The sequence below is a fragment of the Gammaproteobacteria bacterium genome (genome assembly GCA_016712635.1).
GTDB lineage: Bacteria > Pseudomonadota > Gammaproteobacteria > SZUA-140 > SZUA-140 > JADJWH01.
In genome coordinates this window covers 56,789-114,459 of the sequence record JADJQS010000002.1, presented here as the reverse complement: position 1 = coordinate 114,459, position 57,671 = coordinate 56,789, and the positions used below count along the sequence as shown (strand labels likewise).

Here is a 57,671-nt window from a genome sequence, read left to right as displayed (position 1 = left end):
CGGTTTCCCCGGTAACTGCGGCTGGTACGGCACCCGCCGGCGCCGCCGTGTCCATGGAGTGGAGCGAGCCCATGCCGGCCTCTTCCACCAGCATGGCGTCGATCTGCCCCTCGTTGATGAGCGAATCCTCCGCCTGCAGGACGGCGCGCTCGACCACGTTCTGCAACTGGCGGATGTTGCCGTGCCAGTAGAACGCCTGCAGCCGCTCCATCACCCCGGCGGAGAAGCTGATATGGCGGCGGTACATCGACTGGTAGCGGTTGAGGAAATACTCCGCCAGCAGCGGGATGTCGCTGCGGCGCTCGCGCAGCGGCGGTAGATAGACCGGCAGCACGTTGAGGCGGAAGAACAGGTCGAGGCGAAAACGCCCCTGTTCCACCGCGCGCTTCAGGTTGATGTGGGTCGCGGTGATGATGCGGAAATCGACCTCCACCGGGCTGTCGCCGCCGACCGGCATCACCTGGCGGTCCTGCAGCACGCGCAGCAGTTTCGTCTGCAGGTCGATCTGCAGATCGCCGATCTCATCCAGGAACAGCGTGCCGCCCTCGGCCTGCTGCAGCTTGCCCTTCTTGTTCTTGTGCGCCCCGGTGAAGCTGCCCTTCTCGTGCCCGAACAGTTCCGATTCCAGCAGCTGTTCCGGGATCGCGGCGCAGTTGAGGGCGATGTACGGCCCGTCACGGCGGTGGCTCAGCTTGTGCATCATCGCCGCGAACATCTCCTTGCCGGTGCCGGACTCGCCCAGCAGCAGCACCGGTGCGTCGCTGTGCTTGGCGTTGTCGAGCTGCTTCACCGCGGCGAGCAGCACCGGGCTGTTGCCGATGATGCCGTGCTCTTCGCACAGACGCTGCAGGCGGTCGCTGCGGCTGTCGAGGGTTTCCATGTAAGCCTGGAAGTGGTCCTGCTGGCGCATCATGATCAGGATGAAGCCGATCATCGAGGCGATGATGCGCAACAGGTCGACGTCCTGGGTGTACAGGCGCTGCGTATTGGTCTGGCGCTGTGCGGACAGCACCCCGATCGGGCGGCCCTCGATCACGATCGGCACCGTGATGAAACCGACGCCCTCTTTTTTACCGTCGATCGGCTCCGCGATGCGGGTGAGGAAGATCGGTTCATCAGTGACATCGGTGACCAGCGCGAGCTGGCCCGAGCGCCACACGGCGCCGGTCAGCCCCTGGTCGAACGGCACGTTGTACTCGCCCTGCTGCAGCCGCTCACGGATCAGTCCGTACGAGTAGCTCACCTGCAGCTCGTTGGCGGTGTAATTCGGCAGCAGCACACGTCCGTAGTGCAGGCTGGCCCACTCCGACAGCAGGCGCAGCACGCCGGTGATCTTCTGCTCTGGCGGGATGGAGCGGGTGAGGAGGCGGGTGGCCTCCAGGATCAGGGCGTCGTTGATCTGAAACTTCGTATATGAGGTCGTCAAGGCACAATCCGCTTTGATTACAGTGGCTCGATCCGCGGTGAAACGGTGCCGGCAGGGAGATGGGCGCGCTGCCGACGGCGCGGGCGTCTTCCCCTGCCGGTTAGGTAGCAAGCCTCGTACCACACAGAAAACTTAATTAAATATTATCTATAAATAACAGGTTAAGCATTGTATATGAGATTGAGTCGAGAATCGGCGCGCGGGTTTCCGCACCATTATGGGCGGCTCGCCGGGCCGGGGCGGCGATTTCGGGGCAAGGTCTTCAGTGCGGGGCCTGTCCGCCGTACTCCGATCAGGGCGGCATGAAACGGTAGCCGATGCCGGTCTCGGTCAGCAGGTAGCGCGGGCGCGCGGGGTCTTCTTCAAGTTTCTGGCGCAGGTGTCCCATGTAGATACGCAGATAGTGGCCGTGCTCGACGTGCGACGGCCCCCACACCTCGCGCAGCAGATGCCGGTGCGTCAACACCTTGCCCGGATGATTGAGCAGCGCGGTGAGCAGGCGGAACTCGATCGGGGTCAGGTGGATTTCCTGACCCTGCCGGGCCACAAGCCGGCGCGCATGATCCACCGCAACGTCGCCGAAGCGGGTTATCGGTTCCTTATCCGACGTCGCAGTTGTGCGGCGACGCAGCGAGGCGCGCACGCGCGCCATCAACTCCGCGACCCCGAACGGCTTGCACAGATAGTCGTCGGCGCCCGCATCCAGCGCATCAACCTTGTCCTGTTCCTCGATCCGCGCCGACAGGACGATGATGGGGAGCGTGCTCCAGGCGCGCACCGCCCGAATGAAGTCGCGGCCGTCGCCATCGGGCAGACCCAGGTCGAGGATGACGAGATCCGGCTTGCGGCTGCCGGCCTCGATCATTCCCCGCTGCAGGGTCTCCACCTCGAACACGCGAAATCCCTCCGCCTCCAGCACATGGCGCATGAAGCGGCGGATCTCCTTTTCATCCTCGACGATCAGGATTGTGGCTGGATTCTCAATGGCAATTCTCCGGGAATGAGGGATCTCTGTATGCGGCTGACATCTTCAAGGCGCATGTTCGAGGGCGGGTTGCTGATCCAGCGGCAATGTGAAGATGAATCGCGCCCCGCGTTCCGTCCGGTTTTCGGCGCTGATCCTGCCGCCGTGCGCCTCGACGATGGCCTCGCAGATGGACAGCCCGAGCCCGACGCCGGGGACGACGGATTCCTTCTGGCCGCGGGTGAAGCGGGAGAATATGGCGCGTTCCTGTCCCGGCGGCAGGCCCGGACCCTCGTCCCAGACCTCGATGCGCATGAGATTATCCAGCGCGCGGGCCATGACGCCGATGGTCGTCCCGGAGGCGGTGTACTTGGCGGCGTTCTCGAGCAGGTTCACCAGCACCCGCTCGATCAGCACGGCGTCGCAGCGGACCAGCGGCAGACCGGCGGGGATATCCAGTCTGAGCGGATGCGAACTCAGCACTGTCTCCAGCGCCTTCAGCGAGCTGCCGACGATTTCCTCGATCGACTGCCAGTCCTTGCGCGGCTTCAGCTCGCCCGACTGCAGCCGCGCCATTTCGAGCAGGTTGTGCACCAGCCGGCTGGTCCGCAGGGCCTGTTCGCGGATGGCGTCGGCCTTGTCGGCATGGCCTGATTCCGCCGCCACCAGATCGAGCGCCAGCGTCTCCGCCAGGCCGACCAGTGCGGTCAGCGGTGTTCTCAAGTCGTGGGAGAGAGCGGCCAGCAGCGAGTTGCGCAGGCGTTCGGATTCCATCTTGACCAGGGTATCCTGGGCGATCGAGACGAAGTGGATGCGCTCGAGCGCAATGGCCACCAGCACGGCAAAGGTGTCGAGCAGCCGGCGTTGTTCCGGGATCATCAGGTGGCGCAGGTTATTCGGCTCGACGACCAGCACGCCGCGGACATGCATTGGCGCCTTGAGCGGGAGATAGAGCTGCGGATTCGCCGTCAGGGTATCGGTCCCGGCGCCGGCCGGCATGTTCTTGTCGAAGCACCATTGGGCGATGGCCGGGTCCAGCGCCGGCATCTCGCCGTGCGCGAGCGGGGCGCGCAGCTTGCCCGTCTCGTCGGGTAGAAAGATGGCCGCCTTGGCCCGGAAACTGGTTTCGATGAACTTGTCGCTGATCTCGACCACCTGTTCCTCGACCAGCGCCGACGACAGCGACTTCGACATCTGGTAGAGACTCTGGGCGCGCTCTTCACGATAGCGGGCGACCCGCAGCTGGTAACGCAAGCCGGAGGTGAGTTGTCCGGTGACCAGGCCCACGATCAGCATCACGGAAAATGTAAGCAGATATTCCACGTCGCTGATGCCGAGGGAAAACCTGGGCGGCACGAAGAACACGTCGAAGACCGCGACGCTGAGTATCGCCGCGAGTACGGCCGGTCCCCTGCCGAAGCGGTAACCGACGAACACCACGCCGAGCAGAAACAGCAGCACGATGTTGGTCAGTTCTAGCAGCCCGATGAGCGGTGTCGCAGCCAGCCCGATGCCAAGGCAGGTCAGGATGGTATACAGATAGGACAGCAGGCGTTGCTTGCGCTTGGCATCAGGGCGAACCGGCGCCAGTTCTTCCGCGGAATCTCTCCGCTCGCGTTTTCCCTCCCTGGCCACGGTGATGAGGTCGATGTCGGGCGCCTGCTCGCCCAGGTGGCGCAGAAACGAAGCCTGTCCGGGGCGGTGGAACCGCTTGTGGGTGCTGCGGCCGACCACGATCTTGCCGAGATTGTTGCGGCGTGCATAATCGAGCACGGCCTCGGCGGCATCCTGCGCGGCCAGCGTCGCGGTCCTGGCCCCCAGTTCCTGCGCGAGTTTGAGGGTCTTCAGGATGGCGCGCCGCTCCTGTTCGGGGAGTCGCTGCAGCGTCGGGGTCTCCACGTAGACAGCGTGCCATTCCGTGTCCAGTTTGGCGGCCAGCCGCGCCGCCGCGCGCACGACCTTGTCGTCGAGATCGCCGGGTCCGATGCAGGCGAGCAGGGTATCGCGCGTCTGCCAGACCTGCTCCTGGGCGGCAGTGCTGCGAAATGCCCGCATCTGATCGTCCACCCGGTCGGCCGTCAGCCGCAGCGCCAGTTCGCGCAGGGCGATCAGGTTCCCTTTGCGGAAAAAATTCTGGATGGCGCGCTCGGCCTGGTCCGGCAGATAGACCTTGCCCTCGCGCAGGCGCAACAGCAGGTCATCGGGCGGCAGATCGACCAGCACCACGTCGGTGGCGGCCGCAAACACCCGGTCCGGCACCGTCTCCCGCACCCGGATGCCGGTGATGCCGCCGACGATGTCGTTGAGACTTTCGACGTGCTGGACGTTGACCGTGGTCACGACATCGATGCCGGCGGCGAGCAATTCTTCCACGTCCTGCCAGCGCTTCGGGTGTCGCGACCCCTGGGCGTTCGTATGGGCGAGTTCATCGACGAGGATGACCGCCGGCCGGCGTTTGAGCGCGGCGTCGAGATCGAACTCCTGCAGGGTGCGTCCGTGATAGTCGATCTGCCTCGGGGACAGGCGCTCGAGACCTTCCGTCAGTACGGCGGTTTCGCTGCGCCCGTGCGTCTCGACCACGCCAACCACCACATCCAGACCCTGCGCCCGCAACCGCCGGGCCTCGGCCAGCATGGCATAGGTCTTGCCGACGCCGGGCGAGGCGCCGAAGAAGATCTTCAGCTTGCCGCGGCGAGAGGTGGCCGCTTCCTCCTGGATCTGCGACAGCAGCTGGTCCGGATCAGGCCGTTGATCGTTCGTGGGCATAGATCAGCGTGGCTGCACGTCGGGTCAAAGCCAGCCGGAACGCTTGAAGCGCAGATAGAGAAGTCCGGCCGCGGCCGCGATGAACAGCAGGGCGGCCGGATAGCCGAATTTCCATTGCAGTTCGGGCATGACGCTGAAGTTCATGCCCCAGATCCCGGCCAGGACCGTGGCAATACCGAAAATGCCGGCCCAGGCCGCCAGCCGCTTGTTTGTTTCGTTCTGTTCGATGGTGACCGTGGACTGGCAGACCAGAATGGCCGTGTTGATGGTGTCGCGCAGGGTATCAATGGACGTATTGATGCGCACCAGATGATCGTAGACGTCGCGGAAATAATCCTGATTGTTGGCGCAAACCGCGGGCGCCCAGCCGCCGAGCAGGTTGCTGACTTCATCCATGAGCGGGGAGACCGCGTGCTTGATGACGGCGATCTTGCGCTTGAGTTCGTAGAGCTGCCTGATATTGTCGCGCGCCGCGCCTTTTTCAAAGATGCGCTCCTCGATGTCATCGAGCCGGGATTCCATGGCGTCGAGCACCGGGAAATAGCGGTCGACCACGGCATCCATGAGGGCGTAGAGGACAAACCCGGGTCCCTGGCGCAGGCGTTCGGGTTCGCGCTCGCAGCGTTCCCGCACGTTGAGCAGATGCTGCTGGCTGTGGTTGCGTATGGACAGGATGAAATTCCTTCCGACGAACACATTGACCTCCCCGGTCACGATGTCGGATTTGCTGATTTCCAGCAGGTGCATGACGACAAAGAGTGATTCGCCGTATTCCTCGATCTTCGGGCGCTGGTGTCCGTGCCTGGCATCTTCCACCGCCAGATCGTGCAGGCCGAATTCCTGCTGCATCTCCTCCAGTTCCGCGTCGGTGGCGTCGCGCAGGGCGACCCAGACGAAACAGTCCGGCCGGGCAAGGTAATCGCTGATCTCCGTGGTGGGTATGTCTGCGAGCCTGGCTCCGTCCCGGTAGACGACACAATTGATCAGCATGGCAACTCCCTGTCGTTCTCGGCTGACTGGACTGCGATCATGCGCATCGCGGTAAATGCATCACTCAGCCCCTCGGTCGGCGCTTACGACAAAGAATAACCGTTCAAGGATGTCACCTTCAAGGTAATAGTGGGGTGCATGCAATGCATGATGCTGGCGTCGCATATTCAGCCTGCCTGTGCATCAGGGGCGTCGAGCGCGAGGTTGAGTTCGAGCACGTTCACCCGGGGCTCTCCCAGAAAACCCAGCCATGCATGTCTCGCATGCTGCCCGATCAGCGATCGCACCTGCTCGACCGGAAGGCCACGATGCGTGGCTATCCGCCCAGCCTGATAGTAGGCCGCGGCCAGCGAGATGTCCGGATCGAGACCGCTGCCGGATGCCGTCACCAGATCGACCGGCACCGGATCGTTGTTGCCCGGATCGGCGGCCCTGAGCGCCTCGATGCGCGCCACGACCGCATCGGCCAGCGCCGGATTGAGCGGGCCGAGGTTGGAGCCGCTCGAGACCGCGGCGTTATAGGGATACGGGCCGGTGGCAGACAGGCGGCCCCAGAAATAGCCTGGCGCGGTGAATTGCTGGCCGATCAGCGCCGAGCCGACAGCTTGGCCGTTCACCGTGACGATCGATCCGTTGGCCTTCTGCGGAAAGGCCACCTGGGCGAATCCGGTGACTGCGAGCGGGTAGAGCACGCCCGTAATCACGGTCAGTATCGCAAACAGGGTTATTGCGGGACGCAGCATGGCGTACATAATCGTTCTCCTTAAACCAGACCCAGGGCCACGAGGCCGAGGTCGATGAGTTTGATACCAATGAACGGGACCACGATACCGCCCAGACCGTAGAGCGCAAGATTACGCCGCAGCACCATGCCGGCGCTTTGCGGGCGGTATTTTATGCCCTTCAGCGCCAGCGGTATCAGTACGACGATGATCAGGGCGTTGAAAATCACCGCCGACAGGATCGCCGACATCGGACTGGCCAGCCCCATGACATTCAGCGCATTCAATTGCGGGTACATCGCCACGAACATGGCCGGAATAATCGCGAAGTACTTGGCGACATCATTGGCGATGCTGAAGGTGGTGAGCGCGCCGCGCGTCATCAGCATCTGCTTGCCGATTTCCACCACCTCGATCAGCTTGGTCGGGTTGGAGTCGAGGTCGACCATGTTGCCGGCCTCCTTGGCCGCCTGCGTGCCGCTGTGCATCGCCACCGCGACGTCGGCCTGGGCGAGCGCCGGCGCGTCGTTGGTGCCGTCGCCGGTCATCGCCACCAGCCGGCCTTCGTTCTGGTACTGGCGGATGAGGGCGAGCTTGGCCTCGGGCGTGGCCTCGGCCAGGAAGTCGTCGACGCCGGCCTCGGCGGCGATCGCCGCGGCGGTCAGGCGGTTGTCGCCGGTGATCATCACAGTCTTGATGCCCATGCGGCGCAGCTCGGCAAAGCGTTCCTTGATGCCGCCCTTGACGATGTCCTTGAGTTCGATTACGCCGAGCACGCGGCCACCTTCGGCCACCACGAGCGGTGTGCTGCCGTGCCGCGCCACATCGTCTGCAATCTGGACTGCTTCGCCGGGGAAGCTGCCGCCGTTGGACTCGACATGTCTGCGGATGGCGTCCATCGAGCCCTTGCGGATCTGACGGCCCTCGAGATTGACCCCGCTCATGCGCGTCTGCGCCGAGAACGGCACGAACGTTGCGCCCAGCCCCAGGATGTCGCGTTCGCGCAGATTGAAGCGCTGCTTGGCGAGTATCACGATACTGCGCCCCTCCGGCGTCTCATCGGCGAGCGAGGCGAGCTGCGCGGTATCGGCGAGCTGCAGTTCCGAAACGCCGCGCACCGGCAGGAAAACCGCCGCCTGGCGGTTGCCCAGCGTGATGGTGCCGGTCTTGTCGAGCAGCAGAACGTCCACATCGCCGGCCGCTTCCACCGCGCGACCGGAGGTCGCGATTACGTTCGCGCCCAGCATGCGGCTCATGCCGGCAATACCGATAGCGGACAAGAGCGCGCCTATGGTGGTCGGGATCAGGCATACCAGCAGCGCCACGAGCGCGGTGATCGTGACCGGCTGGCCGGCCTCGGCCGCGTCGACGGAAAACAGCGAGTAGGGCAGCAATGTGACCGTGGCCAGCAGGAACACCAGGGTCAGGGCCACCAGCAGGATAGTGAGCGCGACCTCGTTCGGCGTCTTCTTGCGTTTGGCTCCTTCGACGAGCGCGATCATGCGGTCGAGAAAGGTCTCTCCCGGGTTGACGGTGACGCGCACCACGATCCAGTCGGACAGCACCGTGGTGCCGCCGGTGACGGCGGTGAAATCTCCGCCCGCTTCACGAATGACGGGTGCGGACTCGCCGGTGATGGCGCTCTCGTTGACCGAGGCCACGCCTTCGATCACCTCGCCGTCGCCGGGGATCATGTCGCCGGCCTCGACCAGCACCACGTCTCCGCGGCGCAGATCACTCCCGGATACGCGGTCATGGGCAGCCCCATGGCGTGGTTCGCGCAATTTTTTCGCCATCACCGTCTTGCGCGTGCTGCGCAATGCCGCCGCCTGCGCCTTGCCACGCCCCTCCGCCATCGCCTCGGCGAAGTTGGCGAACAGCACGGTGAACCACAGCCACAAGCTCGTGACGCCGATGAACCAGGTTGGCGCCTCGCCCTGGCCGCCAAACACCGGCTGCAGCCACAGCCCGGTGGTGAATATGGCACCGATATACACCACGAACATCACCGGATTTCTAAGCTGGACTCCCGCATCGAGCTTCTTGAAGGCCTCGACCACGGCGGGCTTGACCAGGGCGGGATCGAACATGGAAAGTGTCTTCGTCGTCATGATGATTACCTCAGTTTCCTGTCCACAGGATCAGATGCTCAACCGCCGGCCCCAGTGCCAGGGCCGGGACGTAGGTCAGCGCGCCGACCATCAGCACGGTGCCGATCAGAAGGCCCACGAACAGCAGCCCGTGCGTGGGCATGGTGCCGGGTCCGTGCGCCAGGCGCTTCTTCGCGGCCAGCGAGCCGGCGATGGCCAGAACCGGCACGATCACGGCGAAACGCCCGAACCACATGGCGACCCCGAGCCAGCCGTTGTAGAACGGCGTGTTGGCGCCCAGACCCGCGAAGGCGCTGCCGTTGTTATTGGCGGCGGACGAGAAGGCGTACAGAACTTCAGAAAAACCGTGCGCTCCCGGATTGTATATGGTCGCCCTGCCGGCGTCGGACATCACCGCGATCGCAGTGCCGATCAACACCAGAGCCGGCGTCATCAGGATCGCGATCGACACCATCTTCATGTCGAACGCCTCGATCTTCTTGCCGAGGTACTCCGGGGTGCGGCCGATCATGAGGCCGGCGACGAATACCGCCATCAGCGCGAACACCAGCATGCCGTACAGGCCCGAGCCGACACCGCCGAACACCACTTCACCCAGCTGCATCATCAGCATCGGCACCAGGCCGCCGAGCGGTGTGTAGGAGTCATGCATGGAGTTGACCGAGCCATTGGAGGCGGAAGTCGTCGCAGCCGCCCACAGCGCCGAGGCGCCGATGCCGTTACGGGTCTCCTTGCCTTCCATATTGCCGCCGGATTGCATATCAGAAGCGGCAATGTCCGCGCCGAGCGCGGCCAGCCGGGGATTGCCCTGCTGTTCAAAGCTCATCGTGGCCACGGTTGCGACGGTAAAGATGACCGTCATCGCCGCCAGCACGGCCCAGCCCTGGCGTGTGTCGCCGACCGCCTTGCCGAAGGTGAAACACAGCGCCGCCGGGATCAGCAGAATCGCCAGGACCTCCAGGAAATTGGACAGGACATTCGGGTTTTCGAACGGATGCGCGGAGTTGACGTTGAAGAAGCCGCCACCGTTGGTGCCGAGCTGCTTGATGGCGATCTGCGAGGCCGCCGGACCCATGGGCAGGGTCTGCGCGGTCGTTGCCACCGTTTCGGTGACGGTTTGGCCGCTATCGTCGGTATTGGATATCTCATAGGTCGTCGGCTCGAGCGTGGAAACTTCCTGGTAGGCAGAGAAGTTCTGAATCACGCCCTGGCTGACCAGTACCAGCGCCAGGATGAACGACAGCGGCAATAGCAGATAGGTGGTGACGCGGTAGAGATCGGCCCAGAAGTTGCCGATGGTCTGCGCCGAATGGCGCGCGAAACCGCGGATCAGGGCGAAGACCACGGCGATGCCGGCTGCGGCCGAGACGAAGTTCTGCACGCCGAGGCCGAGCATCTGGGTGAGATAGCTCATCGTCGCCTCACCGCCGTAGCCCTGCCAGTTGGTGTTGGTCACGAAGCTGATCGCGGTGTTGAAGCTCGAGTCCGGCGTCACGTTCGGCATCTGCTGCGGATTGAGCGGCAGCCACAGCTGCAGGCGCTGTAGTGCGTACACCACGATGAATCCGATCAGGCTGAACACCAGCACGGCCAGCGTGTAGCGGCGCCAGCTCATCTCCGCGCTGCCGATGCCGCATACACGGAACACACCGTTCTCGAGCCGCGCGAGCGGCTGCCAGCGCGGCGCTTCCATCAATCCGGTCATATACAGACCGAGCGGCTTGACCGCCGCCAGCAGCACGACCAGATAAAACGCCAACAGCAACCAGGATTGGGTGGTCATTCAGAAATCCTCCGCCTTGATCAGGGCGTAAACGAGATAGGCGAATAGCAGGGCTGCAACCACGCCACCGATGATATAGATCGTGTCCATGAGGCCTCCTCTTACTTCTTTACCGAAAGTTGCCCGCAGACCAGGGCGAGCGCGAGCGTGCCGGCGAATAGTGCGCCTATCAGGGCGATCCAGGCAAAGTCCATGACATCCTCCAGTTGCGTCAGCCTGGGGAGGAAGACTACAGAGGGTTGTGGAAAAAGGATGAAAAAAAATCAGGAGGGGGTGTAAAAATCCCGTAAAGATCCCGTCTGGTGAAATTCGGGTCAGCCAGGCGCAATGCCGGGAATGGTGCGCATACTTATGATGCCTATCGGTTAAATTCCCGCCACAACCATTCCCTGACGAGCAGTTTCTCGTATACCAGCGGGTCGGCATCGATCCTGGAGACCGTTGTCATCAGGTACGAGACATCGCGCCGGCGGCGCTCGCCGCTGGCGATCACATCTCCGTCGGCATCGGTCAGTGTGAACGCAAGGTCGATGCGTGGCGGATAGACGTCGCGCATGGCCCTGATGTCGGAGAACTGCGGCCCGTGCCAGGGTTCGTAACCGCCGGCCATGTCGATGTCGGTGATGTTGATGGTCAGCTTCTGGCCCACGGACAGGTGCTTCGCGGCGCTCTGCCGCAGGCAGGATGCGCGGCGATCGACGAGGTACGGTGAACCGGCATCGGTGAAGTTTTCCGGTTCGGCCAGGAGGACTGCCACGTGTTCGCTGGCCGCATCGGCGATCTCCGCAGAAAACTGGAGTGCAAGCAGGAAAAAAGCCAGTACGGGCACCAGGCAGGGTGAATTCAAGGCTGACTCCACCCTTGCTTCTGAGGGAAATTGCCGTTCACCACCACGAGATTGTAATTAAAAAAGGGGACAGAGTTTAACCCTGTCCCCGCATGCCGGTTTCTTTACGGTGTAAAGACAAGGTTCGCCGAGAGCGACATCTGATCAGCGTTCGGATTGCTCTTGGTGTCGACCTTGTGGCTGACAGCGATGTACTGGTAATCGGTCTGCTGGATCGGCACGGAGGCGCGGCCCTTTGGCATCGGTGGATAGACCTCCTTGTTGCCCATGATCTCTATGTCGGCGTCCGCCAGCGGCTGCGAGCGATACAGGACCTGCACGGGCAGTTTGTCGCCGGGCTTGAGCTGGAGCGGATTGGCGAGGGGAACGATCTCCAGCTCGGTGCCGAGCGGCTTGCTGAACGCGGAGCTCCAGGCCATGAGGTTCTTGTTGAACTTCTTCGAGTGCGACGAGGAGCGGTAATCGCCGATCTCCCACTTGGGCTTGTTGGCGTATTTCTTGTCCATATTCTCGGTCCAGAAGCCGTTGTCGAATTCGACGGCGATCAGCGCGATGTCCGGGCCGGTGCTGATCTCCACCTTGCCGTCGCGCACGCTGGATGAGACATCGCGCGCGTTTCCGCTCTTGTCGTAGGCGCTCAGTCCTTCGACCTTCGCGGGGTCGTAACTCTCCAGTTCGCCGGGATGGCCGTATACCAGGTGATAGCCATCAGAACCGCTGGCTACGATCCAGGCATCGTGGGCGAATGCAGCCGCTGAGCTTAGCGTCAGCGGGATAATCAGGGCGGCTATTCTCATGTCATGATCTCCTCAGGTGTTGCAGCAGAATATCGGTTCGGGGAAATGTCCACCCGGCACATTACGTGCCGGGCGGGGCTTTGCCTACATGGTCAGCGCGATGCCGACCATGACGTTGGTCGGCGGACGGGGCGAGTAGCTGGTCGGCACGTTCCCCTGCGTCGGATGCGGTCCGCCGGTCACGTTTTCCGAATACACCTCGTCGGTCAGATTGTTGATGTCGAGGTACCAGCGCGCGGAACCCTCGTCGTTGTGACGCATGGTGTAGGTAACCGTCGCGTTGACCACGTCATATCCGTCATAGGTGATCGTGTTCGCGGCGTTCGTGAACCATTCGCCGACCGTACGCAGCTGGATGCTGCCGCCCCAGCCCGTCGGCGGAGAATACCGCACGCCGATATTCGCCACGTGCTTGGGCAGGCTGGAGAGTTCTTTGCCAACCAGCGCGGCGTTGGGGTTCTTCTCGATCTCGCTGCCATAGAAACCGAAGGCGGTGAATGCCTCTACGTGATCGTACGACTCCGGATAGAAGCGGATCTCGCCCTCGATGCCGTCGCGCTGGGTTTCTCCCGCGTTGATGAAGTTGGTCGTGTTGTTCGGATCGGTCACGATGTCGTCGGTGGTGTTGAGGATGAAGGCCGCCAGGTCGACGTACCATTGCGGCGTCGGCGCGCCGTTGATCCCGACCTCGTACTGCCAGAATTCGACAGTGTCGACATCGATGTCGGGGTCATATTTGGCTGTGCCGTCTGGCAGGGCGTATCCGTTAGCAGCACTCGCGCGAAGTTCCCAGTTGTCGGTCAGGGCGGAACGCAGTCCCAGTTTAGGACTGAGGTGGTTGTAATCATTCATGTCCGTGCTCGTGTCAGTCAGGTGATTGTCCTGACTGCCGCCGAAGTTGTCATAACGGAAGCCGAGCGTCGGCCGGAATCGCGGATTAATATCCAGATCCATCTGGCCATAGAGCGAGGCTGTAGTGATATTGAAGTCATCGCGCTGAAGCAGGGTCTGGCGGACATGCGTTACAGTGCGCCAGGTGGAGTTTTTGATGTCTTCGTCGTAGTATTCAAAACCTAGAACCCAGCTACTCGGCAGGTCAAACAACGGGTGGTTGCCGTTCAGGCTGGCGCCTATAGCGCTCGCGTCGCGGTCATAGTTGTATTCAGTCTGCGGAGCTACCGCGTTGAGGTCGAGATTGGGATCCGTAGGATCCGCCGTCGCTGCATTGGTAACATTCAGGCGGGTCTGGAAGCGGACAAAGAAGCTGTCGGTGTTATAGACGTAGGCGAGCAGTTTCAAATTATCATTAATAACATGATTTAGGTCCAGACGCTGCGCATTCAGCTGTTTCTCGCCTGTGTCGTCCTGAAGCTTGGTGAATGGATTTTCCTGGCGCCGAGTATCATCGTCCTCGAACTGGTCGTTCAGAATATAGTTGGGGCCTTGCCATCTGCCACCGTGTCCGCGCAGCGAGTAGGCAATGTCGGTCGCGTCGCTGATCTCGTAGGCGCCGCGAAAGGCTGCGTTCATCTTGGTGTAAGAGGAGTGATCGCGCCAGCCCTCGTTCTGATAGCCCTGCATCGCGCCGTTGATCTGTAGCGGACCGACCTGGGTGCCGAATGCCGCCTGTGTATCGAAGGTGCCGTAGGAACCGGTGGACAGGTCAAAGTTCTAGTATTCGCCGCCCTTGCGGGTGGTGAAGGCCAGCACGCCGCCGCGGGCAAAATTTCCGTACAGCGGCGAGACCGGACCCTTGTAGACGGTGACGGCCTCGATTTCGAGCGGGATAATGATGCTGGTGTCTCCGTAGCCGTCGGCATGCGATTCGCCTTCGTTCAGGCTGATGCCGTCGAGTGACAGGCCGGCGTCGCTGCCATGACCACCGCCCGTGAAGCCTCGGATGGTGAAGACGTCCGCCACGCCGCCGTGCTGATACGCCACGGCATTGAAACCCGCTGCCTCCTCGACGATGGTGAGCGGGTTTTCCCAGTGCTCCGACTGGATCGTATCCTGCGAGATCACATTGACAGAAAAGGAGCGATCGGAATTCCGCATGCCTTCGCCCTTGACCGTGATGGATTCCAGGCTGACCGGTTCGGCGGCGTTTACCCAGCCTGGATTGGCGCTAATAAATAGAGTTCCGACGAGGGAGGGGATCAGGTAATTTGTCTTTTTTTTCATTTAGTCGTTCTCCTCTAATCTAATTTCCCTGTTAAGTAACCGCTTGGACAGAATAAGGACGGTAGTAATATAAGATAATACTTCTTACATTACTACCTTATAATTAGTCTAATCAGGTGGGCGCAGTGGTAAACCAGGGTGGGCGGAAGCCCAGGGTGGCGTGCGCCTTTACGCGCCGGAGGAGATCAGGGGCGGAACATCAGGTTGGTCGAGATCTCGACTTCGTCCACATTGGGATTGCTCTTCATGGGTTCGATGTGGGAGACGAAGACGTACTGGAAGTCGGCCTGTTGGATCGGGGACCTCGACCCTGCCGGAGGCGTCGGTGGTATACAGCTCCATGTCGCCCATCACCTCGACGTCGGCTTGCGCCAGGGGCCTGGATTTGTAGAACACCTGGATCGGATACCTGCAGCCTGTACTTTTCGAGGCGCAGGCCGCTTGATGCTATGAAAACGTTCTCACTTGATTTGGATACGCTGCGGGGGAGAGGTCAATCGAAGTATCATTTTCCAATGTGCCTGAGGGTAATCGAGTCCTGGTATAATTACTGAGTTGAGAATGTATTCAAGCAGTTCATGAAACTCTATTTAGGTAACGTTTCGCCCTTATTACCTAATGGTTTTGCTATGTATCTTTATACACGCAGCAGAGTGTGCAATTGCCATCGATATACACACATAATCATTTTACTCCCGGCGATTTTACGATTGTCGCCTGACTGGTGTCATTGCATCTCTGCAAGCGTTCACTCAGGTGTTCCATCGCAACGTAAAATGCTGGAGTGATGTAGAGGGTGAGCAGTTGCGAAAACACAAGTCCGCCCACAACTGCAATGCCCAGTGGCCGACGCGCCTCGGCGCCCATTCCTGTGCCGAGCGCAATGGGCAACGTGCCGAGAATGGCAGCGAGCGTAGTCATCATGATGGGGCGGAAACGCACCAGGCACGCCTCGATAATGGCGTCCCGAGCGGAAGTTTTATGTTCACGGCGGTTGTGCAGGGCAAAGTCTACCATTATGATGCCGTTCTTTTTTACCAGGCCCACCAGAAGAATCAGGCCGACAAAGCTGAAGATATTGAGTTCCTGCCCAAATAGAATCAGGGTCAGCAGCGCGCCTACCATGGCCAGCGGCAACGCGGTGAGTATGGTAATTGGGTGTATGAAATGCTCGTAGAGCATGGACAAAACCATGTAAATCACAAGTACAGTAATCAGCAGCAGGAGCGGCATACCTACCAGGGAATCCTGAAAGGTCTGTGCATTCCCGGTAAATATTCCGGTAATATCCGCCGGGAGATTGTTATTGGCCAACGTTTCTATCTGGCCCGTGACTTCACCCAGTGAGGCGTCCGGCGCCAGGTTGAAGGAGAAAATGACCGCCGGCAACTGGCCGTAATGATTCACAGAAAGCGGTCCAATGCCTGACGAAATATCGGTAACCGTACGCAAAGGTATCAACTTTCCGCTGCTCGCTGGTACATACAATGCGTTGAGCGCATCGATATTGGTTTGATAGCTTGGAGACAGTTCCATTATCACCTGATATTCGTCGCCAGCTCCATAAATAGTGCTGACCTGTCCGCCACCGTACGCCCTATAAAGGGTGGCCTGTATACCTTCAACACTTGCGCCCAAAGCTGCAGCCGTGTCTCGCAGGATGCGCACATTAATCTGGGGGTTATTAAGATCAAGACTGCTTCTTATATCTTGCACCCCGGACACATTCGCGAGCTTGAGTTCGAATGAGGCAGCGGTCTGATTTAATCCATCCAGATTCAATCCTTGTAATATATATTGATATTGACCACTGCCGGCGATACCGCCAATACGGATTACGGGTGGATTCTGGAATGATACTTGTATTCCTCGCACGCCAGTCACTGCCAGCCGGAGTTGCTGAATTACATCATCCGCGCTGGAATTTCGGGTCTCACGCGGCTGCAGTCGAATGACCATTCGTCCGGTGTTGTTCGCGTTTGCACCACCTCGACTCAGTCCAACACTCGACATAACAGCGGCAACGCCGGGGTTCTGCGTCACAATACGCGCTATTTGTGCTTGTAATGACAGCATCTGATCGAAAGTGACACCTTCTGGCGCCTTGGTGTCAGCGATAATCTGTCCGGTATCCTCACTAGGGATAAAACCCTTGGGTATTATATTAAACAGGTAAAATGTCAATCCAAGGATTAGCGCTGTCGCCGCTAGCATTGTGCGCCAATTATCTACCGACCAGACCAGCGTACGCCCATAGCCGTCGCGCATCCGATTGAACACCCTCTCCAGGAAATAATAAAGACGCCCATGATTATCGCTGACCACGAGATAACGACTGCTCAGCATGGGTATGAGGGTAAGTGATACGGCACCGGATATTAGTATGGCAATAGAGACGGTGAGCGCGAATTCGTTGAACATTCGCCCCATCAGACCGTTCATGAACATGATAGGAATGAAGACTGCAACCAGCGATAGGGTCATGGATAGCACGGTAAAAGTAATCTCACGCGTTCCGGTCAGGGCCGCCTCCATGGGTGAGCGGCCCTTTTCGCTATACCGTGCGATATTCTCAAGTACGACGATGGCATCGTCAACAACGAATCCAACTGCCAGGGTGATAGCCATCAGGGAGAGATTATCGAGTCCGAAACCAAACAGCTTCATCACGGCGAAGGTACCGATCAGAGACGTCGGCAGGGCCATGGCGCTGATAACAGTGGCGCGCATATTGCGCAGAAAGAGGAAGATCACTCCAACCACTAGGATAATGGCCAGTATCAAGGTGACTTTCACTTCATGAATGGACCCTTTTATAAAATCTGACCGATCATAGAGCAACCTTAATGTGGCGTCACCCGGCGCCTGGCGCGTGAGATCCTCTAATCGTTCCCGCACTGCTTGTGATACCTTGACGGCGTTAGCGCCTGGTTGACGTTTCACTTCCAGCAAGATTGCTGTGCGTGATCCTTGCTCTGGCGCGGTATTGTCCAAGAATGTCGAAAGTTGTTTATTTTGTTCAAAGCCATCCGTAGCTTTTCCCACATCTGCAAGGTAAACAGGAGCGCCATTGCGATAGGCGACCACTATACGATCATAGGCGGCGGCGTCCTGCAACTGTCCTCCGGCCTGTACTGTGTAGCTGCGCGTGCTACCGCCGAGTGTGCCAACCGGTAGATTACTATTGCTACCTTGGACCGCCGTCTCCACATCAAAAAGTGAGATATCGCGCGCCGCCAGGGCGTAGGGATTCAAGTGGAGTCGCACGGCGTATTTGCGTGAGCCGAGCACCAGTACCTGCGCAACCCCGGGATGGTCGAAATACTCTGGGCGACACGGGTCTGGGCATATTCGTCGAGTTCAGTGAGCGGAAGCTGCTCAGCGGATAGGGCAAGAAATATGATAGCGAAATCCGCTGGATTGAGTTTGCGCAGGCTGGGAGGTGAAGGCATGTCGCCTGGCAGGCGACGTATGGCCTGGGATATCGCGGTTTGCACATCCTGGGTCGCGGCATCAATGTCGCGCTCCAGCTCGAATTGCAGGGATATGTTGCTACTGCCCACAGTGCTTACAGAGCTCATGCTGCTCAGTCCAGGAATAGAACTGAACTGCCGTTCCAGAGGCATGGCCACCGCCGCCGCCATGGTTTTGGGGTCCGCGCCAGGTAGATTGGCGGATACACTGATGGTAGGAAAATCAACATTGGGCAGCTCGCTCACCGGCATGGTGATATAGGAGGTCATGCCGAAGATAATCAAGGCCGCCATGACTGCAGCGGTCATCACCGGACGGCGGATGAAGGGCGTGGATATATACATGGACGCTCTTCGGCTTCTATTCTTTCGGCGGACCCGAGATCACTACCTTGCTGCCCGGCGTCAAATTGCGCGGCGCGCCTTTTATCACCGTTTCGCCAGACTTGAGGCCGGATGCAATAACCGCAAGGTCACCTACTTGACGATCCACATGCACGTCGCGAATCTCGGCCCTGTCTTGCTCGACCACATAAACATAGTTACCCTTCTGTCCAATTTGCACCGCGGACTGCGGGATCACGACGGCTTCTGGTTGAATCGTGAAACGTATCTGTACTCCTACATACTGCCCTGGCCACAATTGTTCATGCTCGTTTTCCACCCGCGCCTTGAGCAATACAGTCCCAGTGCCGGTATTAACGACATTGTCGATGAATATCAGCTCCCCATCGTCCAAGTTACCGCTGCCATCCTCGTGGGTGATGAAGACGCGGATACTACGCTGCGCCTGATAGCGGCGCAGCTCTAGAATGCGTTGTTGCGGGATGGTGAATTGTACGAGAATAGGACGCATCTGATTGATGACCACCAGCGGTACGCTGTCGCCGGGCGCCACCAGGTTACCGGGTTTGGCGCCGATGATGCCGGTAAGGCCAGTAATAGGCGCTCGTATTTCGGTGTAGGCAAGATTGATTTCAGCCTGTTTGAGCCTGCCCATGGCCTGATCTTGCGCCGCCAGCGCATTGTCATATTCCTGCCCGGTGACATATTCCTTGTCTGCCAAGGGTGCCAGACGTTGGGCCTGCACTTTGGCGTTTTCCCACTCGGCACGCGCTGCCACCAGTGAATTATCATATTGAGCGCGATCGATACTGAATAAACGCTGTTCCTTGATCACTGTCTGTCCCTCTACGAAATGTAATTTCTGCAGTACACCGCTAACCTGGGGACGAATCTGCACGCTAAGTTCCGGTTGTACCTGCCCGACCGACTGCAGAGTAAGTGGCATGGGTTGCATGCTAACCAAAACAGTCTCTACTACAGGCGGTTGATCACGACGATTGCTTATGTCCTGGCCGCTGGCTCCAATTCGCCATTCCGCCATCCAGGCTAGTCCAGCGGTGATAAAAACGAGGATGAATAGCGGCAGTATCTTGCGAGTCACATCTGATCCTTCGTAGATATTGGCATCTTGAGTCCTCCCACGGCATGACCCAGGGTAGCTCGGGCTGCAGTCCAATTTAATCGCGCTTGGATTTTCTGGACCCGTGCACTGGCCAGGGTAGACTGTGCGCTCAATACATCGAGTATGGTATCGAGACCACTCTTGTAACGCGCGCCCGATACATCCGCCGCTTGTTGTGCGCTCTTCAATTGTGAATCGCTGCTATCAAGAGTTGTTGCTGCTGTGCGGAGATCCTGATAGGCCCGCCACACCTGTAAGGCAACCTGACTCCGAAGCTCGTCGTTAACTGCGCGGACATTTTCCAGCTCCGCCTCGGCCAGATGTACGGCGGCACGATCACCGAAACCAGAAAACAGTGGAATCTTTAAGCTGAACAACGCGCTGAACTGGGAACTGTCGCCTATGTTGTGCACTTGAGTGTGCCCAGCGCTGGCATCGAAACTGAGTGTTGGCAAGGCACTGCCACGGATAGCACGTATCTTTGCTGCGCTTTCCTGTTCGCGAGCTTTTGCTGCGAGCAGTTCGGGGCGAGCGCCAAGCGCCTCATCAAGCAGGCTTGCCACGCTTTGCTCCGGCAGTGCCGCCGCCTCAGGCTCCCAGGCGACCAATGATATTAGTGTATCGGGAGATTCCCCTACCGACACTGCCAGCGTGCCGCGTGTTGCTGCCAATTGTCCTTCAACCTGTTGCATAGCAAGCCTGGCACCGGCCAGTGCCGCCTCTGCCTTATAGACATCACCTATCGTGCTTAGACCAACGGTTCTGCGATACTGCGCGGCCTCCAGATTTGTCTCGGCATCCATATAGTTTTGTCGAACCGCCAACACCACAGCCTCCAGCCCCAACGTTAGATAGTAGGCCTGCTCCACTTGCAAGATCACATCCTGCATGATCTGATTATGCGTAAGTTGCACGGAGGCCAGCTGGAATTTAGCCTGCTCCAGCGTGCCGCCGCGCGTACCGAAATCCCACAAAAGATAGCTCAAATTGACGCTGGCGCTATAACGTGTCTGGTTATCAGCAGGTTGTCCGGTAAAATTCAGGGCACGGTTGCGCTGTGCACTAAGGGATGCGTCGATCTGTGGCCAATAACCTGCGCGTGCCAACTCTAGTCCCGCCTCGGAGGATCGGATGGAAGCCCAGGCAATACGAGTTTTGGTGTTACGCCTTAATGCAAGATCGGTAAGATGCACCAGTGTTTGCGCTTGAGACTTGTCGACAGTAGATGAAGGATAGCCTACTGCAGAAATTGTGTCCGCATGGATGCATACGTATGTGATCAACAAAGAAACAAGGACCGATGGCAGTTTCATATCACTAATTGAACTCAATTATTAACCTAAATAAATTTGAATTAGGGCTGTATGAAGCGCTGAGTTAACCTGAAGGAGGTGGCGCAGAACGCACCAACCCCGGAAAATGGAACTAAGGTCGGAACATCAGGTTGGTCGAGAGCTCGGCCTCGTCCACATTGGGATTGCTCTTCATGGGTTCAATGTGTGAGACGAAGACGTACTGGAAGTCAGCCTGCTGGATCGGGATCTCGACCTTGCCGGAGGCATCGGTGGTATACAGCTCCATGTCCCCCATCACCTCGACGTCGGCTTGCGCCAGGGGCCTGGATTTGTAGAACACCTGGATCGGGTACTTGTCACCGGGTTTCAGTTTGAGCGGATTGGCGAGCGGGACGATCTCGAGGTCGAGGCCGACCGGGGCGGCGAGCGCCGGGGTCCAGGCCAGCAGGTTCTTGTTGAACAGCCGGATGTGGGCCGAGGTACGATAATTCAGGATCTTCCACTTCGGCGCCGCGGCGGATTTGCGGTCCGGGCCGACGGTCCAGAAGCCGTGGTCGTAATAGAGGGCGACCAGCGCAGTGTCCGCCCCCGTCTGGATCTCGACCTTGTTGTCCTGCACGCGGGTGCTGGTGAATTTGGGTTTGCCGGAGGTGTCGATAACGTAGGTCTCCTCGACATGCGCCGGATCGTAGGGCTCGAGCTCACCGGGGTGTCCGAACACCAGTTCATGCGCCTTGCCACCGGCCTTCGGGACCAGCCATACATCGTGCGCCAGTGCCGGGGTGCAGAGGAGGCCGGCCGCGGCCAGCGACGCGAGGAATGTGCCTTTCATGTTTGAAGTCTCCCGAAAGAATACTGGTGTCAGCGTTGGATGAGCCCTGAATCCGGTACCCGTCGGACATGACCGATGTCGCCACCGACGAAGACGGCGACAAAGTGTCCGGCCGGGCGCGTGAAGGTGTATTGGCCGTCGGTGAATTTCCCGGACATCAGCGTCTTGCCCTGGTCGTCCTTGACGAAGATCTTGTCCTCGTCTCCGGCGGGCGAGCCGTCCTCATAGCCGGCCTCGCAGGTGACGGTGTTGTCCTTGTTGTCGAAACAGTCCATGTAGGGCTCATGCGCCCAGGCGGCAGTGGCGCCGCCCAGGCTCATGATCAGCCCCAGGACCAGTTTCCCGTGGCTGCGCGGACCCATTACTGGATGCCGAAGGTGAAGGTTGAGGTATAGGACTCCACGTCGCAGACCTTGGTGTCGGGGTAGGGCTGCTCTGCGTTCGCCTTGATCAGCCAGGTGCCGGTGGACAGGATCCGGATCGAGGCCGTGCCGTCATCGTCGGTACCGACCGCATAGGCGAAGGTGTTTTCCTCGTTGGAGAAGCCGGCGTAGGTCGCGTAGATCATGCCGTCATAGGGTTTCCCGTGCAGCAGGACCTGGACCTTGAGGTGGTCGTTCACCCTGAGATTCCCCGGATTATCGAGCGGGATGATCTCCAGCGGGTGGTCGAAGCGCTTGCTGACGTCGCCGTCGCCGGCGCCAACATTGAACACCGCCTTCATGGTGTTGGATGAAAACGAACACTTGATAATGTCGCTGAGGCCTTCCTTGGACTGGCGCTTGTTGCCGCTCTTGGTGCGCGTGTAGAACCCGCCTTTCTGCGAGGCCAGCAAGACATAGGCACCGGCGGTCTTCAGTTCGGGCGTCGCATAGCCGGCGTCCTTCTTATCGAGGCCGCCGCGGCTGCCGTCGGGACTGACCAGCTCAAGGGTTCCGATGCGGTCCTCGGCCATGAAGCCGGCGACCGGGAAGCTGTGTCCCCAGCCCAGGTACGCCGTCGCCGCCTTATCTTGCTCGGCGGTGTAATCGGTGACCATGACCCAGGGGAAGTGGGCATGTGACACGGTAGCGTAGAATAAGGCGCCCGCGGTGAAACCGGCCTGCAGAAGGTGCTTGAATGTACTGGTGGTCATGCGAGTTTTCTCCTGTGTTTAGATATAAACAAGACCCGATGAAACAGATTCATGAGTTGATTGATAGATGTAGTAGGTCGCCGATCAGCCTCGTCCCACCACGCTGCAGCGGCGCAATCCGCGTGAAGCAATTCCGGCAAACAGCAGGAACAGCACCGCTATCCCTGTCAGCGTGGGTCCAATAAGGGAGAAAGTCTGGCCGTTCAAGCGCTCTTCGAACTGGAAATGCGGAAACTGCCTGTAATCCTCATCGGTCAGCATTCGCTCAGTTTTTGCTCGGGAGACGAAGAACTCGCGCCACTCTTGATGAAACTGGTCAATCTGACTGAAAAACTCTGCATAGCGGCTGCGGCCGGTCCCGGCGATTTCTGCCATAGCATCGTACATGAGCAGGGCCGGCGAGGCGTAAGCGAACCGCCGGGCAAAATCGTGCTGTTTCGCAATCTGTGCGTCATGGGCTGCCAGTATCGAATCCGCGCGCGCCGCCGCGGCCTGCGTGACCGAAATGCGCCGCAGCGTGCGTTCACGCAGGCTGCCGCGCTCGTGTGAGTGGCCATGCTCCTGCTCATAAAGGGCGAGGGCGGCATCTTGTTCGAGATTGGCATCGTTTGACGCGGCACGCACGGACAGCACCATCTCGGCGCGCGAAGGCGAAGGATAGCGCGACTGTGACCATGCGTTGATCAGTGCGGGCAGGATCAGCAGCAGCATGATCCAGACTATGACCAGCGTCATGGCATTATAGGCAGAGTCACGCCCCAGGGTGTTTACCGCGGTAGCCAGCGCCACCCAGAAGAAACCATACACAATTATCACCAGACCCAGCGCCGCGTACGCATTGCCATTGCCCGCAAAGCCGGCGCCCGTCATGGCGAGACCGGCATACACTGCCACCACCGTGACTAGGATCAGTACACCGGCGCGCACCAGAAGCTTGCCGGCAAACACGGTGCGCAGACTCACCGGGCAGGATCCCGTGAGCGCGAGCGTACCCTGCTCGCGCTCGGCGGAAATCAGATTATAAATCAGTGCGAGCATCCACAGCGGATAGATGAAGACCAGCACGAAAGCGAGATCAAAGGAGCCCGTGAGCAACTGCGTGGGATTAGCAATCTCGTCGCTGAACAGGAAGCTGTCTTTGCCGCCGCTGGTGATCTTGATACTGGCTGGATACAGATCGCTTTGGCCAGTGGCAATGAGGGCCAGCGGATGAGGCGGCAGCGAGGCGCCGGTGGCCCCTGAGCCTCCTCCGACGAAGATGGGGAGTCGCGGGTCACGGAAAGGCCTCTCCGGCGGAGCAATCCTGCCCGCATCAATGTCCGCCAGATTTAGCCGGAGATTCGCCAGCCGCTCCTGTTCTTCAGCCTTTGTTGCTGCTATGGCGGCGTTCTGATGTTGCACAACGCTCCTGCCGTTGTGGAGGGCGTAACCTACCGTGGAGAGTATTATGGCAAGCACCAGCCACAGCGCGGGATCGCGGCGCAGGTTACGCCATTCACAACGCACCGCGGCGGAAAAAATCGTGTAACGAGTCATGTGTCTATCCCTTTCAGATCGGACGCATGCGGCGTACCGCGTACACCGCCAGCAGTGTGGTTATGGCCAACCAGCCCGCGAGCGCCAGCAGATTGCCCATCTGAACAGGCAGCACCCAGGATACGGGGGGCTCCCGATAGGCAAAGCTCGGTATGTGTTGCCATAGCGCCGGGTCAGCCACATAGGTGGGATCGCGGTAGCGACCGTTGCGGATCAGGTCGTCGCTGGCGAAAGTCTGGATCACACGGCGGTGCTGCTCGGCTGCGGTGGTAAACGAGTACTGCGCGCGGCCGTCTGTGCCGGCCATGCCCATGGACCAGGGCTGGATAGCGAGCAACGGAAAGACAGGTCCGGGCATGGCGCGCCAGCGGTTCTGCCGCTCATAGGCCTCCTGCAGGGCGCCGTACTGTTGATCGAAAATCCTGTAGCCATTCTCGTCGTCCTTGCGTAAAGCCAGGCCGCGGAAATTCACCGGCAGGTCTTCAATTCGCTCGACGCCATATTGACGCAGCACATCATCGCGAAAAACGACGAATGCAGGATGCGTCTCGTCATGGCCGAAGGTTTTCTTCTTTTCCTCCGCTATTGTTTGACGGAACTCGAGAGCGGTAGGCAGTGGCAGCGCGGTGCGCACGGCATCGGTCATCAGGCGCGGCACCAGAAAACAGTTGGCCAGCCAGAAAGCCAGAAGTCCCACCAGCGCGGCGCGGGAATTACGGGAAAATGCCGAGACCGCCAGTGCCAGCATCGCAAAGCCAGCGATATAGGCGGTGTAGCCCGCTGCCAGCCCAAATAGCCTGATGAGCTGGTCAGAAAGTGTGGATTCCGCGGTGTCGGTAAGCATGATGCAGGCGATCAGGGTGGCGATCAGCACGGGGGTGAGTAGCACTGCTATGGCACCGGCCAGCGCCAGTCCTTTGCCCAGTAACAGATCTGTAGGGTGTACCCCTAGGCTAAGTAGCTGACGCAGCGTGCCCTGCTCGCGCTCACCTGCGAAGGCAGCATAGCCCAGCAGGATCGCCACCAGCGGGATGACGGTCTGCAGCACGAAGGCAAGCGACAGGTTACCGAGCCGCGCCACAAGCGTGGTGTCACGCGCCGGGCGGAACTGCGCCTCGTTTTGCTTGTGGGCTTCCAGCCATACGGCGGAGCCCACGTAGGCATCCACTCCCGGATCGGCAAGGGCCAGAGGTGTCTGGGGTTTGAATGCGTACTGTCCAAAGTGCGCGGCGGCGTGCGGGTCCTTCGCGCCCTGTGAAGTCCAGATCTTCCGGTCGGATTCGGTTGCGGCAGTACGGTCGCGGTCGTAGCGCTGCACCTGTTCCGCACCGAAGGTTAGGGCGCAGATCATCAGCAGCAACATCAGGGCGCCGAGCCAGCGCCAGCGCGCATCTCGATAGAGATCCAGCCATTCTTTTGCGGCTATGGCCAGCGTGATGGGCCAGCGCCGCCTTCCATGCACTGTGGAAACCGCAACCTCGAGTACAGCGCTCATGCGACCTCCATCTGGTGAGATATGTCGAGATACGTGCGTTCAAGACCAATATGATCGATGTCGTCGGTGCGGAACGTTGTTACGAGACGTCCCCGTTGCATGATGCCGATGCGATTGCCGCATTGCTTGGCAAGAAAGAGATCATGCGTGACCATGAGCACCGCCATGCCTTGTTTCCGCAAGGTTTCGATCAGGCGCATGAATTCATTAGCGGCCGCGGGATCAAGGCCCGAGGTCGGCTCGTCCAGCAGCAGGGCCTTGGCATGCTTGGCCAACGCGATGGCAATGCCGACTTTTTGTCTCATACCCTTGGAATAACCGGCCACGCGTCGTGTGGCGGCCTCTTTCTGCAAGCCTGCTTCACGTAAAAGAGCGAGCAGTTCGCCGTTGTCGAGACGGCGACCGGTGGATAAGGTGGTGAAGTACTCCAGATTCTCCAGTCCCGAAAGATTTCCGTATAGAACCACCGTCTCCGGGATGTAGGCGAGCATCCGGCGCGCCTCCACCGGATCAACGGTGGCGTCTACACCGCACACCAGGGCTTGGCCGGAAGTGGGCGTGATGAAATTCAAAAACAGGTTCACAGTGGTAGTTTTTCCGGCGCCATTGGGTCCCAACAGACAAAACACCTCGCCTGCCGGAACCTGCAGGTCCAGTTTATCCAGCGCTGGCACAGCCTGGTAGATTTTTGTAAGTAGTTTCGCTTCTAGCATTTTGATCTCCTGGTGATTTGCTGCCGGCCAGGTGAGTCCTGGCCGGCAGCAGTATTACTTGGCGATCTATTAGAGATAGGGCATTACCTCATGGAGAAGGCAATGCCTAGGCATGGATTAATCGACGTAGTAGGGTACGTCACCGGTTTGTTATTCAAGCCTTATCTGAGCGATGCAGTTGATGGAATGTCATCATCAGTAGCTGACCTTCACGTCGGCAAAGACGGTGCGTCCCTGATAGGGGTGGCTGACGTAGTAGCGTTCATCGAGCAGGTTATTGACGCCGCCGCCCAGTTCAAAGTGCTGATTGACTTTGTAATTGACACGGGCATCGAAGACCGTGAAATTGCTGACGGCATCGATTGCATGGCGATTGACGTCAGAGTTGTCGAGCGAGGCGCGCGACCGGCCCGAGTAGCGGCCGCCGAGGGTGTAGTCGAGCTTGTCGCTCTGGTGATAGGTCAGGGCGAAGGCGGAGCGGATCCGGGGGATGCGGTAGAATTCATTGCCCTCGTTGCGCGGGTCACCACTGTCCTCCAGCACCTCGGATTGGTTGAAGGCAACGTTGGTGTGCAGGTCGAGTCCCTGGACGCCCAACAGGCTCCAGGTATCGTACACCCACTCGATGCCGCTGATGCGTACGCGGTCGACGTTCTGATATATAGTGGAACCGGCGACGTTATTCACGGTGTCGAACTCCTGATACCTGAAGATCGTGTCGCGGGTATCCTCCGCCCAGAACGACACGCGCATGATGGCGTTGTCGAGCGCGGTCTCGATGGTGTAGTCGATCGACAGCGCCTCCCTCCGGTTTCAAGTCCGGATCGGTAACGGTGGTGACGCCGCCAATGTTGATCCCATAAAGTTCATCGACGGTCGGGAAGCGGGTCGACTTCGCCACAGACAGGCGATACAGCAAGTCCTTGTCGGGTGTGTATTCCAGCGCGGCCTTGGGTGAGACGGCGCTCTCGCTGCGGCTATCATAGGAAGTAGTGGTAGTGCCGCCTTTGAGGCCGTCGCTGGCCTTCCAGTTTTCCAGACGCAGTCCGAGCACGGTCTTCCATTGTTCAGCGAACTGCCAGGCATCCTGTGCGAATACCGCTGAGGTTTCTGTTGTGCCCTGACCGGAGCCGGTCTCTGCCCCGGGCTCACCGTCGCGCCAGTCGGCGATATTGTAGTTTTTCTGCTGATACTCATAGTTGCTGTGATGCGCGCCCACGGTCAGCCAGTGCTCGGAATCCGCGCCGAATTTATTGTCGGCCTTGAAATCCAGGTTCCACCAGCCGCTGCCCTCGCGCCGGCTCAGGGTGCCTGCGCCGCCTGTGGAATAGGCGACATTTGACGTTACGCTGGACGTGCGCTGGTCATTCTCGGTCTGGTCGTAGATCGAGGCCGCGGCCTGGTAGTTCCAGCCTTCACTGTGCCTGCTCTTCAGGGTGGCGGCGTACATCCAGTTCTCTTCCGTGCTCGAGCGCGGAGCGAATACACCCTGCCCGATGTTGTAACGGAAACCGTCGATGTTGACTGCTCCGCTGTAGACGAGATTACCGTTGGTGTCGCGCAGATAAGTGGTGTATTCCGGCTTGCCGGTGAGTGCGTCACTGGTCCAGGAAGCCACTGTAAAACGCCCTTCCAGCTCGGGTGTGAAATCGTAACCGAGCTTCAGCTTGAATTCGTCCTGTTCGGTGGTCTCGATGCCGCTGCCGGTGACACCGATATGGTACTGGTCTCTGTTCCGGCGATCTTTGATCAGATAGGCCCCGCTTGCGATCTCGGTTTCACCCCCTTGCAGCGCGGTAGTGCCGGGAGTAAGAAACGCCCAGCCCGTCGGCTGCCCGGTGAATTCCAGTGTGCTGACGCCGAGCAGATAGGAGAATCGCCCCATCCGGTCGCCGACCATGGCGTTCAGCACGTGCCCGTCGTAGGTGTCGTCGGTTCCGTTGACATCGAAATCCTGGCGGTGCGCGGTCAGCTTGGCGCTGGCCTCGAAGTCGTCCGGCATATGGGTCGTGTAGATGACCGCCGCGCCCATTGCATTGCCTGAATAGAGCGCCGAGTAGGGACCGTAAATCACGTCGACGCGCTCAATCTCCTCCGGCAGAACCAGCGACCAGCGCGGCGAGTTCTGGTGATCGCTGCCGAGGAAGTTGCTCAGCAGGACGCCGTCCGCCATGACAAGTCCGCGCGCGCTCTGGATGTTGCTCATGCCGCGTACCTCCAGTGCCGCGTTGCGGTCCCCGATGTAGCGCTGGCGCACGTTCAGGTTGGGCAGGTAGCGCAGGGAATCCTCGGCCGTGGACATGTTGAGCCGGTCGAGCACCTCCTCCGAGATGGTGGCGGTGTTCGCCGGGATGTTCGGATCGATGTCGGGCGCCGAGGTGGTCACCGTGAACATCGGCAGGTTGGTGACGGGCTGCTCTGCGCCCGCTTCCGGCTCGCCTTCCTCGGCGGCGTAGGCCGGCGCCGCCAGGGCGATGAGCAGCGCGGCGTGCAGGGGCTTCAATCGAAATTCTGGTGACATGACGTGGATCTCCTCGTGTCGGTAGTGACTGTTATGGGTTGTGATATCAGGTCGGATGTCGTGTTGTTTCTGTTTCAATGCAGAACAGACCCGCCTGCGCGCCAGGCGAGCTCGACGAAGCAGGTGCGTCCGGAATAGGGGTGTCCGACGAAGTAGCGTTTGTCCGCGATGTTGTCGATGCCGAGTCCGACGGACGATGCCTTGCCGATCCTGTAGCTGACCTTGGCGTCGAAGACGGTGTACTTGCTTACGCTGTCCAGGGCGTTGGATTTCACCTCGATGTTTTCCAGCGTGGTGTACTGCCGGCCTGAATAGCGGCCGGCCAGGCTGTATGTCAGGCGGCCGGTCTGGCGGTAGCTGGCCGCCAGGCCCGCGCGCGCGCGCGGAATGCGGTAAAACTCGTTGCCTTCGGTGGCGGGATTCCTGCGGTTTTCCACGATCTCGGAATCGTTGAATGACACGTCTGCGGCCAGGTCCAGGCCCGTGACGAATGTGTCGCGGCCTTCGTAGGCAATCTCGACGCCGTGAACCCTCACCCGGTCGATGTTCTGGTAACTGGTGACGGTCGGGACCACAATGGTGTTGTTCTGCCGGAACAGGACATCGCGGGTGTCTTCCCGGTAGAGCGAAAAACGCACGGCGCCGTTGGCCGCCGCCTTCCGTGCGGTGAAATCCGTGAACAGTCCGCGTTCCGGCCTGAGGCCGGGATCGCTGTTGATGATCTCGTTGCCCGAGATCGCGCCCTGGAACAGCTCGGTCACCGTGGGGAAGCGGTGGGCCTTGGCAAGCGCCAGGCGGAACAGCCATCCGTCCGCGGGCGCGAACTCGACCGCCGCCTTCGGCGACAGCGCGGATTCGCTGCGGTCGGGATAATCGACGGCGGTCGACGCATTCGCGCGCGTCCCTTTGAAGGCGCGCCACTTCTCGACCCGCAGGCCCAGGACCGATTTCCAGCGCCCGGTGAATTCCCATGCATCCTGGGCGAACAGTGCCTGGGTCTCGGTCCTGCCGGTGTAAGAATCGATCAGGCCGGCGGCATCGTTGCCACGCCAGTCGTCGGTGGCGTAGTTGTCCTGGTTCATCTCATAGAGGTCGTAGTGATAGCCCAGCGTCAGCCGATGTCGTCCCGGGCGTGTCTCCGCCTTGGCATCAAACGTCCTCCAGCCGCTGCCGTCCCATTTGTTCAGCGTGCCGGTGCCGCCCACGCGAAGGCCGCCGGTGGTGCCGTTGTCGGAGATCCGGTGACGTTTTCCTTCATGTCGTAAAGGGACACGGAGGCCTCGTAGTTCCAGCCCTGCTCGCGCCGGGTCTTCAGCGACGCGGCGTACATCCAGTGCTCCTCCTCGCCCGCGCGCGGGGCGAAGGTGGTGTCGGCGAGGTTGTAGCGGAGGCCGTCGAGGTCGATCGGTCCGCTGTAGACGGGGGTGCCGACCGCGTCCATGAGGTAGGTGGTGTCGCCGAACCAGCCGGAGAGGCGGTCCATGCGCCAGGAGACGAGCGTGAACCTGCCCTCGATATCGGGTGTCAGGTCGTAACCGAGCTTGAGCTTGAATTCGTCCTGCCCGGTGTGTTCGATGCCCGCGCCGCCGACACCGACGAGGATCACGTCGTCGCCGTTGCGGTTCTGCACCGGATAGGCGCCGCGGACCACGGTTTCCCCGCCGGTAGCGGCGGTGGTTGAGGGCGCGAGCGTGACGAACTGCGTGGGTTGGCTGGTGCTGTCCAGCCGGCTGATGCCGAGCTGGTAGGAGAAGCGGTCGCGGCGGTCGCCCAGCAGGCCGTTGACGACATGTCCGTCATAGGCGTCATCGGTGCCGAAATACTCGAATTGCTGGCGATGGAGCAGCAGGTGCGCGTCTGCCTGGGGACCGTCCGGCATGCGCGTGGAGTAGACGACGGCGGCGCCCATCGCGTTGCCGGAATAGAGCGCGGAATAGGGCCCGTACATCACGTCCACGCGCTCGATCTCCTCTGGCTGGATCATGGACCAGCGGGGCGCGGTTTCATGCTGCGAGGAAAGGAAATTGCTGAGGAGCATACCGTCCGCCAGCACCAGGCCGCGGGCGCTCTGGATGTTGCTCGTGCCGCGTACCTCGATCGGAGTGTTGCGGTCGCCGATGAATCGCTTGCGCACGCGCAGGTTCGGGGCATATTTCACGGCATCCTCGGCGGTGGCGACATTGCGGCGCGCCAGTTCGGAGCGCGTCACGGAGACGAGGTTCGACGGCAGGTCGGGATCGAGATCCGGGGCGGTCTCGGCGATCGTGATCGCCGTGAAGCTGATCCTGTCGGTATTCTGGCCGGTGGCCCTGATCACGGCGGTGTTGGCCCCGGTGAGTTCAAACGCGAGATCGGACCCCTGCAGCAGGCGCTCCAGCGCCTCCTCCGCCGTGTACCGGCCGCTGATCCCCGGGCTGCGCCGATCCCTGACCAGATCATCCACGTACAGGGTCTGGAGTTCCGCCTGCAGATACAGCGATTTCAGCGCGCCGGACAGGGACTGCGGCGGGATGTCGAGTTCGAACACCCGCGCTTCGGGGAAGGCGGCATCCCAGGGCAGGGCCAGGGAGGCCAGGGTCAGGCAGCCGGCCATCATCATTCTTATCCCGCGTGCATGGAAGGTTTTCGGTCCCGAGAACAGGCGCACGGAGATATGACGCAGCAGGCCGGATGAAATCGTCATATTTATTTCTTAGAGATATGATTCCGGTGACCCAGGGGAAGCATCGCGGGGAAAATGCTCGCGAGCCGGCAACCGTCCCGCAGGAAATCACGGGTCTGCTCCTGGCGCACGGCGCAGGATGGCGTGGGGATGGAAAGTTTCAGGCTGACATCGGCGAAGGGATCGACCATCCTGGCGGACCCGTCATGGCTGGATGGGATCGCTATCCGCGGTTCTCCGGGCGCGCGAGCAGGAGTATCCCCGACTGTTCCCGCACCACGGAGACCGGCAGCATCGCCTCGATGGCGCCGAGCATGTCATCGATGCCGTGGATGCTGAACGTGCCGCTGATCCTGTATTCGTTGATCGCAGGATCGCCGACACGGATGTCGATGCGGTTATAGCGCGCCAGCTCGCGCGCCAGCTCCTCCAGCGTCACGCCGTCCAATACCAGCAATCCTTCCGTCCATGCCGTTCTTGCCCCGGCATCGATCGCGCGGACCGGCGAGATCCTTCCCGCCGCGTCGTAGTCGAATGCTTCACCGGCCATGAGCCGGTGCGTATGTCCATGCCGGTCGACGGTGACGTCCACGATCCCGCTCAACACGATGACGGAGGTGGTGCCGTCATAGAAGTGCACATCGAAGCGCGTGCCGATGTCGCGGATCCGGCCGTTGCCCGCCAGTACCTCAAAGGCCCTGTCGTCGCCCTCGGCGATGGTAAACAGGGCCTCGCCCCGTTCCAGCCGTACGGTGCGGCTGTCTTCGGTGAACATCACCGTCACCCCGGAGTCGACGTTGAGGTTTACCGTCGAACCGTCCGGAAGGCGGATGTCGCGTGGCTCCACTGACGAGATTGCGTACGTCTGTGGCGCTTCCGGGGGGACATGCAGCCAGAGCCCCGTCGCGAGCGTGGCCAGGGCGAGCGCCGCCGCCGCTGCCGCGGGCAGCAGGCGGAACCTGCGCCGCCGCGGATAGGCGCGCGCCGCGCGCATTTCCGGGATGACCGCCGATTTGAACGGTTCCATGCCGTCCCAGGTCGCGCGCACCTCGTCATAGGCGCGACGGTTCGCCTCCGCCTGACCGAGCCATTCATCCAAAGCGCGGCGATCCTCGTCCGTGCATTCGCCGGAGTGGACGCGGGCAACCCAGTAAAGCGCCTTCGTATCGGCCCTGCCATCATCGGGTGTCTGGTGGTCGCTCATCGGGCGTTCATGCGCATCGGATTCTGCTGCGGGTCATGAATCGTTAAGACGCGCCGGCCCGGCGAATGACGTCACAAATCTGCATTGCCGCTATTCCGGCTGGCGGTGGAGGCGGCGATGGAACCTTTCCAGCGCCTTGACGATGTGGCGTTCGACGGACTTCTTCGAGATGCCGACGCGTCGGGCGATCTCCGCGTGGGACAGGCCATCGATGCGGTTGAGCAGGAACACGGTGCGGCACAGCGGCGGGAGGCCCGCTAGGATCTCGCGGAAATTCGCGATCTGCCTGGAGGCGTCCACCGCAGCATCGGGCTCCGGCCCTGTGGAGGCGAGCGCCTCGGCCTCCACGCCGGGGCTGATCCGATCTGTATGGACACGGCGGCGGCGCATATGGTCCACGGCGAGATTGGACGCGGTCTTGAACAGATAGGCATGCGGGTTCCGGATCTCGCCGGGATTGGGATGTTCCAGCAGTTGCAGGTAGGTTTTCTGCGTAACATCCTCAATTTCCTGAGATTCCAGTCGGCGGCTCAGGAAGCCGGACAAGTCGCGGCCGTACTGTTCAAAGAGGGCGCTGACAAATTCGTTGCTGCACTTGGCCATGACGAGAGGGGTGTTTGTTTAATAAATAATACTTAATTATAAATTATCATATTAATTACCATGACCCCGGGGAGTCGTCAATGATTTGTCCTTATATATGTCAGTCGTGCATGCCGGGGAGACGACTCATCGAGCAGTGATGCCACGCCAGCACGGGGCATTCCGCTGCGAGTGATCGGGCTTGCGGGGTCCCGCGGGCGCGGGCGGGAGAGTGGAGGAACCTACTTTCGCCAGTACACCGGCGAGAACAGGACCAGCAGGGTGAAGATCTCGAGGCGGCCGAGCAGCATCGCGAAGGTGCAGAGCCACTTCGCGACGGGATTGATGTCATGGAAGGTGACGGCGACGTCGCCCAGGCCAGGGCCGAGGTTGGTGAGGGTGGCGCTGATGGCACCGAAGGCGGTGACCTGGTCGACCCCGGTGGCCATCACCAGGATCATCAGCCCGATGAAGATGGCGACATAGACCGAGAAGAAGCTCCACACGGCGTCCAGCACCGGCTTGGGTACACTGCGCCCGCTGATCTTGATCGGCCGGACCATGTTCGGGTGGATCAGGCGCATCATCTCGCGGATGCCGACCTTGCCGAGCAGCATGATGCGGATCACCTTGATGCCGCCCGAGGTCGAACCGGCGCAGCCGCCGATATGGGCGGCGAATATCAGCAGCAGCGGGGTGGCGAGCGGCCACAGGGAAAAGTCGGTCGTGGTGTAACCGGTGGTCGTGATGACGGAGGCCACGTGAAATGCGCCGTACCGCAGTGCCTCGAGCGGGCTGCCATAACTTTCCCCGAGATACAGCAGCACTGACGTGACAGCGATGAGGGCGGCGACGATGACGAGGAACGTCCGCGCCTGCGGGTCGCGCCAGTAGGAGGACGCGCCGCGCCCGTGAAAGAACAGGAAATGCACGTTGAAGCTGATGCCGCCCAGGAGCATGAAGACGATGGCGACCGATTCAACGGCCGGGCTGTTGAAGAAACCCAGGCTTGCATCGTGGGTGGAGAAGCCGGCGGTCGCCAGGGTGCTGAAGCTGTGCCCGATGGCGTCGAAGGCCGACATGCCGGCGAGCCAGTAGGCCGTGGCGCATATTACCGTCAGCGTCAAATAGATCACCCATACCGCGCGTGCCGTGTGCGCAATGCGCGGGGTGAGCTTTTCGTCTTTCATCGGACCCGCGGTCTCGAGGCGGTAGAGCTGCATGCCGCCGACGCCGAGCATGGGCAGGATGGCGACCGCGAGCACGACCACGCCGATGCCGCCGAGCCAGCACAGTTGCTGCCGGTATATCAGGATGGAGGGCGGCAGGGCGTCGATGCCGACGATGACGGTCGCGCCCGTGGTGGTGAAGCCCGACACCGCCTCGAATACCGCATCGGTGATACTGAGATGCGCCCCCAGAGCCAGCGGCAGGCTGCCCAGCATGCCGAGCAGGATCCAGAACAGCGCGACGACAAGGAACGCCTCGCGATTGTGCAACTCACCCTTGTGGCGGCGGGTGGGGTACCACAACATCAGTCCCGGCACGGCAATCAGCAGGATGCTCTGCACGAAGTGCAGCGCCTCGCCGTCGCGGGTGTAGAGCGCGACGAGCAGGGTGGGGATGAGGGTGAGGCTGAACAGCAGGAGAAAGATCCCGACGATGCGGGTGACGATGGGCAAACGCATGGCGGATGAAATCGGTCAGCTCTGCCCGTGAGTGCGGGCGGCTCGTTCCCTGTTGGCGGCGTTGTTCCGGGTGGAGAGATTAGAAGTGATCGGGGAGACGGTGTCAAACGGACGTCGGCCCGTCCGGCGTTCGCGGTCGGCCATCGATGTTCTGCTTCACCGTTATTGATAATGTAAGATCAATATAGTATGGTGGCTGCCTAATCGGGGAGCGCCGATGCAGGAACGCAATACGAGGCAGAAGCAGATCGTCGCCCGGCTGATACAGGAGGCCGGCCATCCGCTCACCGTCCGGGAGATCCTGGACCTGGGGCGTAGTCACATGTCGGGCCTGGGGATCGCGACCGTGTACCGGACCGTCAAACGGTTGCTCGACGCCGGTGAACTGCAGGCCGTGGTTATACCCGGCGACACCGTCCGCTACGAAACGGTCAAGCACCATCACCACCATTTCAAATGCAATCGCTGCGACCGTGTCTTCGATCTCGACGGCTGTATAAAGGAACTGAAAAGCATGGTTCCACGGGGCTTCAAGGTGGAAAACCACGAGCTGACGTTCTACGGTTACTGCCGGAGCTGCGCGTGAGCGGGATGACACCATGGATCTCATGAAGCAGCGGCCGCTGCGCATGCTGTCACTCTTCCTCGGCGCCGCTCTGCTGCTGTGGCAGGTATGCCTGCTCCATCATCAGGCCGAGCACGCCCTGACCCCACCGGAGGAGACCTGTCCGCTGTGTCAGGCGGCGGACCATATGCAGTACGGCCTGGTGATGACTATCCTCCCGGCGGTCATGCTTTCGGTATACATCCTGCCCCATGCCGTTTTTTCCTTGCGCTTTCCGTTTTCCGTGCGCGGACCCTCCGCCCGCAGCCCCCCCGTCGGCCGCCCGGCCTGAGATTCACACAAGGTGTTTCATCCGGTGGCGGACATGGTGTCGCGCCGCCGGCACACAATCCGGAGGATACAATCGTGATACGAGACAACATCACAGTAGCGTGCGTTCTGCTGGCCGGCATCGCCGCCGCACAGGCGCACGAGGCAGGACATGAGCACGGCGCCCACGAACACGGCGTCGCACGCCTGGATATCGCGGTCGAGGGCGGAACCGTGCAGCTGGATCTCGACAGTCCGGCGGTCAATCTGGTCGGCTTCGAACACGAGCCCGGAAATGCGAAGGAGCGGTCGACGCTGGATAAGGCGGTCGCCGACCTGAAACAGGGGGGCAAGCTCATGTCCTTCACGCCGGCCGCACAATGCTCGCAAAAGCGCGCCATGCTGAAGAGCGGGCTGCTCGGGCATGAAGGCGAAGCGGATCACGGCCACGGGCATGAGGCCGACAAGGGCCATCACCATGAGGCTGCGGCCGATCACGGGCACGGGCATGAAGGCGAGTCCGGCGGTGACGAGCACGCGGACATCGCGGTGTTCTGGGAAATCAGCTGCGCCCGCGTGGACGCGCTGAAGGAGATCGACCTAAAGGGATTCTTCGGGCGTTTTCCGGGGACCAGCCGGCTGGAGGTGCAGGCCGTGCTGCCGGGCGGCCAGACCGGTGCGCAGCTGACGCCGTCGGCCACGAAGCTGAAGCTGTCACAGTGAGCGGGGAGGAGCGGGGACTCTCCCCGCTCCGTTTCCGGGATACCATATTCATGAATGAGTTTCTCATCGACGTCCGCGGGGCGGAGTTCGGGTGGAGCCGCGGCGGCGCGCCGGTGCTGGCCATCGAGCGGCTCCAGGTGGCGCGGGGCGAGCGGCTGTTCCTGAAGGGTCCGAGCGGGAGCGGGAAGAGCACGCTGCTGAACCTGCTGGGCGGGGTGACGCTGGCGCAGCGCGGGACGGTGTCGGTGCTGGGCCAGGACCTCGGCGCGCTGACCGGCTCGGCGCGCGACCGCTTCCGCGCCGACCATGTCGGCTATATCTTCCAGCTGTTCAACCTGGTGCCGTACCTGAGTGTGCTCGACAACGTACTGCTGCCCCTGCGCTTCTCGCAGGCGCGGCGCGCGCATGTGCTGGGGCGCGGAGGCCTGCGCGCCGAGGCGGGCCGCCTGATCACCCAGCTCGGCCTGGGGGGAGAGCTGCTCGACCGCGCGGCGACGGAGCTCAGCGTGGGCCAGCAGCAGCGGGTGGCGGCGGCGCGCGCGCTGATCGGCGGCCCGGAGCTGGTGATCGCCGACGAGCCGACCTCGGCGCTCGACGCCGACACGCGCGCGCTGTTCATCAGCCTGCTGATGGAGGAGTGCGCCGCCCAGGGCGCGACGCTGGTGTTCGTGAGCCACGACGCCTCACTGGAGCCGCTGTTCGACCGCGGCCTCAATCTGCGGGACATCAACCAGGCCGGGAGGATCGCCCATGTCGATGCTTGATCTCGCGGTGAAGAGCCTGTGGAACCGCCGCCTGGCGGCGGTGTTCACCCTGTGTGCGATCGCCTTCAGCGTGACCCTGCTGCTCGGGGTGGAACGCCTGCGCACCGAGGCGCGCAGCGGTTTCGCCAACACCATCTCCGGGGTCGACCTGATCGTGGGCGCGCGCAGCGGCGGCGTGCAGCTGCTGCTGTATTCGATCTTCCACATCGGCAGCGCGACCAACAACATCGACTGGCAGAGCTACCAGGATATTGCCGCCCAGCCCCAGACCCGCTGGGTGGTGCCGATCTCGCTCGGCGACTCCCATCGCGGCTACCGCGTGGTGGGGACGGAGCCGGCGTTCTTCGAGCACTACCGCTTCGCCGGCGACCGCACGCCGTCCTTCGCGGAGGGAGGCATCTTCCAGACGCCCTTTGAGGCCGTGCTCGGCGCCGACGTCGCGCGCAGCCTGGGGTATCGGCTCGGGCAGGTGATCGTGCTCGCCCACGGCGCCGGCGAGGTGACCCTGATGGAGCACGCCAACATGCCCTTCCGCGTGAGCGGCATCCTCAGGCGCACCGGCACGCCGATCGACCGCTCGATCCTGGTCAGCCTGCAGGGCATCACCGCGATCCACATCGGCTGGGAGGCCGGCGTACCGATGCCCGGCCTGCACGTGAACCCGGAACAGGCGATGCACATGAATCTGACGCCAAAGACCGTCACCGCGCTGCTGGTCGGCCTGAAGTCCCGCATCGCGACCTTCCGTGTGCAGCGCTACATCAATGACTACCGCGGTGAACCGCTGCTCGCGATCCTGCCCGGGGCGACCCTGCAGGAGCTGTGGGACCTGGTCGGCGTGGGCGAGCGCGTGCTGCTCGCGGTGTCGGCGTTCGTGGTGGTCGTCGGCATGGCCGGCATGCTGACCGTGCTGCTGGCGGGGCTGGAGGCGCGGCGGCGGGAGATGGCGGTGCTGCGTTCGGTCGGGGCGCACCCGCGCCAGATCCTGACCCTGATCCTCGGGGAGACGGCGGCGCTGACGCTGGCGGGGATCGCCCTAGGGGTGGTCCTGCTCTACGCCCTGATCCTGATCCTGCGACCGGTGCTGGAGTCGCAGTGGGGCCTGTACCTCGGACTTGCGCCGCCGACGCCGCGCGAGCTCGGACTGCTGGGGACGGTCTTCGGCGTCGGTCTGCTGAGCGGTCTGCTGCCGGCCTGGCTCGCCTACCACCGTTCGCTCGCCGACGGGCTGACGGTTCGATTATGAGGGACATTCCATGAAGTTTCTTGCACTGAGCGCCTTCATCATGGTGCTGCCGCTGCTGACCGCCTGCGATGAGGCGGGGCAGGCGGGCGGGGTCGCGCACCAGGTCGTGGATCTGCCGAAACCGGCCGCGGAACCCGCCGTAACCGCGGCGGCGGAGAAATCCACGGTCGCGGAGGTCAAGGTCCTCAGCTGGGATAATCTGTTGCCCGACGATTTTCGTCCGGACTCGCTGCTCGAGGAATACGACGTGCAGAACCTGAGCGACGATGACCCGCGCGCGCAGGAGCTGATGAAGAAGCTGCAGGCGATGTGGAAGGAGGCGCCGGTGGTGAGCGCCCTGCACGACCAGACGGTGAAACTGCCCGGTTTCGTGGTCCCGCTGGAGGGTGACGGCCAGGTGGTGAACGAATTCCTGCTGGTGCCGTATTACGGCGCCTGCATCCATGTGCCTCCGCCGCCGGCGAACCAGATCGTGTACGTCAAGGCGCAGGGGCGCAACGTGCAGGTGCGACGCCTGTTCGACACCGTGTGGGTGACCGGCGTGATGAAAGTGGAGCACACCTCGAGCGAGCTAGGCGAGACAGGCTACACCCTCAACGCGCTCAAGGTCGAACCGTACGAAGTTGAATAATAGGGCGGCGCCCCGCGGGAGCGATCCGGTGCCAATTCAATCCCGGAGCGATAAAGGCCGGTCTGACATGAGCCTGCGCGGTATCCCTGCATGGCGGGCCTGTATCCTCGCCGCAACTGCGGCTGTCGTCGTTGCCGCGCCCGCACATACGATGGCGCACCCCCATGCGTGGATCGATGTTGAGGTCCAGGTGCGCTTTGACTCCTCGGCCCGCATGGCGGCCTTGCGCATGACCTGGCTGTTCGATGAGATTTATTCCGCCTACGTGACGCAAGGCCTCACGTTCAGCGGTTCTGATGCAATTGACGCCCGGCGGTCCGGCAGGATACTCGCGGTGATGATGAAGAACCTCGCCAGGTTTCATTACATGACCCGGGCCGAGGCCGGAGCGGATGAGGTGGAGTTCGGTATCCCCACGGAGACCGCGATCAATTTCAAGGGCCGCCGCCTGGAGTTGTCATTCACCCTCCCGTTCGCGAAGCCGGTGTCTGCGCGGGAGGTCCCGGTCGCGTACTCCGTGTACGACCCGAGCTACTACATCGAAATGCTGCATGTGGAAGACGCCGGCGCCATCCGTCTGGTCAACGCCCCGGCGGACTGCCGTTACACCCTGCAGCCGCCGCAACCGGACCCGGCGCGGGTACGCGAGGCGGCGGCCCTCGATCGCACCCAGAGCGCGGGTAACGGGCTGGGTGTGTTCTTCGCCGAGCGGGTCACGATACGGTGTGACAGGCCGCGCTGAACCGGCTCGTGCTTGTATGAGCTTATGATGCGGATGATTGCGATGGCGGGGCTGCCGGCGTATCTCCCTCCGCCGGCGGCCGATCCCGCAGTTCCCGCGTTCACTCCGGCCCGGCGATCCGCCCGGACGCCAGCGCGTGGCCGCGCGGCCACCACCTTTCCAGCAGCCGGCGCGCATCCTCCAGGATCATGTAGTTGACCGGGATCATGAACAGGGTGACGATTGTGGCGAACATCACCCCGAAGGCCAGCGACACCGCCATCGGGATCAGGAACTGGGCCTGGGTGGATTTCTCGAACACCAGCGGGATCAGGCCGAAGAAGGTGGTCAGCGAGGTCAGCATGATCGGGCGGAAGCGGGCGGTGCCGGCGGCGAGCACCGACTTGAGCAGGATACGGCCGCTGTCACGCGTCTCGCGCAGGCGTCGTTTGTTGATGTAATCCACCATGACCAGGCTGTCGTTCACCACCACGCCGACCAGGGCCATCAGCCCCATCAGGCTCATGATGGTCAGATCCATGCGCATGATCCAGTGCCCGATGACGGCGCCGATGATGCCGAAGGGGATGACCGACATGACGATGAACGGCTGCGCGTAGGAGCGGAACGGTATCGCCAGCAGCGCGTAGATGATGAACAGGACGAACAGCAGACCCAGTTCCATCGAGCCGAAGGTCTCCGCCTGTTCGCGCGCCTCGCCCTCGAGCGAATAGGACACCCCGGGATACTGCCGCATCAGCCCGTCCAGGAAGGCGGTCAGGTCGTTCTGCAGCACCGTCATGTTGGTCGCCTCCTTGTCGATGTCGGCGGTGACGTTGATGGTGCGCGCCCGGTTGATGCGGTAGATGGCCGCCGCGCTCTTGCCCGGCCTGAGGACGGCGACGTTGTCGAGCGGGATCAGGCGGCCGTCGGGCGCGGTGATGCGCATCTGCTGCAGGCCGGCCAGCGCGGTGCGCTCCGCGTGCGGGAAGCGCACCATCACGCGCACGTCGTCGCGGCCGCGCTGGATGCGCTGGACCTCGATGCCGAAGAAGGCGTTGCGCACCTGGCGGATCAGATCGGAGCGCGTCAGGCCCAGCGCCTCGCCCTGCGCGTTCAGCTCGATCTGGAATTCCTGCTTGCCGTCCGACAGGTTGTCGACGATGTCGAACACCGTCGGATAGGTCTCCAGCCGTGCGCGCACACGCTCCGCGACCTCCGCCAGCGTCCTGAGGTTCTGTCCGCTCAGCTGCACGTCGATGGGTTCACCCGCGCGCCCGATCTCGGCGCGGTAGGTGAGCGACTCCGCCCCCGGCACCGCCCCGATCATGCGCCGCCATTCCTCGACGAGCTGCGCGCTGGTGATGTCCAGCGTCCGCTGCTCGGGCGACACGATCTCGAAGCGGACGGTGCCCCTGTGCGAGCTGCCCCCGGCCGAGCCGGTGGAGGCGAAGATGTTGAGGATGACGCTCCCGCCGGCGGCCTCGTCGCGGTATTTGTCCTGCAGCTGCTGTGCGGCCTCGGTCATCTTCACCACGTAGCGGTCGGTGATGTCGAAGGCGGTGCCGGTCGGCATGATCAGGGTGGCGGTCGCGGTCTCGCTCTGGATGCGCGGGAAGAAGATGAACTTCGTCCAGCCGCTGATGACCAGGCTCAGGATCACGATGAACAGACCGGCGAACAGCGCCAGCGTGGTGTAGCGGTGACGGATGCTCAGTTTGAGGACCGGGCGGTAATAGCGGACGATGGCGCGCTCGAAGCCGTCCGCGAAGCCGCGCTGCCAGAGCGCCAGGCGCGACGCGTTGTCCCCGTTGCGCGGCAGCGTGAGGTTTTTCAGATGGGCGGGCAGCACCAGCTTCGACTCGATCAGGGAGAACAGCAGCACCGGGATCACCACCGCGGGGATCTGGGAGAAGAAGGCGCCGCGGTCGCCCTCGATGAACGCCAGCGGCAGGAACGCGGCGACGGTGGTCAGCACGCCGAAGGTCACCGGCACCGATACCTCCCTGGTGCCCTCGATCGCGGCATGCAGTCCGCTCTCGGCGCGCCGCAGGTGCGTGTAGACGTTCTCGCCGGTGACGATGGCGTCGTCCACCACGATGCCGAGCACCAGGATGAAGCCGAACAGGCTGAGGATATTCAGGGTTACGCCGAAGGCCGGCAGCAGGATGAATGCCCCGAGAAAGCTGATCGGGATGCCGATGAAGACCCAGAACGCGATGGCGGGGCGCAGGAACAGCATGAGCAGGATCAGCACCAGCGCGCCGCCCTGCAGGGCGTTCGTGGTCAGCGTATGCAGGCGCTTCTTCACGATCTCCGAGTCGTCGTCCCAGTAGCTCAGCTCCAGGCCGCGCGGGAGCAGCGCCTGCTGTTCCTCGATATAGGCGTGAACCTTGCCCGCGACGTCGATCGCGCTCTGGTCGCCGATGCGGTACACCTCGATCAGCGCGGCCGGCTTGCCGTTGAAGCGGGTACGCAGCGCGGTCTCCTCGAAACCGTCGCGCACATCGGCGATGTCGCCCAGGCGGATGACCGCGCCGCTGGCCTCGTTCTTGACCACGATGCGCTCGAACTCGTCGCGGTGATACGCCTGCCCCTTGGAGCGGATGAGGACGTCGCCGCCCTGCGTGCGGATGTTTCCGGCGGACAGGTCGAGCGAGCTGTTTTCCACGGCGGTGGCGATGTCGGACAGTGTGATGCCGTATTCGTTCAGGCGGTCCTGCGGCACCTCGATGGCCACCTCGTAGTTGCGCACGGCATCCAGTTCCACCTGGGTGATGCCGGGGATGCGCGCCAGGTCGTCGCGGACCTTCTCCGCGAATTCGCGGATCTCGCGCTCGGACAGGTCGCCCGCCACGGTGACCGACAGCACCTCGCGCGTGCGCTGGGCCAGGCTGATGGAGGGGCGCTCGGCCTCGATGGGTAAGGTGTTGATCGCGTCGACCCGGCTCTTGATATCGGCCAGCAGCTCGCGCGCATCGTAGTTCTCGTCTACCTCGATGTTGATCGTGGTGGCGCCTTCCTCGGAGCGGCTCTGGATCTCCTTGATGCCTTCGAGATCCTGCACCGCCTCCTCGACCCGGATGGCGACGCCATGCTCGACGTCCTCCGGGGTGGAGCCGGGCAGCGACACCGCCACGGTGACGACGCGGGTCTCGAAGGACGGGAACACCTCGAGCGGCACGCGCGTGGCGAGCGAGATCAGGCCGAGGAGCACGACGGACATCATCAGCAGGTTGGCGGCGACGTGGTTGCGGGCGAACCAGGCGATCATGGCATTCTCATCCGGTCAGGGTTTTCGCGCGGACGGGGGTGCGCGCCCCGGCGCCACGGCGTCCGCCGCGCCGGCGAGGATCGCGGGAGTGCCCGAGATCACCTGGCCCAGCGGCGTCAGCACCAGGGCGTCGCCCGCCTGAAGGCCCGCGCCGATGATCGCCTCGGTGTCATTCTGCCAGGCAATCGCGATATCGCGTCGGCGCAGCACGCCGTCCTCCACGACATAGATATAGGTGTTCTGGTAGATCGCGCTGTTGGGTATGACCAGGGCGCCGGTAACAGTGTCGCCGGTGATGGTGGCGGTGACGTACTGGTTGATCTTCAGCGGCTGGCGGCCGCGCGCCTTGCGGCCATAGGGATCTTCGATGCGCGCCACGACGTACAGCTGCTGGGTGGCGGTGTCGATGGCGCCCTCCGTGCGCACGATCTTGCCCGCCCAGCGCTGTTCGCCGACCAGCCGCGAGATGAGGGTGACGTCCGGCAGGTCCGACGCGATACCCGCATCATGGCGGAAGGATTCGGGCAGCCGGATGTAGGCGAGGTCGCGGTTCTTCACCGGCAGCCGTATCTCGACCACGTCGACCGCATAGATCTGCGCGAGCTCCGTGCTGGTATTGATGATCTGGCCGACGTCGACCGCGGCCTCCAGCACCCGGCCGGCGTAGGGCGCGCGGATCTGCGTCCGCTCAAGGTCGAGCTCCGCCTGGTCCAGGGCCGCGCGCGCGGACTCCACCGCCGCCCGCGCGGCCTCGAGCTGGGGTTTGCGCAATACCAGCGGGGAGGCGGGCTCGCCGTTGCCCAGGCGCTGCCAGTCCTGCAGTACCTGTTCAGCCTGCGCCGCCTCCTCCTGCAGCGCCTGTTCCGCCGCGACGAGGTTCGCCCGCGCAGAGGCCGCCGCGGCCTCGTAGTCGCGCGGGTCGACGCGCAGCAGCATCTCGTCCTGTTCGAAGAAACCGCCGGCGCGGAAGTTCGGGCTGGCGGCGGTGATCTGTCCGGCGACCTGCGCGAACAGCGTGTTCTCCGTGCGCGGGCGCACCGTGCCATAGCTCTGCAGCACGACCGGGTAGTCGACCGGGTTCACGATCCGGGTCTCGACCGTGATGCCTTCCGGCGGCGCCTCGGGCACGCGCGGCGCCTCGGGCCGGTTGAACAGGAACACGGCGGCGAGCGCGACCAGCCCGCCGAATACGAGGAAGGGGAGCAGTTTCTTGATCATGTGCCGTTGCCTGCAGGGACGTCGGTGGGTGGTGGGGCGGGCGGGAAGGGGTCCCCGCCCAGCGCCTGATAGAGCGCGATCCGGTTTTGCAGCAGCTCGTTCTGCAGCGTGATCACGCCCGACTGGGCCTCGAACGAGCGGCGCTGCGCCTCGAGCACGGTGGTATAGGCCGTCAATCCCTTGCGGTACTGCCCGAACGACAGCTCCTCGGCGAACCTGGCGTCCTGTTCCGCCGCGAGCAGGTGGCGGTAGCGTTCCTGCAGCAGCCGTTCCCGGTCCAGCGCGTTCTCGACCTCGGCGAACGCCGCGTAGACCTCGTTCAGGTACTGCTGCTCCAGTTCCTCCACGCGCGCGCGCGCCTGCGCCTCGGCGGCGCGCAGACGGCCGGCGTTGAACAGCGGCTGGGTGATCCCCGCCGCGAGTCTCCACGCCAGGCTGCCGTCGAGGAGGTCGCGCGTCCGCTCCGCGCTGTCGCCGGCGGCGGCGCTGACGGTGAAGGAGGGGAAGCGCTGCTTGTGCGCGATCGCCAGGCCGGCGTCCGCCGCCAGCAGGTCCAGCCAGGAGGACTGCAGGTCCGCGCGGTGGCGCAGCAGGTCGCCCGGGATTCCGGCCGGGGCATCCGCGGTCGCCTCGGGCAGGGCGCGGGCCGGTGTGAGGCCGCCGTCGGGGTAGGCGCCGAGCAGGAGCTGCAGTGCGCGCGCGGCCTCGTTGCGGGCGCGCTGCCGGTCCTGCACGTTGGCCGCCTGCGTGCGCACGTCGCTGCGCGCCAGGTAGACGTCCAGCGCCGCGTTGAGGCCGCGGCGGTAGCCCGACTCGATGATTTCCAGGTTCTGCTCCAGGTTGCCCAGGGTGTCGCGGTTGAGCCGCAGCAGCAGGTCCGCCTCGATCAGCGCATAGCGGGCGGCGGCGACATCGGCCGCGAGCGCCTGCCGCGCCGCAGTGTACCCGGCGCGGCGCGCCGCCAGTGTCAGGTTGGCCTGACGCGCGGTCGCGCTCAGCTTGCCCCACAGGTCGATTTCCCACTGCAGCGTCAGGTCGGCGCCGGCCAGGGTGGATACGTTCGAGGGCGGTGTCGCGTCGTTGTCGCTCCGGCTGCGCGAGATGTCCAGGCTGAGGTCGACCTCCGGGTACAGCACGGCGCCGTCGATGCGCAATTGCTGCTCCGCCTGGCGCACGAGCGCCGCCTGCTGCGCGAGGGCGAAATTGCCCTCCATCGCGCGTTCAATCATCCCGACCAGCTCCGCATCGTTCATGCGGGCCAGCCAGCCGTCGGCCAGCACACCCGCCGCGGCGTCCGTGCGCCGCTCGGGGGGTGCCGCGGCCGCATCGGGCTTGATCGCGACGGCGCTGATCCCGCAGCCGGCCAGCAGCAGGGACATTACGGCGAAGAGGAGGCCTCGCAGAAGGGGCACCGGCATGGAACGTCCAGGGTCGGAATACGGTGGCGGCAATTGTTGTGTCGGATAGTGTAGCTTGGGGTGCGGGCGGATTCAGCGGCTTTTGCATAATTTTACACAATGCCCACACTTGCTTGCGCGCGGCTGTGCGCCGCACAGGGCGGCCCGCGATGTTGCCCGCGTACGGGCCGGGCGGGTCTTGTGCTATCCTGTGCCGGACCGGCCGGGGTGGCCAAGGTCGCTGCGGAAGCGCGGGCGCCGGGCGGTTTGAACGGTTCATGGTGACCCGTATCGGTCCCCTCGCAACGATAGGTTGTAAACCCCGTCAGGCCCGGAAGGGAGCAGCGGTAGCAGCCGATGCGTGTGCCGGGGTGCGGCGGGTACGGGTTGCCTCCTTCCGGGCAGACGGGGGGCTTGCATGCGTGATCCCCGCCTTGAGGTACAATGCACGCCAGTCGCATGCGGCCGGCGCGGCGCCCGGCCCCGGCGGGCCAACGAAATGGATTATCGATGAGCTATCAAGTGCTTGCGCGCAAGTGGCGGCCGCGCACCTTCACCGAGATGGTGGGGCAGGAACATGTGCTGCGCGCCCTCGTCAATGCGCTCGACCATGACCGCCTCCATCATGCCTACCTGTTCACCGGTACGCGCGGTGTCGGCAAGACCACCATTGCGCGCGTGCTGGCCAAGGCGCTCAACTGCGAGCAGGGCGTCAGCTCGAAGCCGTGTGGTGTCTGCTCCTCCTGCCGCGAGATCGACGAGGGCCGCTTCGTCGACCTGATCGAGGTGGACGCCGCCTCGCGCACCAAGGTGGAGGACACGCGCGACCTGCTCGACTACGCGCAGTACGCCCCCACGCGCGGCCGCTTCAAGGTTTACCTCATCGACGAGGTACACATGCTGTCCAAGCACAGCTTCAACGCTCTGCTGAAGACGCTGGAAGAACCGCCGCCGCACGTCAAGTTCCTGCTTGCGACCACCGATCCGCAGCGCCTGCCGGTCACCATCCTGTCGCGCTGCCTGCAGTTCAACCTGAAACACCTGCCCGCGGAACTGATTGCGCGGCACCTGGCGAGGATCCTCGAGCAGGAGGGCGTCGCGGCCGAGCCGGGCGCGCTCGCGCAGATCGCGCGCGCCGCCGCCGGGAGCGTGCGCGACAGCCTGAGCCTGCTCGACCAGGCCATCGCCTACGGCGGCGGCCGCGTCATCGAGACCGACGTGCGCGCGATGCTGGGCACGATCGAGCAGGGCTATGTCATCGAGCTGCTCGAGGCGCTGGCCGCGGGCGACGGCGCCGCGCTGCTGCAGTGCGTGCAGCGCGTGGCGGAGCACACCTTCGAATTCACCGACCTGCTCGACGAGCTGATCTCCGCGCTGCAGCGCATCGCGCTGGCGCAGCTGGTCCCCGCAGCCGCCGACGACAGCCGCGGCGACGCGGAGCAGATCGCCGCGCTCGCGCGGCGCATGAGCCGGGAGGACGTGCAGCTCTATTACCAGATCGCCGTGCTCGGACGGCGCGACCTGCCGCACGTGCCCGAACACCGCAGCGGCTTCGAGATGATCCTGCTGCGCATGCTCGCCTTCCGGCCGGCCGGCGCGGGGGAGGCAGCCGCCGCGCCGGCGGTTCTGCGCACGACCCCGGCGGCGGGCACGGAACCGCCGCCACGCCGCCCGGGTGGGCGTGCGGCGGCGCCGGCCGCGGAAACGGCACCCGTTTCACCGCCGCGGGCAATGCCCGCCGCCGACTCCGGCTGGGGCGATGTCGCGGGAGCCCTGGGCCTGCAGGGCATGGCGCGCGAACTCGCCGCCAACTGCGTGCTGCTCGGGCGCGAGGGCGATGCGATCCGGCTGATGGTCGACAAGGCGCATGCGCACCTGTACAACAAGACCATGGAGGAACGGCTGCAGCAGGCGCTGAGCCGGCACTACGGCGCCGGGATCCGGCTCTCCATCGAGATCGGCGAACCCGAGGCGGCGACCCCGGCGCGCATCCGCCAGCAGCAGGAGCGCGACCGCATGCAGGCCGCCATCACCTCGCTCGAGAACGACGCCGAGGTGAAGACCCTGAAAGAGACCTTCAACGCCCGCATCGTGCCGGAGACGGTGGAGCCGCTCGACTGAGGCGGCGCGGCGGTGGTCCGTTGATGTGCCAGAAGCGCCGTCCGCCTGTGCGCGGCGGCGCCCATAACCGGGAGGACGTGACATGAAAGGTGGTCTGGGAAACCTGATGAAGCAGGCGCAGAAGATGCAGGAAGACCTGCAGAAGGCGCAGGAGGAAATCGCCGGCATGGAAGTCACCGGCCAGGCGGGCGGCGGCATGGTGAGCGTGGTGATGACCGGGCGCCACGACGTCAAGCGCGTCAGCATCGACGAGAGCCTGCTGAAGGACGACAAGGAGATGCTGGAGGACCTGATCGCCGCCGCCGTGAACGACGCGGTGCGCAGGATCGAGAGCGAGTCGAAGGAAAAGATGGCGAGCATGACGCGCGGCCTGCCGCTGCCGCCCGGGATGAAGCTCCCGTTCTGACGAGGCGCCGGTGTCCGACAGCCCGCTCATCGACCGCCTGATTGAGGCGCTGCGCTGCCTGCCGGGCGTCGGCCCGAAGTCGTCGCAGCGCATCGCCTACCACCTGCTCGAACGCAACCGTGAAGGCGCGCGCCGGCTGTCCGCGGCGCTGCAGGAGGCCGCCGACAAGGTCGGCCGCTGCGGCGAGTGCCGCACCCTGAGCGAGACCGCGCTGTGCCGCCTGTGCGCGAGCGACAAGCGCGACGCGGCGCAGTTGTGCGTGGTGGAGAATCCGGTCGACGTGCAGGCGATCGAGCAGACCACATCGTTCAAGGGGCGCTATTTCGTGCTGATGGGGCACCTCTCGCCGCTCGACGGCATCGGCCCGGAGGACATCGGGCTCGACCAGCTGGAGCAGCGCCTGCGCCAGGGCACCGTGCGGGAGGTGATCCTGGCCACCAATCCGACGGTGGAGGGCGAGGCCACCGCGCATTACATCGCCGACATGGCGCGCGAGTACGGCATCCGGGCCAGCCGCATCGCGTACGGCGTGCCGTTCGGCGGGGAGCTGGAATATGTCGATGCCGGTACGCTGTCGCACGCCATCGCCGGACGGCGGGATATCTGAGGCCGTGACGCGCCTGCGCGCCGCGGGCGCCGGAATTGTGATCGCCCTGTCGTGCGCCGCCGGCGCGGCCGCCGCACCCCTCTGCGACGAGCCGGAAGACGCGGACATCCCCGCCATCGCCCTGCAGGAATGGCTCGGCGGATTCGAGCAGCCCGTACACCTCGCGCACGCGGGAGACGGCAGCGGCCGGCTCTACGTGGTGGAGCAGGCCGGGCGCATCCGCGTCATTGAGGACGGCAAGGTCCGGCCGGATCCGCTGCTCGACATCCGCAGGCAGGTGACGAGCGGCGGCGAGAAGGGCCTGTTGAGCGTCGCATTCCATCCGCGCCACGCCGACAACGGCTACTTCTACGTCGACTACACCGCGCGCGACGGCGGCCTGCACACCGTCGTCTCGCGCTTCACGCGCGGCGCGGATGGCCGCGCCGCTCCCGCCAGCGAACGCGTGCTGCTCCGGATCGCGCAACCCTACGGCAACCACAATGGCGGCCAGCTCGCCTTCGGGCCCGACGGCCATCTATATATAGGTATGGGCGACGGCGGCAGCGCCAATGACCCGCACGGCCACGGCCAGAACCTCGCGACCCTGCTCGGCGCGCTCCTGCGCATCGACGTCGACCGTGCGGAGGGCGGCGCGCCCTACGGCATCCCCGCGGACAATCCCTTCCGCGGCGTCCGGGGCGCGCGGCCGGAGATATGGGCCTATGGCCTGCGCAATCCGTGGCGGTTCTCCTTCGACAGCGCCACCGGCATACTGTACCTGGGGGACGTGGGCCAGGACCGCGTCGAGGAGATCGATGTCGTCAGCGCGGGGGCGAATCTCGGCTGGGACATCATGGAGGGCGGCCGGTGCAACGCGAAGTCCGCCGAATTGTGCCAGCGCGGCGACCTGGCCGCGCCGATCGCATCCTACGGCCACGACGAGGGAATCGCGGTGACGGGAGGCCATGTCTACCGCGGCCGCGCCGTGCCCGGCCTGTGCGGGGTGTACCTGTATGCCGATTACGGTTCCGGCCGGGTGTGGGGCCTGCGTTACCGGGACGGGCGCGTTCAGGCGGCAAGGCAGCTCCTCGACACCGAGCTCAACGCCAGTTCGTTCGGGCAGGGCCCCGACGGCGAGGTCTACCTGCTCGACCTGGGCGGCAGGATCCTGCGCGTGGCGCGCGCCGAGTGAGCCGCGCGCGATGAACGGCAACCAGGGGAGGACGCGGCGATGATTCCGGGTACCGTACTGTTCGCCACGGCGACCTTCGCCATCATGCTGGCGGCGTTCTTTCACTCCCGGATGCGGCGCGTGCACATCCCGGTGATGGTCTCCATCATGGTCGCCGACCTGTTTTTCCCGGTCTATCTGTACATGACGCGCGACTGGCACAAGAAGCTGATCGAGCACGGGGATATCTTCTCCTTCCTGATGTGGATGCACTTCATGCTGGTGATCACCCTGTACGTGCTCTACGTGGTGCAGATCCAGACCGCGCGCCGCCTGCTGGGCGGCGATGACACGGTGAGAAAGGACCATCGTGCCCAGGGCATCGGGATCCTGATCACGCGCGGGCTGGTGATCTTCACCGGCGCGCTGCTGGCCGAGCCGGTGGCTACCCCGATCTTTTGACCACTGCATATCCCGGTGCCGCTACGGGTATCACTGTTTCGGTCAACACTCGCGGCTGCATACGATGTGCCCCAAGCGTGTCGCCGTGCTCAGGATGTGCGAGGGGACACCCAAGTCAACCCTCGCACCTTGCGCTGGCGACAGCTATTGATGCCCCGGTTTGCCCTGCGTCCGGCGGCGCTTCGCCCCGCCTACCACACTGGCTTGACGCCGCGATGCTCGCTCCTTACTCACTGCGTTCGTCCCTCGCTCACGCGGCTACCGCGGGCTTCGCCCCTCGCTTCGCTCTCCATGGCTCGCCGTGTGCAAAACCTGATATTGCATGACAGGTCGGGGCCCAAACCGCTGTCGTTTCCCGCTTTCTTGTGAATCCCCTGGTGACGTGGTCAATCACGCAGTAATAACTGAGCGATAAGGTCAGGATATATCAGAGAAATATGTCTTGACACGGCCATTGTTTCGGATTAAACATGCATTCAAAATACATGTTATAAAGTCGCATCACCGGGATGGAACGTAACAGGCAAGAAGGAGAAAAATCATGGCGCTGACCTCCGGAAGAAACCCACTGCTGTCCCCCTCCAGTTTCGTGTTCACAACTATGCTCGTGTTCTCCGCACTTCAGGTAAACGCGGAGAACCGGGAGTTCGATTTCACAATCGAAGAAAGGAAGATCCAGGTGGCGCCGGACCTGGAGTATCAGGTATTCGCATTTAACGGCCAAGTGCCGGGGCCGCTGATCCACGTGAAGGAGGGTGACGACGTTATCGTGCACGTCGCGAATAACACCACCCTGCCGCATACCATCCACTGGCACGGCCAGTATCAGCGCCACAACCTCACCAGCTCCGGCGACGCCAGCAACTGGAAGATGGACGGCGTGCCCGGCGTCACGCAAAAGGCGATCGAGCCGGGCGAGACCTTCACCTACAAGTTCAGGGCGGAAAAGACCGGCAGCACCTGGTACCACTGCCATGTGAATGTCAGCGAGCATGTCGGCATCCGTGGCATGTGGGGTCCGCTCATCGTCGATCCGGCCAAACCTACCAAGCTGGAAAAAAAGGTCACCCAGGACGTGATCATGATGCTGAGCTCGTGGGATTCCGACTATGCGGAGAAGCTCGGCTCGGGCGGCGGTCCGCGCGACCGCGCCAATTACTTTTCCCTCAACGGCCGCTCCTTTCCGCTGACGCAGCCGATCAACGTCAGGAAGGGCGACGTGGTCCGCTTGCGCATGTTCGGCGCCGGCGCGGAAATCCATGCCATTCATACTCACGGTCACGACATGCTCATCACGCATAAGGATGGCTCGCCGCTGCCGGCGCCGTATTACGTCGACACCATCCTGATCGGTCCGGGCGAGCGTTACGACGCCATCGTCGAGATGAACAATCCCGGCATCTGGATGGTGCACGACCACGTTGACCCGCATGTCACTAACAATGGGAAACATGGTGGTGGCCCCATGACGGTGATTGCCTACGAGGGCTTGTCGCCGGTGGTGAAGGACGATCCGCACACCATGTTGCCCAACGACGATCCTGATTTCTACTACAGTGAATCGATGAAGAAGCCATACGGCATGCATAACAACGAGCGCTTCGCGGGCGTGCCGCTGCAGGCCGAAGGGCGGCGCGAGCGCAGGAGGGTACAGCATGAGACTCATTAAGTACTGGTTTACGGCGGTCATGCTGGTGGGATCCAGCATCGCCGGGGCGGAGGACGGCGGCACCATCCTGCAGGGGCAGTGCGGTGCCTGTCACAATCTGACGGGGCCGGCGCCCGCTACCCTGCAGGAGCTGTGGAACCGCAAGGGGCCGGACCTGTTCTACGCCGGTCTCAAGTACAAGGCGGCCTGGATGGAGGCCTGGCTGCAGAAGCCGACGCGCATCCGTCCCGCCGGCATGTTCTATGCCGACCACGTGAAACCCGGCGCCGCTGGTGACGAAATCGACGCCGCCACGCTCACGGCGCATCCCGCACTGTCCGCGCCGGAGGGCAAGGCTGTTACCGCAGCCTTGATGGCCCTGAAGGGAAACCCGGATCTCGTCACTGCGGGTGCCTATACCCCCGGCAATCTCTCGCTCAGTTCCGGCGAGATGCTGTTCGACAAGTTCAAGGGTTGCCTGGCCTGCCACGAGATCGAGCCGGGATACGGTGGACTCTCCGGCCCCGAGGTCTCTACCGCGGCGCAGCGCCTGCAGGAGGACTGGCTGGCGAGTTTCCTGCGCAATCCGCAGGCTTGGGATCCCAAGATATTCATGCCCAACAAGCATCTCAACGACACGATATCCGGAAGTTCATCGATTACTTCCGGTTGCTGAGTGAGGAGGCCGCGCAATGAAGATCATGAAGGTGATCGTAACTGAGCTCTGCGTCGCCAGCCTGCTGCTGGTTTGGTCGATGGAGGCGCCGGCGGCGGAAAAGGCCGCGGATAATTACCGCACCTACTGCACCCAGTGCCACGGCATGCGGGGTAACGGCAAGGGCATCAATGTGCGCGACATGTCGGTACAGCCGCGCGATCACACCGACGCCAGGGAGATGTCCGCGCGTTCGGATGAGGACATATACAAGGCGATCAAGGAGGGCGGCGTGGATATCAACAAATCTGTCCTGATGCCGCCGTGCGGTGACGTATTGAGTGACGAGGAAATCCATGGCCTGGTAGCCAACCTCCGCGAGATGTGCCAGTGCAGTTTTGGGAAGTAGCAGTTTGCATGATGGTAATAAGCAGTAAATAACCAAGAGAGCGTTCGATATACGATAATGGAGGAGAGAGACATGAAATTCAAAAATTGGTGTTAGCGGTGTCCGCTGTTTCCGCCCTGTCCGGCTATGCACAGGCGGCCCTCGCTGAAAAGGTGAAGGTCGTCATGCACGCCAAGGAGGTCATGCTCGAGATTGACAACAAGGGGACAAAGTATCCGGCCTGGACTTTCGAAGGTCAGATCCCCGGGCCGGTGGTCCGGGTCAAGGAGGGCGATACCATAGAATTCGAACTGGTCAACGACAATACCAACAAGGAAAGCCACTCGATGGATTTCCATGCGGCGCAGGTCGACGTCCTTGATGAGTTTGCGCCAGTCAAACCGGGGAGAGACCAAGAAGTTCACCTTCGACGCCAAGTATCCGGGTGTATTCATGTATCACTGCGGATCCGCTCCCATGCACCAGCATATCGCGCGCGGCATGTACGGCATCGTGATCGTGGACCCGAAGGAAGGCTACAGCGACAAGTTCCCCAGACCTGACCGCGAGTATGTCCTGGTTCAGGGGCAGTATTTCGCCAACGCTGACGATCATCACGCCATCATGGAGGATGAGGGCTACACCGGCTCCCTGATCAACGGCAAGATGTTCCACTACGATCCGGTGCACGACCAGAACGCGAGTCAGGTGCTGGAGGCAAAACCGGGCGAGCGCGTGCGCATCCATTATGTGAACGCCAACATCAATCGGCCCGCCGCTATTCACCCCATCGCCGGCATCTGGGACAGGGTATATCTGAATGGCAACCCCAGGAACGTGGTTCATGGCATGGCCACTTACAACCTGGGCGTATCCGAGGCGGTGTCGCTGGATATCGTGTCGCCTAAGGATCGTCCCACCAATAATGCCATTGTGGACCATTCCATGAAGGCGGCCATGAGCGGAGCTATAACCGTGCTCATGAACAAACCGGACGCCGATCCGAAGGCGGGCAAGGGTGACAATATTCTGATTCGGTGACGCGGGATCGGAAGGTACGTATCAACAGGTATCCCCCCGGCCTCGGCCGGGGGCTTTTTTACGATACGATCAGTTGCAGATTCCGCTAGGTTCGATGTAACTTGCAGGTATGCAACTTACCCTCTATACCGATTACTCCCTGCGCGTCCTCATCTACCTGGGGCTGCGGCGCGACCGCCTGTCGACCGTCTCCGAGATCGCGCAGGGCTACGGCATCTCGCGCAACCACCTGGTCAAGGTGGTGCATAACCTGTCCACCCTCGGTTTCATCCATTCGCTCCGCGGCAAGGGCGGCGGCCTGAGCCTCGCGCGCGCGCCCGAGCTGATCAACATCGGCGACGTGGTGCGGCATGCCGAGGCGAATTTCAACATCGTTGAGTGCTTCGACGGCAGGCAGCGCAATTGTCCGATCACTCCGGTTTGCCGCCCAAGGGCGCGCTGAGCGATGCAACTGACGCCTTCCTCGGTGTGCTCGACGGCTATACCCTGGCGGACATGCTGAAAAACGAGCACATGCTCGTGGCCTCGCTGAAACTGGTCGGGCGCTGAGAACGAAGCTCGCTGAGGCCATAGAACCCTCCGGAGCAGATGCGGGCAACCCCGATGGGTCAGGAGATCGAGCGCGCACATTTCACCCGGCATGACCACAGCATGTTCTCGGCGCGCCTGCGCGAGGAAACGGCGCTGCTCAAGGCGCTGTTCGAAACACAGGGACTGTCGCAGCGTCACCATGTCGCCGGATCTGAACTGAGGCCTGGCTGGTGGATGGGCGGTTTCGCCCGGCGCCGCTCAATCTCGTTTCATGGAGCGCTTCGCCGGCGAGCTGGTGGCGCCCGAGCTGGCGAGCTTCAATATCGAATTCAACACCGCGCCGCGGCCTTTGACTGGCGCTGCGCTGCGCGCCATGGAACACGATCTCGCCGCCCTCTGGCAGCGCGCCAGCGGGGTCGCGCGCGATCTAGACGCACGCCTGCTCATGATCGGCATCCTGCCGACCGTGCGCCAGGAAGACCTGTGCGTGGCCAATATGACGCCGCCGCTCAGGCGTTACCGCGCGCTCAACGAGCAGGTGCTGCGCCCAGCCGCGGGCGCCCGCTGCGGCTGGATATCCTGGGGGATGATCACCTCCAGACCGAGCATCACGACGTAATGCTGGAGGCGGCCGCCACCTCGTTCCAGATCCATCTGCAGGTGTATCCGCTCCATGCAGCGCGCTACTACAACGCCGCGAAGATAATCTCCGGTCCGTTGACCGCCCTGTGCGCCAACGCGCCGCTGCTGTTCGGCCGCCGGCTGTGGGCGGAGACGCGCATCCCGCTGTTCGAGCAGGCGGTGGCGGTGGGTTACGGCCAGGAGCATAACGCGCCGCACGACCGCGTGACCTTCGGCTACGGTTACGTGCAGCAATCGCTGCTCGAATGTTTCCTCACCAATGCCAGCGAATATGAGGTCCTGCTGCCGATAGAGCTCCCCGCCGCGCCGCGCGAACTCAGCCACCTGCGCCTGCACAACGGCACCATCTGGCGCTGGAACCGCCCGTTGATCGGCTTCGACGCCGACGGCACGCCCCACGTGCGCATCGAGCATCGTCCCTTGCCGGCCGGACCGACGGTGGTCGACACCATCGCCAATGCAGCGCTGTTCTACGGTCTGGTGGAGATGCTGGCGACGATGGAGGAGGCGCCGGAGCTGTCATTGCCGTTTGCCGCGGCAAAGGCCAACTTCTACACCTGTGCCCGCGACGGCCTGGCCGCTGAAGTGACCTGGCTGGACGGGCGGGTATATGACGTAGCCGACCTGCTGCAGGACGAGCCGCTGCCGCTGGCCCGGCGGGGATTGACGGCGCGGCGGCTGGCGCCGGAGGATATCGAACGCTACCTGGGGACGATGGTGGAGCGGCTCGCCGGCGGCCAGACCGGCAGCGACTGGCAGCGCCGTTTCCTCGATCTCCACGACAACGATCTGTTCGCCCTGACGGCCGCCTATCATGTTCACCAGCAGGGTGGTGCGCCGGTGCATCGCTGGCCGGCGTCCTGACAGGACAGACCCGGGACCTATGCTGACCATCCTCGACCACCTCCCGGACGGACTGTTGGCGGCGGAACCGGCCGATCTGGCGCGACTGCTGGGCGGCCCCACACTGATCCACCTGCCGGGGCGGCGGGACCGGCCGCTGTTTGTGAGCACGCTGCTGCACGGCAACGAAGACACCAGCTGGCGGGCGGTGCGTGAGCTGCTGCAGCGATACGAGAGACGGGAACTGCCGCGCGCCCTGAGCCTGTTCATCGGCAACGTCGCCGCGGCGGCAGTGGTGTGCGCCGGCTCGAGGGACAGCTCGATTACAACCGCGCCTGGCCCGGCGGCGAGGCGACGGACGGCCCGAGAGCGCCGTCATGCGCGCGGTGGTGGAGGAGATGCGGGCGCGCGATCCTCTGCCAGCATCGATATCCACAACAATACCGGGCTCAATCCGCACTATGCCTGTGTGAACCGCCTCGACCCGCCGTTCCTCCGGCTGGCAACGCTGTTCAGCCGCACGGTGATCTACTTCCTGCGCCCGCGCGGCGTGCAGTCGCTGGCCTTCGCCGATCTGTGTCCGGCGGTCACGGTGGAATGCGGCAAGGCCGGTAATCCGCAGAATACGGAACACGCGCTGGAGTTCGTCGAGGCCTGCCTGCACCTGGCGGAGTTCCCCCGGCATCCGGTCTCGCCGCATGACATCGATCTGTACCATACCGTAGCGACCGTCGGGATCCGGGACGGGATCGATTTCGATTCGATGCGGAGGCGCGGGATCTCAGTCTGCCCGGCGACCTCGACCGCCATAACTTTCAGGATCTTGCCCCGGGCACGCTCTGGGGCGGCAGGATCCGTCACGCCCGCTGACCCTGAAGGTTTCCGACGAGGCGGGCAACGACGTCACCGCCCGGTTTTTCCGTCTCGATACGGGTGGAACCATCGCCCAGCAGGTGCCGTCAACGCCGTCCATGCTGACGCTGGATCGCCGGGTGATCCGGCAGGATTGCCTGTGCTACCTGATGGAACGCCTGCCCTGCGCGCCATGAGCGAGTGTCGGCGGCATCCTGGCGCAGCGTCGCGGAGCTGATCGGTCGGTCCGGTCGGAGGGGCTGTCACCCCGGCTATCCGAGCA

44 protein-coding genes, 1 other RNA gene and 7 pseudogenes (2 of these 52 running past the window's edge) are annotated in these 57,671 nt (G+C 62.8%); 20 read left to right on the top strand and 32 right to left on the bottom strand.

All coding sequences use genetic code 11. The features are described 5' to 3' along the window. The 28 genes and pseudogenes from IPK65_03640 to IPK65_03505 form a co-directional block, all read right to left on the bottom strand. Window positions 1–1,426 carry the 5' portion of a sigma 54-interacting transcriptional regulator gene (locus IPK65_03640; GenBank protein MBK8162259.1) on the bottom strand. The gene continues 194 nt to the left of window position 1, outside the view, so the window shows 1,426 of its 1,620 coding nt (coding positions 1–1,426); the start codon lies at window positions 1,424–1,426; the stop codon falls past the left edge of the window. Between the two features lie 292 nt (window positions 1,427–1,718). Continuing rightward, window positions 1,719–2,354 (bottom strand): two-component system response regulator KdpE, encoded by a 636-nt coding sequence (gene kdpE, locus IPK65_03635; GenBank protein MBK8162258.1) that lies wholly within the window; start codon window positions 2,352–2,354, stop codon window positions 1,719–1,721. A 102-nt stretch (window positions 2,355–2,456) separates the two neighbouring features. After that, the gene (kdpD, locus tag IPK65_03630; protein ID MBK8162257.1) at window positions 2,457–5,156 is read right to left on the bottom strand and encodes a two-component system sensor histidine kinase KdpD; all 2,700 of its coding nucleotides are present in this window, start codon (window positions 5,154–5,156) and stop codon (window positions 2,457–2,459) included. Between the two features lie 24 nt (window positions 5,157–5,180). Then, window positions 5,181–6,146 (bottom strand): magnesium/cobalt transporter CorA, encoded by a 966-nt coding sequence (corA, locus tag IPK65_03625; GenBank protein ID MBK8162256.1) that lies wholly within the window; start codon window positions 6,144–6,146, stop codon window positions 5,181–5,183. A gap of 167 nt (window positions 6,147–6,313) precedes the next feature. After that, window positions 6,314–6,898: a potassium-transporting ATPase subunit KdpC gene (gene kdpC / locus IPK65_03620; protein MBK8162255.1), complete on the bottom strand. Its 585-nt coding sequence runs from the start codon at window positions 6,896–6,898 to the stop codon at window positions 6,314–6,316. An 11-nt stretch (window positions 6,899–6,909) separates the two neighbouring features. Beyond that, window positions 6,910–8,979 (bottom strand): potassium-transporting ATPase subunit KdpB, encoded by a 2,070-nt coding sequence (kdpB, locus tag IPK65_03615; protein ID MBK8162254.1) that lies wholly within the window; start codon window positions 8,977–8,979, stop codon window positions 6,910–6,912. Between the two features lie 10 nt (window positions 8,980–8,989). Continuing rightward, window positions 8,990–10,762 carry a potassium-transporting ATPase subunit KdpA gene (gene kdpA, locus IPK65_03610; protein ID MBK8162253.1) on the bottom strand — a complete coding sequence of 591 codons (1,773 nt, stop codon included), beginning with the start codon at window positions 10,760–10,762 and terminating at the stop codon, window positions 8,990–8,992. Then, a complete protein-coding gene (gene kdpF, locus IPK65_03605) occupies window positions 10,763–10,852 on the bottom strand; it encodes a K(+)-transporting ATPase subunit F (protein MBK8162252.1) in 90 nt (29 codons plus the stop codon). A 268-nt stretch (window positions 10,853–11,120) separates the two neighbouring features. Continuing rightward, a complete protein-coding gene (locus IPK65_03600) occupies window positions 11,121–11,609 on the bottom strand; it encodes a DUF3016 domain-containing protein (GenBank protein ID MBK8162251.1) in 489 nt (162 codons plus the stop codon). Window positions 11,610–11,713: 104 nt separating this feature from the next. After that, on the bottom strand, window positions 11,714–12,406 hold the full coding sequence (locus IPK65_03595) for a DUF4198 domain-containing protein (protein MBK8162250.1): 693 nt from the start codon (window positions 12,404–12,406) through the stop codon (window positions 11,714–11,716). An 84-nt stretch (window positions 12,407–12,490) separates the two neighbouring features. After that, window positions 12,491–13,987 carry a TonB-dependent receptor gene (locus tag IPK65_03590; protein MBK8162249.1) on the bottom strand — a complete coding sequence of 499 codons (1,497 nt, stop codon included), beginning with the start codon at window positions 13,985–13,987 and terminating at the stop codon, window positions 12,491–12,493. Window positions 13,988–14,077: 90 nt separating this feature from the next. Continuing rightward, window positions 14,078–14,587 carry a TonB-dependent receptor plug domain-containing protein gene (locus IPK65_03585; protein MBK8162248.1) on the bottom strand — a complete coding sequence of 170 codons (510 nt, stop codon included), beginning with the start codon at window positions 14,585–14,587 and terminating at the stop codon, window positions 14,078–14,080. A 684-nt stretch (window positions 14,588–15,271) separates the two neighbouring features. Continuing rightward, window positions 15,272–18,405: pseudogene (locus IPK65_03580) on the bottom strand (efflux RND transporter permease subunit). Between the two features lie 16 nt (window positions 18,406–18,421). Next, the gene (locus IPK65_03575; GenBank protein MBK8162247.1) at window positions 18,422–19,507 is read right to left on the bottom strand and encodes an efflux RND transporter periplasmic adaptor subunit; all 1,086 of its coding nucleotides are present in this window, start codon (window positions 19,505–19,507) and stop codon (window positions 18,422–18,424) included. Then, on the bottom strand, window positions 19,504–20,841 hold the full coding sequence (locus IPK65_03570) for a TolC family protein (GenBank protein ID MBK8162246.1): 1,338 nt from the start codon (window positions 20,839–20,841) through the stop codon (window positions 19,504–19,506). The genes IPK65_03575 and IPK65_03570 overlap by 4 nt, the downstream gene beginning before the upstream one ends. A gap of 112 nt (window positions 20,842–20,953) precedes the next feature. Continuing rightward, window positions 20,954–21,655, bottom strand: coding sequence for a DUF4198 domain-containing protein (locus IPK65_03565; GenBank protein MBK8162245.1), 702 nt, complete (start codon window positions 21,653–21,655; stop codon window positions 20,954–20,956). A gap of 29 nt (window positions 21,656–21,684) precedes the next feature. Then, window positions 21,685–21,975: a hypothetical protein gene (locus IPK65_03560; GenBank protein MBK8162244.1), complete on the bottom strand. Its 291-nt coding sequence runs from the start codon at window positions 21,973–21,975 to the stop codon at window positions 21,685–21,687. A gap of 41 nt (window positions 21,976–22,016) precedes the next feature. Continuing rightward, entirely contained in the window at window positions 22,017–22,790 is a 774-nt protein-coding gene (locus IPK65_03555) for a DUF4198 domain-containing protein (GenBank protein ID MBK8162243.1), read from the bottom strand. An 84-nt stretch (window positions 22,791–22,874) separates the two neighbouring features. Continuing rightward, window positions 22,875–24,326, bottom strand: coding sequence for a DUF3526 domain-containing protein (locus IPK65_03550; GenBank protein MBK8162242.1), 1,452 nt, complete (start codon window positions 24,324–24,326; stop codon window positions 22,875–22,877). A gap of 13 nt (window positions 24,327–24,339) precedes the next feature. After that, complete coding sequence (locus tag IPK65_03545; protein MBK8162241.1) at window positions 24,340–25,821, bottom strand: DUF3526 domain-containing protein; 1,482 nt, start codon at window positions 25,819–25,821, stop codon at window positions 24,340–24,342. Beyond that, window positions 25,818–26,534, bottom strand: a complete 717-nt coding sequence (locus IPK65_03540) for an ABC transporter ATP-binding protein (GenBank protein ID MBK8162240.1) — start codon at window positions 26,532–26,534, stop codon at window positions 25,818–25,820. Before IPK65_03540 ends, IPK65_03545 begins: the two co-directional genes overlap by 4 nt. Window positions 26,535–26,729: 195 nt before the next feature. After that, entirely contained in the window at window positions 26,730–27,287 is a 558-nt protein-coding gene (locus IPK65_03535) for a TonB-dependent receptor (protein ID MBK8162239.1), read from the bottom strand. After that, entirely contained in the window at window positions 27,214–29,055 is a 1,842-nt protein-coding gene (locus tag IPK65_03530) for a TonB-dependent receptor (protein MBK8162238.1), read from the bottom strand. The genes IPK65_03535 and IPK65_03530 overlap by 74 nt, the downstream gene beginning before the upstream one ends. 74 nt (window positions 29,056–29,129) lie before the next feature. Continuing rightward, window positions 29,130–30,260, bottom strand: a complete 1,131-nt coding sequence (locus IPK65_03525; GenBank protein MBK8162237.1) for a TonB-dependent receptor — start codon at window positions 30,258–30,260, stop codon at window positions 29,130–29,132. Then, complete coding sequence (locus tag IPK65_03520; GenBank protein ID MBK8162236.1) at window positions 30,239–31,738, bottom strand: TonB-dependent receptor plug domain-containing protein; 1,500 nt, start codon at window positions 31,736–31,738, stop codon at window positions 30,239–30,241. The genes IPK65_03525 and IPK65_03520 overlap by 22 nt, the downstream gene beginning before the upstream one ends. A 202-nt stretch (window positions 31,739–31,940) precedes the next feature. Continuing rightward, on the bottom strand, window positions 31,941–32,921 hold the full coding sequence (locus IPK65_03515) for a FecR domain-containing protein (GenBank protein MBK8162235.1): 981 nt from the start codon (window positions 32,919–32,921) through the stop codon (window positions 31,941–31,943). A gap of 90 nt (window positions 32,922–33,011) precedes the next feature. Further along, on the bottom strand, window positions 33,012–33,524 hold the full coding sequence (locus IPK65_03510; protein MBK8162234.1) for a sigma-70 family RNA polymerase sigma factor: 513 nt from the start codon (window positions 33,522–33,524) through the stop codon (window positions 33,012–33,014). 221 nt (window positions 33,525–33,745) lie between these two features. Then, window positions 33,746–35,191, bottom strand: coding sequence for a potassium transporter (locus tag IPK65_03505; protein MBK8162233.1), 1,446 nt, complete (start codon window positions 35,189–35,191; stop codon window positions 33,746–33,748). 217 nt (window positions 35,192–35,408) lie between these two features. On the opposite strand from IPK65_03505, the gene IPK65_03500 reads away from it, so the two are divergent. The 7 genes from IPK65_03500 (at window position 35,409) to IPK65_03470 (ending at window position 40,171) form a co-directional block, all read left to right on the top strand. Next, on the top strand, window positions 35,409–35,777 hold the full coding sequence (locus IPK65_03500) for a transcriptional repressor (protein ID MBK8162232.1): 369 nt from the start codon (window positions 35,409–35,411) through the stop codon (window positions 35,775–35,777). Between the two features lie 13 nt (window positions 35,778–35,790). Next, window positions 35,791–36,087: a hypothetical protein gene (locus IPK65_03495; protein MBK8162231.1), complete on the top strand. Its 297-nt coding sequence runs from the start codon at window positions 35,791–35,793 to the stop codon at window positions 36,085–36,087. A gap of 74 nt (window positions 36,088–36,161) precedes the next feature. Beyond that, window positions 36,162–36,788, top strand: a complete 627-nt coding sequence (locus IPK65_03490; protein ID MBK8162230.1) for a DUF2796 domain-containing protein — start codon at window positions 36,162–36,164, stop codon at window positions 36,786–36,788. A 50-nt stretch (window positions 36,789–36,838) separates the two neighbouring features. Then, window positions 36,839–37,552, top strand: a complete 714-nt coding sequence (locus IPK65_03485; GenBank protein ID MBK8162229.1) for an ABC transporter ATP-binding protein — start codon at window positions 36,839–36,841, stop codon at window positions 37,550–37,552. Continuing rightward, window positions 37,539–38,798 carry an ABC transporter permease gene (locus IPK65_03480; protein MBK8162228.1) on the top strand — a complete coding sequence of 420 codons (1,260 nt, stop codon included), beginning with the start codon at window positions 37,539–37,541 and terminating at the stop codon, window positions 38,796–38,798. Before IPK65_03485 ends, IPK65_03480 begins: the two co-directional genes overlap by 14 nt. A gap of 10 nt (window positions 38,799–38,808) precedes the next feature. Further along, window positions 38,809–39,429 carry a DUF3299 domain-containing protein gene (locus tag IPK65_03475; protein ID MBK8162227.1) on the top strand — a complete coding sequence of 207 codons (621 nt, stop codon included), beginning with the start codon at window positions 38,809–38,811 and terminating at the stop codon, window positions 39,427–39,429. A 67-nt stretch (window positions 39,430–39,496) separates the two neighbouring features. Continuing rightward, window positions 39,497–40,171 (top strand): DUF1007 family protein, encoded by a 675-nt coding sequence (locus IPK65_03470; protein ID MBK8162226.1) that lies wholly within the window; start codon window positions 39,497–39,499, stop codon window positions 40,169–40,171. A 100-nt stretch (window positions 40,172–40,271) separates the two neighbouring features. Here the strand turns inward: IPK65_03470 and IPK65_03465 are convergent, their stop codons facing one another. From IPK65_03465 to IPK65_03455, 3 genes are read right to left on the bottom strand one after another with little or no spacing between them, the layout of a single operon-like run. Then, window positions 40,272–43,424, bottom strand: a complete 3,153-nt coding sequence (locus IPK65_03465; GenBank protein ID MBK8162225.1) for an efflux RND transporter permease subunit — start codon at window positions 43,422–43,424, stop codon at window positions 40,272–40,274. A gap of 15 nt (window positions 43,425–43,439) precedes the next feature. After that, entirely contained in the window at window positions 43,440–44,642 is a 1,203-nt protein-coding gene (locus IPK65_03460) for an efflux RND transporter periplasmic adaptor subunit (GenBank protein ID MBK8162224.1), read from the bottom strand. Beyond that, a complete protein-coding gene (locus tag IPK65_03455; protein MBK8162223.1) occupies window positions 44,639–46,021 on the bottom strand; it encodes an efflux transporter outer membrane subunit in 1,383 nt (460 codons plus the stop codon). Before IPK65_03455 ends, IPK65_03460 begins: the two co-directional genes overlap by 4 nt. 307 nt (window positions 46,022–46,328) lie before the next feature. On the opposite strand from IPK65_03455, the gene ffs reads away from it, so the two are divergent. From ffs to IPK65_03390, 13 genes and pseudogenes are all read left to right on the top strand, one after another. Beyond that, window positions 46,329–46,425: signal recognition particle sRNA small type (gene ffs, locus IPK65_03450), an RNA gene on the top strand. A 124-nt stretch (window positions 46,426–46,549) separates the two neighbouring features. After that, window positions 46,550–48,160 carry a DNA polymerase III subunit gamma/tau gene (gene dnaX, locus IPK65_03445; GenBank protein ID MBK8162222.1) on the top strand — a complete coding sequence of 537 codons (1,611 nt, stop codon included), beginning with the start codon at window positions 46,550–46,552 and terminating at the stop codon, window positions 48,158–48,160. A gap of 82 nt (window positions 48,161–48,242) precedes the next feature. Further along, window positions 48,243–48,566, top strand: a complete 324-nt coding sequence (locus tag IPK65_03440; GenBank protein MBK8162221.1) for a YbaB/EbfC family nucleoid-associated protein — start codon at window positions 48,243–48,245, stop codon at window positions 48,564–48,566. A gap of 10 nt (window positions 48,567–48,576) precedes the next feature. Further along, the gene (gene recR / locus IPK65_03435) at window positions 48,577–49,173 is read left to right on the top strand and encodes a recombination protein RecR (protein ID MBK8162220.1); all 597 of its coding nucleotides are present in this window, start codon (window positions 48,577–48,579) and stop codon (window positions 49,171–49,173) included. Further along, the gene (locus tag IPK65_03430; protein ID MBK8162219.1) at window positions 49,127–50,347 is read left to right on the top strand and encodes a PQQ-dependent sugar dehydrogenase; all 1,221 of its coding nucleotides are present in this window, start codon (window positions 49,127–49,129) and stop codon (window positions 50,345–50,347) included. Before recR ends, IPK65_03430 begins: the two co-directional genes overlap by 47 nt. A 39-nt stretch (window positions 50,348–50,386) precedes the next feature. Next, window positions 50,387–50,788: a hypothetical protein gene (locus IPK65_03425; protein MBK8162218.1), complete on the top strand. Its 402-nt coding sequence runs from the start codon at window positions 50,387–50,389 to the stop codon at window positions 50,786–50,788. Window positions 50,789–51,329: 541 nt separating this feature from the next. Next, on the top strand, window positions 51,330–52,457 hold the full coding sequence (locus IPK65_03420) for a multicopper oxidase domain-containing protein (protein MBK8162217.1): 1,128 nt from the start codon (window positions 51,330–51,332) through the stop codon (window positions 52,455–52,457). Between the two features lie 19 nt (window positions 52,458–52,476). After that, a pseudogene (locus IPK65_03415) lies at window positions 52,477–53,132 on the top strand (c-type cytochrome). Window positions 53,133–53,137: 5 nt separating this feature from the next. Continuing rightward, window positions 53,138–53,500 carry a cytochrome c gene (locus IPK65_03410; protein MBK8162216.1) on the top strand — a complete coding sequence of 121 codons (363 nt, stop codon included), beginning with the start codon at window positions 53,138–53,140 and terminating at the stop codon, window positions 53,498–53,500. Between the two features lie 164 nt (window positions 53,501–53,664). After that, window positions 53,665–54,520: pseudogene (locus IPK65_03405) on the top strand (multicopper oxidase domain-containing protein). 109 nt (window positions 54,521–54,629) lie between these two features. Beyond that, window positions 54,630–55,069: pseudogene (locus IPK65_03400) on the top strand (Rrf2 family transcriptional regulator). A 54-nt stretch (window positions 55,070–55,123) separates the two neighbouring features. Further along, window positions 55,124–56,557 (top strand): annotated as a pseudogene (locus IPK65_03395) (glutamate--cysteine ligase). Between the two features lie 19 nt (window positions 56,558–56,576). Beyond that, window positions 56,577–57,585 (top strand): annotated as a pseudogene (locus tag IPK65_03390) (succinylglutamate desuccinylase/aspartoacylase family protein). A gap of 75 nt (window positions 57,586–57,660) precedes the next feature. Here IPK65_03390 and IPK65_03385 read toward each other — a convergent pair. Further along, window positions 57,661–57,671 (bottom strand): annotated as a pseudogene (locus IPK65_03385) (cation:proton antiporter); it runs 1,942 nt beyond the window's last position.

What these genes read in the sequence shown, in the direction of transcription:
- kdpE (MBK8162258.1), bottom strand. Translation starts at nt 2,354, where the DNA reads ATGCGCCATGTGCTGGAGGCGGAGGGATTTCGCGTGTTCGAGGTGGAG.
- kdpD (MBK8162257.1), bottom strand. Translation starts at nt 5,156, where the DNA reads ATGCCCACGAACGATCAACGGCCTGATCCGGACCAGCTGCTGTCGCAG.
- corA (MBK8162256.1), bottom strand. Translation starts at nt 6,146, where the DNA reads ATGCTGATCAATTGTGTCGTCTACCGGGACGGAGCCAGGCTCGCAGAC.
- kdpC (MBK8162255.1), bottom strand. Translation starts at nt 6,898, where the DNA reads ATGTACGCCATGCTGCGTCCCGCAATAACCCTGTTTGCGATACTGACC.
- kdpB (MBK8162254.1), bottom strand. Translation starts at nt 8,979, where the DNA reads ATGACGACGAAGACACTTTCCATGTTCGATCCCGCCCTGGTCAAGCCC.
- kdpA (MBK8162253.1), bottom strand. Translation starts at nt 10,762, where the DNA reads ATGACCACCCAATCCTGGTTGCTGTTGGCGTTTTATCTGGTCGTGCTG.
- kdpF (MBK8162252.1), bottom strand. Translation starts at nt 10,852, where the DNA reads ATGGACACGATCTATATCATCGGTGGCGTGGTTGCAGCCCTGCTATTC.
- IPK65_03595 (MBK8162250.1), bottom strand. Translation starts at nt 12,406, where the DNA reads ATGAGAATAGCCGCCCTGATTATCCCGCTGACGCTAAGCTCAGCGGCT.
- IPK65_03590 (MBK8162249.1), bottom strand. Translation starts at nt 13,987, where the DNA reads ATGCAGGGCTATCAGAACGAGGGCTGGCGCGATCACTCCTCTTACACC.
- IPK65_03585 (MBK8162248.1), bottom strand. Translation starts at nt 14,587, where the DNA reads ATGAAAAAAAAGACAAATTACCTGATCCCCTCCCTCGTCGGAACTCTA.
- IPK65_03570 (MBK8162246.1), bottom strand. Translation starts at nt 20,841, where the DNA reads ATGAAACTGCCATCGGTCCTTGTTTCTTTGTTGATCACATACGTATGC.
- IPK65_03565 (MBK8162245.1), bottom strand. Translation starts at nt 21,655, where the DNA reads ATGAAAGGCACATTCCTCGCGTCGCTGGCCGCGGCCGGCCTCCTCTGC.
- IPK65_03560 (MBK8162244.1), bottom strand. Translation starts at nt 21,975, where the DNA reads ATGAGCCTGGGCGGCGCCACTGCCGCCTGGGCGCATGAGCCCTACATG.
- IPK65_03555 (MBK8162243.1), bottom strand. Translation starts at nt 22,790, where the DNA reads ATGACCACCAGTACATTCAAGCACCTTCTGCAGGCCGGTTTCACCGCG.
- IPK65_03550 (MBK8162242.1), bottom strand. Translation starts at nt 24,326, where the DNA reads ATGACTCGTTACACGATTTTTTCCGCCGCGGTGCGTTGTGAATGGCGT.
- IPK65_03545 (MBK8162241.1), bottom strand. Translation starts at nt 25,821, where the DNA reads ATGAGCGCTGTACTCGAGGTTGCGGTTTCCACAGTGCATGGAAGGCGG.
- IPK65_03540 (MBK8162240.1), bottom strand. Translation starts at nt 26,534, where the DNA reads ATGCTAGAAGCGAAACTACTTACAAAAATCTACCAGGCTGTGCCAGCG.
- IPK65_03535 (MBK8162239.1), bottom strand. Translation starts at nt 27,287, where the DNA reads ATGCGCGTGTCGTTCTGGGCGGAGGATACCCGCGACACGATCTTCAGG.
- IPK65_03530 (MBK8162238.1), bottom strand. Translation starts at nt 29,055, where the DNA reads ATGTCACCAGAATTTCGATTGAAGCCCCTGCACGCCGCGCTGCTCATC.
- IPK65_03520 (MBK8162236.1), bottom strand. Translation starts at nt 31,738, where the DNA reads ATGACGATTTCATCCGGCCTGCTGCGTCATATCTCCGTGCGCCTGTTC.
- IPK65_03515 (MBK8162235.1), bottom strand. Translation starts at nt 32,921, where the DNA reads ATGAGCGACCACCAGACACCCGATGATGGCAGGGCCGATACGAAGGCG.
- IPK65_03510 (MBK8162234.1), bottom strand. Translation starts at nt 33,524, where the DNA reads ATGGCCAAGTGCAGCAACGAATTTGTCAGCGCCCTCTTTGAACAGTAC.
- IPK65_03505 (MBK8162233.1), bottom strand. Translation starts at nt 35,191, where the DNA reads ATGCGTTTGCCCATCGTCACCCGCATCGTCGGGATCTTTCTCCTGCTG.
- IPK65_03500 (MBK8162232.1), top strand. Translation starts at nt 35,409, where the DNA reads ATGCAGGAACGCAATACGAGGCAGAAGCAGATCGTCGCCCGGCTGATA.
- IPK65_03495 (MBK8162231.1), top strand. Translation starts at nt 35,791, where the DNA reads ATGGATCTCATGAAGCAGCGGCCGCTGCGCATGCTGTCACTCTTCCTC.
- IPK65_03485 (MBK8162229.1), top strand. Translation starts at nt 36,839, where the DNA reads ATGAATGAGTTTCTCATCGACGTCCGCGGGGCGGAGTTCGGGTGGAGC.
- IPK65_03480 (MBK8162228.1), top strand. Translation starts at nt 37,539, where the DNA reads ATGTCGATGCTTGATCTCGCGGTGAAGAGCCTGTGGAACCGCCGCCTG.
- IPK65_03475 (MBK8162227.1), top strand. Translation starts at nt 38,809, where the DNA reads ATGAAGTTTCTTGCACTGAGCGCCTTCATCATGGTGCTGCCGCTGCTG.
- IPK65_03470 (MBK8162226.1), top strand. Translation starts at nt 39,497, where the DNA reads ATGAGCCTGCGCGGTATCCCTGCATGGCGGGCCTGTATCCTCGCCGCA.
- IPK65_03465 (MBK8162225.1), bottom strand. Translation starts at nt 43,424, where the DNA reads ATGATCGCCTGGTTCGCCCGCAACCACGTCGCCGCCAACCTGCTGATG.
- IPK65_03460 (MBK8162224.1), bottom strand. Translation starts at nt 44,642, where the DNA reads ATGATCAAGAAACTGCTCCCCTTCCTCGTATTCGGCGGGCTGGTCGCG.
- IPK65_03455 (MBK8162223.1), bottom strand. Translation starts at nt 46,021, where the DNA reads ATGTCCCTGCTGCTGGCCGGCTGCGGGATCAGCGCCGTCGCGATCAAG.
- dnaX (MBK8162222.1), top strand. Translation starts at nt 46,550, where the DNA reads ATGAGCTATCAAGTGCTTGCGCGCAAGTGGCGGCCGCGCACCTTCACC.
- IPK65_03440 (MBK8162221.1), top strand. Translation starts at nt 48,243, where the DNA reads ATGAAAGGTGGTCTGGGAAACCTGATGAAGCAGGCGCAGAAGATGCAG.
- IPK65_03430 (MBK8162219.1), top strand. Translation starts at nt 49,127, where the DNA reads ATGCCGGTACGCTGTCGCACGCCATCGCCGGACGGCGGGATATCTGAG.
- IPK65_03425 (MBK8162218.1), top strand. Translation starts at nt 50,387, where the DNA reads ATGATTCCGGGTACCGTACTGTTCGCCACGGCGACCTTCGCCATCATG.
- IPK65_03420 (MBK8162217.1), top strand. Translation starts at nt 51,330, where the DNA reads ATGGCGCTGACCTCCGGAAGAAACCCACTGCTGTCCCCCTCCAGTTTC.
- IPK65_03410 (MBK8162216.1), top strand. Translation starts at nt 53,138, where the DNA reads ATGAAGGTGATCGTAACTGAGCTCTGCGTCGCCAGCCTGCTGCTGGTT.